This is a genomic window from Acinetobacter sp. 1124_18A (assembly GCF_052824995.1).
This window is the reverse complement of record NZ_VTDF01000014.1, coordinates 1-48,740: the sequence shown is the minus strand read 5'-3', so window position 1 is coordinate 48,740 and position 48,740 is coordinate 1. Positions and strand designations below refer to the sequence as shown.

The 48,740-nt window shown below is 38.4% G+C and carries 43 protein-coding genes and 2 pseudogenes; 19 read left to right on the top strand and 26 right to left on the bottom strand.

Translation table 11 applies throughout. The features are described from left to right. Positions 1-229 precede the first annotated feature (229 nt). Complete coding sequence (tyrS, locus tag FY048_RS18330) at positions 230-1,462, bottom strand: tyrosine--tRNA ligase (RefSeq protein WP_080645633.1); 1,233 nt, start codon at positions 1,460-1,462, stop codon at positions 230-232. A gap of 61 nt (positions 1,463-1,523) precedes the next feature. On the opposite strand from tyrS, the gene FY048_RS18325 reads away from it, so the two are divergent. Both FY048_RS18325 and FY048_RS18320 read left to right on the top strand, forming a co-directional pair. Next, complete coding sequence (locus tag FY048_RS18325; protein ID WP_446092078.1) at positions 1,524-2,651, top strand: anhydro-N-acetylmuramic acid kinase; 1,128 nt, start codon at positions 1,524-1,526, stop codon at positions 2,649-2,651. A gap of 127 nt (positions 2,652-2,778) precedes the next feature. Continuing rightward, positions 2,779-3,621 carry an alpha/beta fold hydrolase gene (locus FY048_RS18320; RefSeq protein ID WP_446092077.1) on the top strand — a complete coding sequence of 281 codons (843 nt, stop codon included), beginning with the start codon at positions 2,779-2,781 and terminating at the stop codon, positions 3,619-3,621. Between the two features lie 60 nt (positions 3,622-3,681). On the opposite strand, the gene erpA is transcribed toward FY048_RS18320, so the two are convergent. The 4 genes from erpA to FY048_RS18300 form a co-directional block, all read right to left on the bottom strand. Next, positions 3,682-4,017: an iron-sulfur cluster insertion protein ErpA gene (erpA, locus tag FY048_RS18315; protein WP_003656048.1), complete on the bottom strand. Its 336-nt coding sequence runs from the start codon at positions 4,015-4,017 to the stop codon at positions 3,682-3,684. Positions 4,018-4,141: 124 nt separating this feature from the next. Then, positions 4,142-5,146 carry a putative solute-binding protein gene (locus FY048_RS18310; protein WP_151964678.1) on the bottom strand — a complete coding sequence of 335 codons (1,005 nt, stop codon included), beginning with the start codon at positions 5,144-5,146 and terminating at the stop codon, positions 4,142-4,144. Positions 5,147-5,500: 354 nt separating this feature from the next. Beyond that, a complete protein-coding gene (locus tag FY048_RS18305) occupies positions 5,501-6,508 on the bottom strand; it encodes a putative solute-binding protein (RefSeq protein ID WP_446092076.1) in 1,008 nt (335 codons plus the stop codon). Between the two features lie 254 nt (positions 6,509-6,762). Continuing rightward, positions 6,763-7,767 carry a putative solute-binding protein gene (locus FY048_RS18300; RefSeq protein WP_446092075.1) on the bottom strand — a complete coding sequence of 335 codons (1,005 nt, stop codon included), beginning with the start codon at positions 7,765-7,767 and terminating at the stop codon, positions 6,763-6,765. Positions 7,768-8,020: 253 nt separating this feature from the next. On the opposite strand from FY048_RS18300, the gene FY048_RS18295 reads away from it, so the two are divergent. Beyond that, on the top strand, positions 8,021-9,949 hold the full coding sequence (locus tag FY048_RS18295) for an ATP-binding cassette domain-containing protein (protein ID WP_446092074.1): 1,929 nt from the start codon (positions 8,021-8,023) through the stop codon (positions 9,947-9,949). A 50-nt stretch (positions 9,950-9,999) separates the two neighbouring features. Here FY048_RS18295 and FY048_RS18290 read toward each other — a convergent pair whose 3' ends face one another. The 6 genes from FY048_RS18290 to dnaA all read right to left on the bottom strand — a co-directional run bounded on the left by FY048_RS18290 (position 10,000) and on the right by dnaA (position 17,753). After that, on the bottom strand, positions 10,000-10,926 hold the full coding sequence (locus FY048_RS18290) for a hypothetical protein (RefSeq protein WP_446092073.1): 927 nt from the start codon (positions 10,924-10,926) through the stop codon (positions 10,000-10,002). Between the two features lie 126 nt (positions 10,927-11,052). Further along, entirely contained in the window at positions 11,053-11,445 is a 393-nt protein-coding gene (cybC, locus tag FY048_RS18285; RefSeq protein ID WP_446092072.1) for a cytochrome b562, read from the bottom strand. Between the two features lie 37 nt (positions 11,446-11,482). Beyond that, complete coding sequence (gene gyrB, locus FY048_RS18280; protein WP_017391214.1) at positions 11,483-13,951, bottom strand: DNA topoisomerase (ATP-hydrolyzing) subunit B; 2,469 nt, start codon at positions 13,949-13,951, stop codon at positions 11,483-11,485. Between the two features lie 52 nt (positions 13,952-14,003). Next, entirely contained in the window at positions 14,004-15,086 is a 1,083-nt protein-coding gene (recF, locus tag FY048_RS18275) for a DNA replication/repair protein RecF (protein WP_446092071.1), read from the bottom strand. Between the two features lie 14 nt (positions 15,087-15,100). After that, on the bottom strand, positions 15,101-16,249 hold the full coding sequence (gene dnaN / locus FY048_RS18270; RefSeq protein WP_016139735.1) for a DNA polymerase III subunit beta: 1,149 nt from the start codon (positions 16,247-16,249) through the stop codon (positions 15,101-15,103). A gap of 97 nt (positions 16,250-16,346) precedes the next feature. After that, positions 16,347-17,753, bottom strand: a complete 1,407-nt coding sequence (gene dnaA, locus FY048_RS18265; RefSeq protein WP_446092070.1) for a chromosomal replication initiator protein DnaA — start codon at positions 17,751-17,753, stop codon at positions 16,347-16,349. A gap of 672 nt (positions 17,754-18,425) precedes the next feature. Between dnaA and rpmH the strand changes: the two genes are divergently transcribed. The 5 genes from rpmH (at position 18,426) to mnmE (ending at position 22,525) form a co-directional block, all read left to right on the top strand. After that, positions 18,426-18,560, top strand: a complete 135-nt coding sequence (rpmH, locus tag FY048_RS18260; protein WP_000831329.1) for a 50S ribosomal protein L34 — start codon at positions 18,426-18,428, stop codon at positions 18,558-18,560. Positions 18,561-18,589: 29 nt separating this feature from the next. Next, the gene (gene rnpA / locus FY048_RS18255; protein ID WP_016139733.1) at positions 18,590-18,982 is read left to right on the top strand and encodes a ribonuclease P protein component; all 393 of its coding nucleotides are present in this window, start codon (positions 18,590-18,592) and stop codon (positions 18,980-18,982) included. Between the two features lie 10 nt (positions 18,983-18,992). After that, a complete protein-coding gene (gene yidD / locus FY048_RS18250) occupies positions 18,993-19,313 on the top strand; it encodes a membrane protein insertion efficiency factor YidD (protein ID WP_016139732.1) in 321 nt (106 codons plus the stop codon). Positions 19,314-19,318: 5 nt separating this feature from the next. After that, positions 19,319-21,079 (top strand): membrane protein insertase YidC, encoded by a 1,761-nt coding sequence (yidC, locus tag FY048_RS18245; protein ID WP_446092069.1) that lies wholly within the window; start codon positions 19,319-19,321, stop codon positions 21,077-21,079. Between the two features lie 90 nt (positions 21,080-21,169). Continuing rightward, the gene (gene mnmE / locus FY048_RS18240) at positions 21,170-22,525 is read left to right on the top strand and encodes a tRNA uridine-5-carboxymethylaminomethyl(34) synthesis GTPase MnmE (RefSeq protein WP_446092068.1); all 1,356 of its coding nucleotides are present in this window, start codon (positions 21,170-21,172) and stop codon (positions 22,523-22,525) included. 48 nt (positions 22,526-22,573) lie between these two features. Here the strand turns inward: mnmE and FY048_RS18235 are convergent, their stop codons facing one another. After that, positions 22,574-22,837 carry a metal/formaldehyde-sensitive transcriptional repressor gene (locus tag FY048_RS18235; protein WP_004795563.1) on the bottom strand — a complete coding sequence of 88 codons (264 nt, stop codon included), beginning with the start codon at positions 22,835-22,837 and terminating at the stop codon, positions 22,574-22,576. A 57-nt stretch (positions 22,838-22,894) separates the two neighbouring features. Here FY048_RS18235 and dmeF point away from each other — a divergent pair, with 57 nt between their 5' ends. Further along, positions 22,895-23,854, top strand: a complete 960-nt coding sequence (dmeF, locus tag FY048_RS18230; RefSeq protein WP_446092067.1) for a CDF family Co(II)/Ni(II) efflux transporter DmeF — start codon at positions 22,895-22,897, stop codon at positions 23,852-23,854. Positions 23,855-23,949: 95 nt separating this feature from the next. After that, positions 23,950-24,648, top strand: a complete 699-nt coding sequence (locus FY048_RS18225; RefSeq protein ID WP_446092066.1) for a DsbC family protein — start codon at positions 23,950-23,952, stop codon at positions 24,646-24,648. Positions 24,649-24,698: 50 nt separating this feature from the next. Here FY048_RS18225 and FY048_RS18220 read toward each other — a convergent pair whose 3' ends face one another. From FY048_RS18220 to FY048_RS18195, 6 genes are all read right to left on the bottom strand, one after another. After that, entirely contained in the window at positions 24,699-24,950 is a 252-nt protein-coding gene (locus FY048_RS18220) for a GlsB/YeaQ/YmgE family stress response membrane protein (RefSeq protein ID WP_002115476.1), read from the bottom strand. A 172-nt stretch (positions 24,951-25,122) separates the two neighbouring features. After that, the gene (gene hpt / locus FY048_RS18215; RefSeq protein WP_004795560.1) at positions 25,123-25,650 is read right to left on the bottom strand and encodes a hypoxanthine phosphoribosyltransferase; all 528 of its coding nucleotides are present in this window, start codon (positions 25,648-25,650) and stop codon (positions 25,123-25,125) included. A 217-nt stretch (positions 25,651-25,867) separates the two neighbouring features. Continuing rightward, positions 25,868-27,190, bottom strand: coding sequence for a guanine deaminase (gene guaD / locus FY048_RS18210; protein WP_446092065.1), 1,323 nt, complete (start codon positions 27,188-27,190; stop codon positions 25,868-25,870). 56 nt (positions 27,191-27,246) lie between these two features. After that, positions 27,247-28,302 (bottom strand): Rieske 2Fe-2S domain-containing protein, encoded by a 1,056-nt coding sequence (locus FY048_RS18205; RefSeq protein ID WP_446092064.1) that lies wholly within the window; start codon positions 28,300-28,302, stop codon positions 27,247-27,249. 297 nt (positions 28,303-28,599) lie between these two features. Beyond that, positions 28,600-29,556: a TerC family protein gene (locus FY048_RS18200; protein WP_016139721.1), complete on the bottom strand. Its 957-nt coding sequence runs from the start codon at positions 29,554-29,556 to the stop codon at positions 28,600-28,602. Between the two features lie 320 nt (positions 29,557-29,876). Further along, the gene (locus tag FY048_RS18195) at positions 29,877-30,473 is read right to left on the bottom strand and encodes a phosphatase PAP2 family protein (protein ID WP_446092063.1); all 597 of its coding nucleotides are present in this window, start codon (positions 30,471-30,473) and stop codon (positions 29,877-29,879) included. A 136-nt stretch (positions 30,474-30,609) separates the two neighbouring features. Between FY048_RS18195 and FY048_RS18190 the strand changes: the two genes are divergently transcribed. Continuing rightward, positions 30,610-31,860: a low temperature requirement protein A gene (locus FY048_RS18190; RefSeq protein ID WP_446092062.1), complete on the top strand. Its 1,251-nt coding sequence runs from the start codon at positions 30,610-30,612 to the stop codon at positions 31,858-31,860. A gap of 70 nt (positions 31,861-31,930) precedes the next feature. On the opposite strand, the gene mpl is transcribed toward FY048_RS18190, so the two are convergent. Beyond that, a complete protein-coding gene (gene mpl, locus FY048_RS18185) occupies positions 31,931-33,304 on the bottom strand; it encodes a UDP-N-acetylmuramate:L-alanyl-gamma-D-glutamyl-meso-diaminopimelate ligase (RefSeq protein WP_446092061.1) in 1,374 nt (457 codons plus the stop codon). A gap of 240 nt (positions 33,305-33,544) precedes the next feature. Between mpl and FY048_RS18180 the strand changes: the two genes are divergently transcribed. From FY048_RS18180 to FY048_RS18165, 4 genes are all read left to right on the top strand, one after another. Next, positions 33,545-33,907, top strand: a complete 363-nt coding sequence (locus FY048_RS18180; RefSeq protein ID WP_199968772.1) for a DMT family protein — start codon at positions 33,545-33,547, stop codon at positions 33,905-33,907. A gap of 276 nt (positions 33,908-34,183) precedes the next feature. Continuing rightward, entirely contained in the window at positions 34,184-34,699 is a 516-nt protein-coding gene (purE, locus tag FY048_RS18175; RefSeq protein WP_002115451.1) for a 5-(carboxyamino)imidazole ribonucleotide mutase, read from the top strand. 9 nt (positions 34,700-34,708) lie between these two features. Further along, on the top strand, positions 34,709-35,830 hold the full coding sequence (locus tag FY048_RS18170; protein ID WP_199944083.1) for a 5-(carboxyamino)imidazole ribonucleotide synthase: 1,122 nt from the start codon (positions 34,709-34,711) through the stop codon (positions 35,828-35,830). A 701-nt stretch (positions 35,831-36,531) separates the two neighbouring features. Further along, positions 36,532-37,824, top strand: coding sequence for a lytic murein transglycosylase (locus FY048_RS18165; RefSeq protein ID WP_446092060.1), 1,293 nt, complete (start codon positions 36,532-36,534; stop codon positions 37,822-37,824). A 64-nt stretch (positions 37,825-37,888) separates the two neighbouring features. Here the strand turns inward: FY048_RS18165 and FY048_RS18160 are convergent, their stop codons facing one another. The 6 genes and pseudogenes from FY048_RS18160 to FY048_RS18135 all read right to left on the bottom strand — a co-directional run bounded on the left by FY048_RS18160 (position 37,889) and on the right by FY048_RS18135 (position 44,372). Next, positions 37,889-38,263 carry a hypothetical protein gene (locus FY048_RS18160; protein ID WP_080645631.1) on the bottom strand — a complete coding sequence of 125 codons (375 nt, stop codon included), beginning with the start codon at positions 38,261-38,263 and terminating at the stop codon, positions 37,889-37,891. Between the two features lie 101 nt (positions 38,264-38,364). Beyond that, a pseudogene (locus FY048_RS18155) lies at positions 38,365-39,376 on the bottom strand (M57 family metalloprotease). A gap of 78 nt (positions 39,377-39,454) precedes the next feature. Beyond that, positions 39,455-40,372 carry a matrixin family metalloprotease gene (locus FY048_RS18150; protein WP_446092059.1) on the bottom strand — a complete coding sequence of 306 codons (918 nt, stop codon included), beginning with the start codon at positions 40,370-40,372 and terminating at the stop codon, positions 39,455-39,457. A gap of 329 nt (positions 40,373-40,701) precedes the next feature. After that, complete coding sequence (gene dnaK, locus FY048_RS18145; protein ID WP_003656004.1) at positions 40,702-42,642, bottom strand: molecular chaperone DnaK; 1,941 nt, start codon at positions 42,640-42,642, stop codon at positions 40,702-40,704. 118 nt (positions 42,643-42,760) lie between these two features. Then, positions 42,761-43,315, bottom strand: coding sequence for a nucleotide exchange factor GrpE (gene grpE / locus FY048_RS18140; RefSeq protein ID WP_003656003.1), 555 nt, complete (start codon positions 43,313-43,315; stop codon positions 42,761-42,763). Between the two features lie 128 nt (positions 43,316-43,443). Continuing rightward, positions 43,444-44,372: pseudogene (locus FY048_RS18135) on the bottom strand (LysR family transcriptional regulator). Positions 44,373-44,479: 107 nt separating this feature from the next. Between FY048_RS18135 and FY048_RS18130 the strand changes: the two are divergent. Further along, positions 44,480-45,346, top strand: coding sequence for an MBL fold metallo-hydrolase (locus FY048_RS18130; protein ID WP_446092058.1), 867 nt, complete (start codon positions 44,480-44,482; stop codon positions 45,344-45,346). A 392-nt stretch (positions 45,347-45,738) separates the two neighbouring features. Continuing rightward, positions 45,739-45,969: a hypothetical protein gene (locus FY048_RS18125; RefSeq protein WP_000733015.1), complete on the top strand. Its 231-nt coding sequence runs from the start codon at positions 45,739-45,741 to the stop codon at positions 45,967-45,969. Positions 45,970-46,135: 166 nt separating this feature from the next. Here the strand turns inward: FY048_RS18125 and FY048_RS18120 are convergent, their stop codons facing one another. Further along, positions 46,136-46,504: a hypothetical protein gene (locus FY048_RS18120; RefSeq protein WP_446092057.1), complete on the bottom strand. Its 369-nt coding sequence runs from the start codon at positions 46,502-46,504 to the stop codon at positions 46,136-46,138. 211 nt (positions 46,505-46,715) lie between these two features. On the opposite strand from FY048_RS18120, the gene FY048_RS18115 reads away from it, so the two are divergent. Together FY048_RS18115 and FY048_RS18110 are read left to right on the top strand one after the other, a co-directional pair. Next, positions 46,716-47,786: an alpha/beta hydrolase gene (locus tag FY048_RS18115; RefSeq protein ID WP_446092056.1), complete on the top strand. Its 1,071-nt coding sequence runs from the start codon at positions 46,716-46,718 to the stop codon at positions 47,784-47,786. A 158-nt stretch (positions 47,787-47,944) separates the two neighbouring features. Continuing rightward, positions 47,945-48,502, top strand: a complete 558-nt coding sequence (locus FY048_RS18110) for a peptidylprolyl isomerase (protein WP_446092055.1) — start codon at positions 47,945-47,947, stop codon at positions 48,500-48,502. Positions 48,503-48,740 lie beyond the last annotated feature (238 nt).

Here is a 48,740-nt window from a genome sequence, read left to right as displayed (position 1 = left end):
ATTCCAAAGATTCCAAAGATTCCAAAGATTCCAAAGATTCCAAAGATTCCAAAGAAATAATAGAGCAAATACTCTACTCTCAAACTATATTTCTATCTTCTTATTTGCTTTGATTACTTTTCATTATTATTGATCTATAGATTGTTCCACGTGGAACGTTAAATTGCTTTTGTGACCATTAAATAAAAAAAGCAGGATTACTCCTGCTTTTTATCACTACATAACATTCCTAGTCAGTGAACGTTACACGTGCAATTGCTTTTTTACCTGACTGGATAATGAAAGTACCATTTTCTTTTACAGAGAAACCTGCATCGACAGCATTCCAGTCAACTTTTACTGCACCGCGAGCTACTGCATCTTTTGCTGCTGCTGCATTTGGATTTAGACCAGCTACACGTAGAATCGTGGCAATAAAGATTTCTCCGCCAAACTCACCACGTGAAATAGTCACTTCTGGTGTGTCTTCTGGTACTTCACCTTCTGTAATAACGTTACCAGCACTTTTATGGGCATTAGCGGCAGCTTCTGCATCATGGAAACGTTCCACTAGCTCAAGTGCAAGAATACGTTTTACTTCTTGTGGATTACGACCAGCAGCAATTTCATCTAATAAAGTTTTGATCTCATCTAGAGATTTAAAGCTGAGTAAATCGAAATAGCGTTCAATTAAAGAATCAGGCATTGATAAAACTTTTTGGTACATTGCCCCTGGTGTATCAAACACACCAATATAGTTAGCTAAAGATTTAGACATTTTATTTACGCCATCTAAACCTTCTAGAATCGGCACAGTGATACACACTTGTGATTCTTGACCATAACGGCTTTGTAAAGTACGACCCATAAGTAAGTTAAAGGTCTGATCTGTACCGCCTAACTCAACGTCAGCTTCAAGTGCAATAGAGTCATAACCTTGAACTAAAGGATATAAAAACTCATGGATTGCAATTGGCTGATGGTTGCTATAACGCTTTGTAAAGTCATCACGCTCTAACATGCGAGATACAGTTTGTTGGCTTGCTAGCTGAATAAGATCAGCAGCAGACTTTTGATTAAACCATTCTGAGTTGAAACGTACTTTTGTTTTATTCGGGTCTAATATTTTGAAAACTTGTTCTTGATAAGTTTTAGCGTTGGCTTCTACTTGTTCACGTGACAATGGCGGACGAGTTGCGCTTTTACCAGTTGGGTCACCGATCATCGCTGTATAGTCACCAATCAAGAAGGTAACTTCATGGCCCAAATCTTGGAAAGTTTTTAATTTATTAATAAGAACCGTATGTCCTAAATGTAAATCTGGTGCTGTAGGATCGAAACCAGCTTTAATTTTAAGAGGACGATTCTCTTTGAGCTTTTTCAGTAAATCTTCTTCTGAAATAATTTCGTGCGTGCCTCGTTGGATGAGGGCAAGCTGTTCTTCGGCGGGCAAGAAATTTGACATCACAAAACCTAAACACATCAGTTATTCAATTTGTGCGATATACTAACATTTTTTCAGCGTCTTGCAGGGGAAGTTGCATATGAGCGCAATCTATATCGGCGTAATGACTGGCACTAGTATGGATGGTGTAGATATTGTTGCGGCTTCATTTGAGCCACTACAGCTTCATGCCACTCTTACAGTTCCATTTGAACCCGAGTTACGTGATGAGCTTATGTCGTTAACTTTACCTGATGACAATGAAATTGACCGCATGGGTAAAGCTGATGTTGCTCTAGCGAAGATGATTGGTCAGGGCATTAATCATCTAATTGAAAAAAACCAGTTAGATCGTAGTCAAATTAAAGCAATTGGATCACATGGGCAGACTATTCGTCACCGTCCAGAACATGGGTTTACCCTTCAAATTGGCGATCCAAATATCATTACCGAAATCACTCAGATTCCTGTTGTTTCAGATTTCCGTCGTAGAGATATGGCAGCAGGCGGTCAAGGTGCGCCATTGGTTCCGGCTTTCCATCAAGCACTATTTCAACATCCGAGTATTCATCGTGTGATTTTGAATTTGGGTGGTATTGCTAATGTGAGTATGTTGCCTGCCAATAATGCTGATGGCGTCTTTGGTTTTGATACAGGGCCTGCAAATATTTTGATGGATGCTTGGTGCCATCGCCATACAGGCCATCCATATGATGAAAATGGCGATTGGGCTGCCTATGGTCATCCTATTCGCTCTTTACTCGACCGTCTCCATGCGCATGAGTATTTTTCTAAAGAACCACCTAAGAGCACAGGACGTGAAGACTTTAATCTTGACTGGTTAGATGATCAGTTAATCGATTGGCGAAATGATTTAACTTACGATGAGCTAGAAGATACACCTGAAAACATCCAAGCCACCTTATTAAAGCTTACTGTGCGCGCCATTCAAAAAGCGATTTATCGCTCTGAGATGGAAACAGGTGAAGTGTATGTATGTGGTGGTGGTGCTTATAACTCTTATTTATTAGAGCAATTACGCTGGCGTCTTCGTAAGCACAATTGGTCAGTTCAACCTACAGATGTTTTAGGACTCTCCCCTACTTGGGTCGAGGCTACAGCATTTGCATGGTTAGCAATGCGTTTTGTAAATGGTTTAAGTGGTAATTTGCCGGCGGTAACAGGTGCTTCGGATTTTAGAATTCTAGGTACAATCACGGCGGTATAAAACTATTTATTGATTTGATTGGTCAGATTCGACCTCATAGCACATTTACTGACCCGAAATGCTGTTATTTAAATGAGTATAAAAACTCATGATAAATGCCGACAAAAATAATTTAAGGCATGTTTTCATGGATCTGACTAAACGTATTCATCAATACACACGTGGGGCTTGGACATTCGATGTGATTGATTCAGGCCCTATAGATGGTCCATTCGTTGTTTTATTGCATGGTTTTCCAGAAACTGCTCATAGTTGGGAGCAAACCTCAGAGTTATTGCATCAATATCAATTTAGAACGCTTGCGATTCATCAACGTGGTTATAGTTTAAATGCTAGGCCTCAAAGCCGATTTCAATATTCACTAAGTGAACTTGTAGAAGATGTGGCCAGTTTAATTGAGCAACTCGGCCAGCCAGTTTATTTAATTGGGCATGACTGGGGCTCGGCAATCGCTTCAGGCGTTGCGATGAAATATCCACAATATATTCAACATCTCACTTTAGTTTCTGTGCCCCACCAGGCTGCTTTTTTAAAAGCCTGTTTAAGCAGCAGACAACTTTTTAAATCTTATTATTTTGCAATTTTTCAGCTACCGATTCTGCCCGAACTTTTATTTAAAAAGATACCTAAATTAGGCCGTAAGTTTCTTAAGTCATCAGGCATGACCGAAGAGCAAATTGCGATATTCGAGGCTGAATTTATAGAAGAAAATAGATTAACTACGGCGTTGAATTGGTATCGTGGCTTTTTTTGGGACAAGCCTCAAAATCCGTTTAAAGCAATAGATGTTCCTACTCTTTTTATTTGGGGTAAACATGATATTGCCGTTACAGAGAAAAGTGCCAAGCTAAACTCACATTATTTTAAAAATAGTTATGACGCAGTTTTTATGGATGCATCGCATTGGATTCCATATCAGAATGCACCTGAACTGGTGCAATACTTTTTAGAATCTGTCCGTGAAAAATAATGATCTGACCAATAAAAAAACCTCTCCAAATAGAGAGGTTTTTTAAATTTTAAAATTCTTTTAAATCGAGAACGAAGAACCACAACCACATGTTGTTGTCGCATTCGGGTTTTGGATAATAAAACGTGACCCTTCAAGACCTTCTACATAATCAACCACTGAACCAATTAAATATTGATAGCTAAGTGAGTCAACAAGCATTTTTACATCGCCATTTACGAACTCTGCATCATCTTCATTTACGCTTTCAGCAAAATTGAAGCCATACGAAAACCCTGAACACCCGCCTCCTGTTACATACACACGTAACATGAGATCGTCATTCCCTTCACTATCACGGAGTTGGCGTACCTTATTGGCAGCATTATCTGTCAAAACTAGAGCTTGGGCATTCATGATGATTGTTCCTCGGATTTTGCTGTGCCTTTCAAAATAAAAAAGACCCTATATTGAGTATAGCATAATCAATATAGGGTCTGTCTTCGAAGTTTAAAGCCAATCTTGAGTATTTTTATCAAGATTATTTGTAATTCTCATCCTGTAAGCCACATTCAAAGTTTTTAGCATCTTGCTTACAACGGAATTGCCAAAGGAGTTTCATCATACGTTTATCGTATACACCACGCTGTGTAAGGTTAATTCGTGACTCACGCATAAGCTTTTGGTAACCCGGTTTATCTGCTGCTGGAACATCCATCCAGTATTTTTGTGGAATATCAGCTTTCATTTTACCCAAGATGGTAAAGGCACGTGGTAACTGACCCGAAACCCATTCTCTAGATTTCTGACCAAAACCAGCTGGGAATTTGTCTGGACGGATAATAATATTTCCTGTCACCTGTAAAATCGGATAGTTCACGATCGCGCCTTTTGTTCCTAAACCTTTTTGTAGTTCTAAAGGTTTAAATGCGGCAGCTGGTGCACCAATAATATCAACTTGATGGTTATTAAATTTAGCACCGAAATTTGTTATGTCAGCACTAACAGCCTGCGCCCCTACTTGCTGAACCATAATTTTTTGAGCTTCATCGTAGTCAAGAACCGCAATTTTCTTTCCTGCGGCTTTCGCTACTGTATTGATGCTACGATCGTTTACTAAAAGATAAGCATCACCAACTGGAATAACACCTACAACCTCATAGCGACCATTAACCATATATTTACTAAAAGTCGGACTCGCTAAACCTTGCATTATTTTTACAGCAAGCTTGAGGTCAGGAATGGCTCCGATCGCGTCTAATGATCCAGTAAATGAATTAAATTGACGGCCACGCATCCCTGACACACTAATACCATCACATTTGCCTGCTTTAAAATCTTCAGCAATCACGGCTTCATTTTGGTTTACTTTAAGTTCAATATCAGCTCCCCAGTTTTTCGCGGCAAGTTGATAATCCTTCATTAGTGCATACACATCGCCATTCTTACCAACGAAGTCAAAAACACATACTGTTTGTTTAGCCTGAGCTGCAAAAGAAACTGTAGTAAGTCCCATCGCAAGTAATAGCATTTTGGAAAATTGCATATTCTTTTTCCTTTCCTTGTGGAGTTTTTGTTTTTCGATACCAAGAAATTTCACACCGATAAGGTATGAGTGGGATAGGCTTCATATAAAAAATCATGTTGAAGATATTTTTACGAATCCGTTTTGCTTTTATGATTTTATTTCCATGAAAAATAGATAGAGATTCACCTACCTATTAGCAATTATTTTAATCACTCAAGTCCCTGATCCATTTTTATACCTTCATGTTTCCTTATGAAGTTCTTATCTAAATTTAGCTTAACGTCTTTCTAGTTATCCACAATGGCAGAATTGACAGCATATACAAAACAAAAAGCCTAGAACTAAGTCTAGGCTTTTTGAGAGAAATTAGGATTATTCGCCAGCCATTGAACACTCAAAGTTAGCCTTGTCTACAGAACAACGTGCTTTTTTCAATACAGACATCATTCCTGCATCGTAAACACCGCGTTTAGTTAAGTCCATACGGCCATCACGCAACATTTTTTGATACTTAAGTTTGTCTTCTGCACTTAAGTTCATTTTGTATTTGCCAGGAATTTGCGCTTCTAAACGGTTGATCATTGCAAAGTTCTTAGGCAACTGTTTAACGAACCAGTCACGAGATTTTTGACCAAAACCAGCTGGGAATTTATCAGAACGTAATACTAGATCTGCTGTAACGTGTAATACAGGGAAGTTCCACATTACACCGTTTGCACCCAAACCTTTATTTAACTCTAATGGTTTGTAAGCATAGGCAGGCGCACCAACCATATCTACCTGACCATTGTTAAATTTCGCAGCAAAGTTTGAAATATCAGAAAGAACTGCTTGAGCACCTACGCGTTGCACCATAATTTTTTGTGCATCGTCATAACCTAACACAGCGAATTTTTTACCCGCAGCTTTTTCAACAGAGTTGATGTTTTTGTCACGTACGAAAATGAATGCCGAACCTAGCGGAGAAATACCAGCAACTTCGTATTTTTTACCACCCATATTAGTGGTCATTTTTGCTGCATTACGCGCATCTAATACATAGGTAATTGCACGTTGAGCGATTTGGTTGTTTGGAACACCACCAAGTGAGTCGATAGATCCTGCGAATTTGTTATATTGGCGTGCACGCATTGCTGTCATTGCTACAGCATCACATTTGCCTGCTTTAAAATCATTATCAGCAACAGCCTCGTCCTGACGAGGAACTAAGTTAATTTCAGTACCCCAGCCTTTTGCAGCAAGAGCCCATTCTTCCATCATTTTATATGAGTCGCCTGCTTTTCCTAAGAGGTCGAATACACATACGGTACTCGCTGCTTGCGCTGAAGCAGAAAAACCAACAACAGAAGCGGCAGCCATAGCAAGTACGATTTTTTTCATTTTCTTCATCCTTCCACGGAACAGATTTTTTGTTTGAAGTTTCCTTACAAAGACAGATATTAATCATGTTTTTTAGAAAAAAATAGAGCATTTACTCAATTTTTTTATCTAATTGAACCATTGTTTGTTCAATTTAAATTATTTATTAGCGATAAAAATCGCTAAGTTTCCATAAGTTACTTTTTATATTCATAATTTTCATACCCATATTCAGCTTTGAAATATATGTAGCGTTTTTGTGTTTAAAAAATCGACTACTCACCATTAAGCGTACATTCAAAATTTGTCCGTTCCACTGTACAGCGAGCACGTTTAAGCACACTCATCATTGTGGCATCGTATACCCCCTGTTTTGTTAAGCTGAGGCGACCTTCACGTAAAATTTTTTGATATTTAGTTTTATCTTCTGCTGAAAAATTCATTTTAATTTTTGAGGGTACACCCATTTCTAGACGCTTTATCATGGCAAAGTTCTGAGGTATCTGTTGTATAAACCAATCACGTGACTTTATTCCAAAATCGGCCGGGAACTTGTCACTTCGAGTAATTAAATCACCCGTAACGTTTACCACCGGAAAAGTAAACATCGCCCCATTCGTTCCCACACCTTTACCAATCTCTAGTGGTTTATAAGCATAAGCAGGTGCGGCAATTGCATCGACTTGCCCACTATTAAACTTTTTCACAAAATCGGTAATTTCAGAAGGAATGGGTTTTGCCCCAACACTTTCAACCATAATTTTCTGCGCTGCGTCATATTGCAAAATAGCAAATTTAGTCCCACGTACTTTTTCAATTGAGTTGAGGTTTTTATCTCTTACAAATAAGTAAGCCAATCCAATCTGGACAATACCGACGACTTCGTAATTCATTCCATTTTGTGCAGTCACCATACGATGTTTATTGCGCTTATCGAGAACATAACTAATTGCTTTTTGGGCAATTGCATTACTGGTTACCCCACCAATCGCATCGATAGAACCCGCAAATTTATTATAATTTCGTGCTCGCATGGAGGTCATATAAGCGGCATCACATTTGCCTTCACGCAGTTTACGGTCAACCAAAGCTTCATCTTGAAACGGAATTAAAGTGATATCAGCTTGCCAACTTTTAGCTGCAAGTGCCCACTCCTCCATCAATTTATAGGATTCACCCGACTTACCTAATAAATCAAATACACACACATTTTGGCCCGCATGTGCAGTTCCCATAGCACAGCAAAATACTGCACTAACAATCCCCAATCTTTTTTTCATTTGACTTTCCTTAGTCTAGTTTTATTAGTAGCTCATTAATCAACCAAACCTTAAACTGTTTTTATTTTAGTCACATTTTTTTAAATGTGTTCTATCTTGTTCAATATTTTGGAAATTTCGGATGAATAGCGAAATCTAACCTATCTTGATACATACAATTATTGACTGTGACTCACTAAAATCCGGAATGTTTTGTTTTCATCGGCAGTTGTCTTTAAAATACAGCATCCCTAACTCACCTCGATACAATAAGATGATTCAATTTGACCAAGTTTCTTTACGCCGCGGTGGACGTGTTCTATTTCAAAAAGCGTCTATGCAATTACACCCAGGTTGGAAGATTGGTCTAACTGGGGTCAATGGCGCAGGTAAATCGACTTTATTTGCTGCATTGCTTGGAAGTTTGGGTGCCGATGAAGGCTCACTTACTCGTCCTTCAGGCTGGATCGTGGCGCATATGGCGCAAGAAATAAAAGCCTTAGATATGCCTGCAATTGATTTTGTTCTTTCAGGTGATGAAGAATTTTGGGATATTCAAAATAAGCTTGCTCAACCAGATCAACTGAGTGACTTCGAGTTGGCTAAATTGCATGGCCGCTTTGATGAAATTCATGGTTATTCAGCGCCATCTAAAGCGGCTCAGCTCATGGCTGGTCTTGGTTTTCTAGAAAATCAATTACGTTTGAACGTTGAGAGTTTCTCAGGTGGATGGCGTATGCGTTTAAATTTGGCGCGTACCCTAATGAGCCGTTCAGATTTATTATTACTCGATGAACCAACCAACCACTTAGACTTAGATGCAATCTTGTGGTTAGAAGATTGGCTTAAAGCCTATGAAGGTACACTCATTCTAATTTCGCATGACCGCGACTTTTTAGATGCGATTACAGATCATATTCTTCATATTGAAAATCAAGAACTCACGCTTTACACCGGAAATTACTCTACATTTGAAACCACACGTAGTGAACGTCTTGCTCAGCAACAACAAGCTTTTGAGAAACAAGAAGAAACGCGCGCTCACCTACAAAAATTTATTGATCGTTTTAAAGCAAAAGCGACGAAAGCTCGTCAGGCACAAAGTCGTATCAAACAACTTGAGCGTATGCAGCAACTTGCACCCGCTCATGTAGATACGCCGTTTACTTTTAGTTTCCGTGAACCCACCAAAATGAGTTCTCCTTTGCTGACTTTAGACAATGCCAGCATTGGCTATGGCGATAAACAAATTGCCGAAAAAATTAGATTACAAATTACACCAACCTCACGTATTGGTTTACTAGGTATGAACGGCGCGGGTAAATCAACCCTAATTAAAAGCTTAGTAGGTGATTTACCGCTCTTAGCTGGTGAACGCAAGGCGTCAGAGTTACTTAATATTGGTTACTTTGCCCAGCATCAAATGGATGCTTTAGATGGCCATGCTACTCCAATGTTACAAATTGCTCGTTTAGCAGATAAAAAAATTAGTGAAGCGACCCTACGTTCTTTCTTAGGTAGTTTTGGCTTTAGTGGTGAACGCATGGATACGCCATGTGAAACCTTTTCTGGTGGAGAGCGCGCTCGTTTAGCCCTCGCACTCATTGTATGGCAGCGTCCAAATGTTTTAATTCTCGATGAACCGACGAACCATTTAGATCTTGATATGCGTCATGCATTGAGCATGGCATTACAAGACTTTGAAGGTGCTGTCGTATTGGTTTCCCACGAACGTCAACTCATTGCAAGTGTTTGTGACGAGCTTCTTTTGGTACACGGCGGTAAATGTACCGAGTTTGAAGGTGATTTACAGGATTATGCAAAATGGCTACGTGAAGCACGTCAGCAACTCATTAATGCTCAGACTGCTGTAGCACAGAATAATTCTTCCTCTGCCGCTCCGACTCCCACGAAAGTCGATAAAGAAGCACAGCGTAAAGAAGCAGCTCGCCGTCGTGAACAAACCAGACCTATTCGAAAAAATATCGAAAAAATTGAGTCTCAGATTGAGAAACTTCAACCACAACTTGCCAAAATTGAAGAGTCTTTAGCAGATACATCTTTATATGATGCAGCACGTAAGGATGATCTGCTCAAGCTTATGAATGAACAGACTGAGCTGAAAGCTAAACTTGAGCAATATGAAGAACAGCTTTTAGAACTTATGATGGAATTAGAAGAGATGGAAGCCTCGTTTGATTAATCTATTTTTCAAAATAAAAAAGCCGATTTCTTAATCGGCTTTTTTATTAATTAATAAGGGGTATAAAAAGCCCCTAATTCATTTAAATTGGTATTGATTGGCAAAGGCCAAACATTGCTTGATAGGCTGTCTGCAATATATAAATCATAACCGCCACGGCTTCCTGTCTGCCCCGCTAGAGAAACCACCATATACCGCTGATCTAAAGGGGCCGGATCTGATGTATTTACGGCTGTACTATTAAAAGGCAAACGAGTGGTTTGTTTGGTGGTCGTATCATAAACATAGATCTGATCATGAGCATTTGTTGGGCTATACCAACGCACATATAAAAACTGGCTTCCCTTCCACCATACTGGATAATATGAGGCAATATTGGTTAGCTGTGTATCATATGTACCCGACTGATCAATACTAAAAATTCTAGAATTACTACTTGCACCTTTGGCATATAAGATTTGCGTAGTATTGACCATTGGATAAGGCATTGACTCTTCGATATCCCAACCATTTTGAGTGACAGAAGTAATCGTGCGATCAGTCATTTTAACAATTTTTAAATCGCCATTTTGCTTAAAAATAATACGCTGATTATCTATAAATTTAGGATCTTCATCCCGCTTGTTATTCCCTTGGGTTAAATTGATTGGTAATTCCGTGCTCCCAACTCTCCAAGCATAGACATCCCATGCATCTCCATAATGCTGTCCAGAATTAACTCCCATAAAAGTGAGCCATTTTCCATCTGGAGAAAAATGACCATTCATCATGTGGTCAATTTTCCAGTTTGTGCCCAGTAATGTGGTTTGCTGAGTTGTGAAATTATAAAGATAAAGCTTACTGTCCCATGCGTCATAATCACTATAACGATGAAATACTAATTTTCCGTAAAAAGTGGGGGCTGTGGCAGCATGCAGTTGAAATAAGCAATTAAAAAATAAGATTACAATGTATAAAAGTTTTTGTGTGTTTTTCAAAATTATATTCTCTTGTAATAAATGAGTATCCAAGAGAATAGCAGTTTACAAATTTATTTTTCTTATAAAACAAAAGACTTTGTCTAAAATTAAACAAAGCCTTTTATTAACTCATCATAAAAAGAATTATCTGAATTTTTTATGATTTTCATTTCGAATTTTAACTAAATTCATTGCTTCAGTTTTTGCTTGATCTAACTGTCCGTGCTCAACCAATGCATTTACTTTATCAATCTCAGCAACAAGCTGATCTAAACCAGCTTGGTACTCTTTTACCTGCACATTTCCTGAAGGTAAACCTTCGAGTTTATGCGGCAAATATTGCTTAGAAGAAACTGCTGCTTCACGCATTACAACAAGCTGTTGTTTCGCATTAGCAGCATCTTTCGCTTCAGAAAATGCTTTAGTACTCTTAGCTAAAGTTTTCATATTCGTTTCTAAATCAGTCGCCCAAACAGCAGAGCTTCCTAAAAAAACACATGAGATTAACAAGCTAGCTAACAATTTCTGACCCATCATCTTCTCTCCTTAGACTGATTTAGAATCGTGTTATGAATTAAGCATCAATATCAGCATTTAAAGCATTCTCTTCAATGAATGCACGACGTGGTTCCACATCATCACCCATTAAGCAAGAGAACATACGATCTGCTTCAATCGCATCGTCAATGGTTACCTGTAACATATGACGATTCTCTGGGTCCATTGTCGTTTCCCAAAGCTGTTCAGCATTCATTTCACCAAGACCTTTATAGCGTTGGATCATCATACCGCGGCGCGAATCTTGCAAAATATGCTGCCAAACTTGATGGAAGTTAGCCACTTGAATACGGCGATCACCTTTTTGTAAATAAGCACCATCTTCAAGCAAACTGAACCAACTCTTCGAGTTTTTCAGCAAACGAGCATACTCAGCTGAGTTCAATAAACCTGCATCAAGCAAATATGCGTGTGGCAAGTTATGAACATATACCGTAATACGCGGCCAATAATGCGCAGATTTTTCACCCTGAGCATTTTCACGCTCAAATGACTCTAGCGTAATTTCCGGACGTAAACTTGGCTGTAATCTTGTAATGATCTCTTTTACTTGATCAGCCCATTGTTGTACATAAGCTTCATCATGATTTTGATCGCTCTTGAATGCCTCTATTTCAAGTAAAGCATCTAGTAAGCTAGCTGGGTAACGTAACGTTAAGCGCTGTAAGCTCTTTTGCGAAACTTGGTAATCCTGAATGACTTTAGCAAGTGCTTCACCTGTAATTGATGGTGCTTCAGCATTGGTATGCAAAGATAGCTCATCAATCGCATTTGAAATTAAATAATTTTCCAATGCATCATTATCTTTGATGTATTGTTCCTGCTTACCTTTTTTCAATTTGTATAAAGGTGGCTGTGCAATATAGATATACCCACGCTCAACCAATTCTGGCATTTGACGGAAGAAGAACGTTAACAACAAAGTTCGAATATGCGAACCATCAACGTCGGCATCGGTCATGATAATGATTTTATGATAGCGTAGCTTGTCAGGATTATATTCTTCACGACCAATACCACAGCCGAGAGCAGTAATTAAAGTACCCACTTCCTGACTAGAAATCATTTTGTCAAAGCGTGCACGTTCAACGTTCAAGATTTTACCCTTCAACGGCAAAATAGCCTGCATTTTACGGTTACGACCTTGCTTGGCACTACCACCCGCAGAGTCACCCTCGACAAGATATAATTCAGAAAGTGCTGGATCTTTTTCCTGACAATCTGCCAATTTGCCTGGTAAACCAGCAATATCAAGTGCGCTCTTACGACGCGTCATTTCACGCGCTTTACGTGCAGCATCACGCGCACGTGCAGCATCAATAATCTTACCGGCAATTGACTTTGCAGCTTGCGGGTTTTCAAGTAAGTAAGCAGAGAACTCTTTGTTCATTGCTTGCTCAACAGCAGGTTTTACTTCACTCGATACCAGTTTTTCTTTGGTTTGAGATGAGAATTTTGGATCAGGTACTTTTACCGAAATAATAGCAGTTAAACCTTCACGTGCATCGTCGCCCGTTACATTGACTTTTTCTTTCTTGAGAATATTTTCATTTTCAAGATATTGGTTTAAACCACGCGTCAAAGCTGCACGGAAACCAGCTAAATGGCTACCGCCATCTTTTTGAGGAATGTTATTGGTAAAGCAACGGACGTTTTCTTGATAACTTTCATTCCACTGCAAGGCTACTTCTACACCAATACCGTTATCTGTATCCGCAGTAAAATGGAAAATCTCATTTAGATGAGTTTTACCTTCGTTAATGTATTTTACAAACTCAGATAATCCACCTTCGTAGTCATATACATGTTCAAGGTTAATACGTTCATCGCGTAATACAATACGTACGCCCGCGTTTAAGAATGAAAGCTCACGTAAACGGCGTGCTAGAATTTCTACGTTAAAAATGGTTTGGGTAAATGTTAATTCACTTGGCCAAAAACGTACTGTTGTACCACTCTTATCCGTCTCACCAATCACACGTAATGGATATTGCGGATCACCGTGTTGATATTCTTGCTCATGCACTTGACCAGCACGAGAAATCATTAAATGTAATTTACTCGAAAGTGCATTTACTACAGAAACACCTACGCCGTGTAAACCACCTGAAACCTTATAGCTGTTGTCATCAAACTTACCGCCTGCGTGCAGAATAGTAAGAATTACTTCCGCTGCAGAAACACCTTCTTCAGGGTGAATATCGGTTGGAATACCACGACCATTATCAGAAACACTCACCGATTCATCTTCATGAATAGTGACAATAATTTCATCACAATGCCCAGCTAAAGCTTCATCGATTGCGTTATCGACTACCTCGAATACCATATGGTGTAAACCGGTACCGTCGTCTGTATCCCCAATATACATACCCGGACGTTTACGAACTGCATCTAATCCACGTAATACTTTAATACTAGAGGAATCATAAGCCTTTTCATTGGTTTGTTCTGTTTGAGAGGCTGATTGAGACTCTGAACTCATGGTTTCTCCCTAGCAAATATAGGTTTATTCAAAGATGGGTAACATCAAAAAATTATGGTGAAGCAAGACTAACTTGACCGAATTCAACATTGAATAATTGATATGAAATAGACAAATCATGTAAATGTTTTTTTACCGATGCATGATCTAAAGTTGTCATAAAAACCTGGCTACCAAGTTGGCTTAATCGTTCAATTAAACGTTGTTGTGCGGTTAAGTCTAATTCTGCTGTCAGATCATCTAATAATACCACAGTTTCCTTATTACTCGCATGCAACATTGCAATTTGTGACAGTTTTAAGGCAATAATCAGCAGTTTTTTCTGACCTCTTGATAAAACCACATCAGCATGTCCATAAGGGGTTTTTAAGCGCAAATCGGCTCGATGTGGACCATATTCGGTATAACGTCGTTCGATGTCTTTTTGGTGTTGATTAAGCAGGTCTTGCATGAGTCCCTGCTCTGTATGAAAACCAGGACTGTATTCCAGTTCTATTTCAAGATCAGGGAGTAATTGCCTCAAATCATTTTGAAAAAAGACATTCCATTGTTCCACAATACCCAAGCGCTGAGAGTGCAAAATTTCGCCATAATCACTCAGCATTTTGTTCCAAGGCTCTAAATCAGCCAAAGACAAATTTCTTCGGGTTTTAAGTAAAGTATTACGTTGTTTTAATGCACGCGAATAGTATTGCCACGCAAAATAAAACTCAGGTTCCACGTGGAACATCAGCCAATCTAAAAGTTGGCGTCGTGGTTTTGCCCCGTGGTCAATAATGTCTGTACTTTGTGGATCAAGATGCTGCAAAGGAAGTAATTTAGCAAGTTGGCCTTGGGTAGCCACGGTATCGCCATTGACCTTCATCAACTGCTCACCAGATGCTAACTTTTGCATGCCAATTTTCTCAGTACTAGACTGTGCAAAGACAATCGCGTCTTCGGCAGCATACTGAATATAATTTTTAGGAATATGAGTGCGGAACGATCGCCCTGTTGCAAGCAAATGAATTGCTTCCAGAATTGAGGTTTTTCCTGAACCATTAGCGCCATAAAATATATTAAACGGTTGCAACCCTTGGAGTGCAACCGTTTTTAAATTACGCACGCGTTCAATGTTTAAGCGCGTAAGATGCATATTCGATAGCCAGACTATACACGCATCGGCATAACTACATAAGTTTGATCAGTATGTGCTGGGTCTTGAACCAAAACAGACTGATTCGCCTCACTCATGCTCATATTTACGTCATCACCATCAAGCACACCCAATACTTCAAGTAAATATTGCGCATTAAATGACATTTCGAGCGGTACATTTTGATATTGAATAGCTAAATCTTCAATAGCCTCATCTTGCTCAGGGTTATTCGCACGAAGCTGTAAAGAATCCTGATTAAAATTCAAGAAAACGCCACGTAATTTTTCATTACTCAAAATTGCGACACGTTGTAATGATTGTTTAAATACATCATGGCTAATTAATACATGTTTATCACCACCACGTGGAATTACACGACGATAATCAGGGAATTTTCCATCAATCAATTTTGTAGTAAAACGAACAGTAATATCTCCCTGTTCCTTGTCACGACTTGGCGTATTGATGGTTACATTTAACAACTCACGACCAATCAACAATGTTAATTGTTCATCTTCAATACTCAGCAAACGCTGTAATTCACCCACAGCTTTACGAGGTACAATGGCCTGAACCAATTGAGATGACGAAGAAGAAGCCGTAATTTCACAAAGTGCTAAACGGTGACCATCTGTTGTTACTGCACGTAATTGATTTTCATCAATTTCCAATAAAGTACCCGTTAAATAGAAACGTACATCTTGTACAGCCATCGCAAAAGCAGTTTTTTCAAATAAACGCTTTAATTCACGTTGGGTAACTTGTACTTGTGTACCTTGACTATTTTCAGTCGTCAATAATGGATAATCTTCTGCTGGCAAAGTCCCTAATACGAAACGGCTATTACCAGACTTTAAGATACATCTTTGATCTTCAGTAATTTGTAAATCAATTAATGCAGCTGTAGGCAATGATTTACAAATTTCCATTAATTTACGGGCAGGGACTGTGGTTTCCCCTGCTTCAAGGCATGCCCCTTCTGTTAAAACAGTGCTCGCAACTAGTTCGACTTCTAGATCGGAACCAGTAATGGTGAGCGCCTGAGCATTAGTCTGAATTTTGACGTTTGAAAGAATATTCAATGTATGACGACGTTCTACCGCACCGACAACATGCGATAAAACATTGAGTAAACTTTCTTTAGCGATTTTCAAACGCACGATTCATTCCTCTAGCAACTTGGAGCAAATATTTCATTTTTTAGCTGTGTACTATGCTGCACTTACGTAGACTTTGCAACAAGGTCTTATTATTTCATTAACTCTGAAGTAGACGCAGTAGATTTTTATAATCTTCGTCAAAAATTGGATCTTCTCCGCGCAGACTGGTTACTTTTTCACAAGCATGCATCACAGTACTGTGGTCACGTCCACCAAACGCCATTCCAATTTCTGGAAAACTATCACCAGTCAACTCACGAGCAAGTCCCATTGCTAACTGACGTGGTCGAGCATAAATTCGCGTACGTTTGGGCCCTACTAATTCTTTTAACGGAATACGGAAATATTCACTCACCACGCGCTGGATATTTTCTACACTAATTGTTCGTGCACGGATCGCCAATACATCTTTTAAAGACTCACGAACGACATCAAGATCGATTGGCGCGCCTTTAAAACGGGAAATTGCAACGACTTTATTAAGCGCACCTTCAAGTTCACGCACGTTAGCAACAACTTGTTGTGCAATAAATAATGCACAATTTCGAGGTAAATCAACGCCGCTATTTTCCGCTTTCTTTAATAAAATTTCGATACGAGTTTCAATATCTGGTGGTTCAACACCTACTGAAAGTCCCCAAGAAAAACGGGAAACTAAACGTGGATCTAACTCTGTTAATTCTTTTGGATAACGGTCTGAAGTTAAAATAATTTGTTTAGATTCATCAAGTAAGGCATTAAATGTATAGAAGAACTCAACTAGACTTGCTTCTTTACCTGCTAAGAGATGAATATCATCGACCAACAATAAATCTAAAGAACGACAGTTTTTCTTAAACTCTTCTACTTTGCCTTTTTGTAAAGAACTCACAAAATCCTGAACAAAACTCTCAGAAGTCATATACATCACGCGGGCATTGGGTTTAGCTTGTAATAAAGCATTACCAACTGCCTGCATTAAATGTGTCTTACCAAGCCCTGTAGGTCCATATAAAAACAAAGGGTTATGCTGTGAAGCACCTAATTGAGTTAATACTTTTCTACATGTTTCAGCAGCCATTTGGTTGGAACGGCCTTCAACAAATAAAGAAAAAGTAAACTGAGGATTAAGCAGCTTCTTTTTGGATGTTTTCGGATTGACCACACTATTCGTATGAGGACTAGAAACAGACTCTGGTTCTTTTTTTACTTTAATACTTTGTGGTGGTGCAGTTTGCAAAGCAGCCGTAGTGGTCGCCGGTTGTTCACTCGACGACAAAATACTCCCAGGACGAGAATCAACTAAAATCTCAACCTGACGGACACGCCCTTCTGATAACTGCTCAGCCAATATAGAAATTAATTCTAAATGATTCTCTTGAATGTAACGCGTCCAATAAGGGTTAGGAGCATAGAGTCGTAGTATTCCTTCTACTTCTTCAGCAACTAATGGGCGAATCCACATCGCAAAGACGTTATCAGAGAGCTCTTGTCGCAAGCGAGTTAAGCAGTCTGTCCAAAGCATGTGTATCCCCTATTTCTGCGTTTTTAAATTCAAATAATCCAAAGATCAACCCTTCCTGATGAGAAGGGGTCGCCATTCTAACCAAGTTATCCACATCTGTCATGACGAATTCGAGTAATTTTGCCTAAAAAGAAATCTCTTGTGAATAAATTTAAATTCAAAACCACTTGTGTATAACTTTTTGCACAACCTGTGGATAAATTACCACATAAACTTATCCACAATCCATAAATATAATAGAAACAGAGTTATCAACAACCCAAACATATGTTTTTTAAATTTAAAAGTGCGAAATCCACAGAAAAAAGAGCTCCTAATAAGAATAAATATAAATTTTAAAATTTGAATTTATTTAATAGGGAGGTGATCTTTTGTGGATAACTACAAAATATGAATTTAAATTCAAATACAGCAAATCAAAGCCAAGATGATATCTTGTTTTGTTGATAAGTGTGTATATAAGGTGTGTATATAATAAAAGTTCTAATTAAAATAGACAATTAGTTTGTGTATAACTTTAAAAACTATATATTGCACTGAATTATGACAATCATAAAAAAAGAGATTAAAATTTGGGTTAAATACAAAACTTTCTTGGTTTTTCATTGACAGCGTAAACATTGCACAATAAAATCGCGGACCTTATAAAAGATCATTTTTGGGAGTTTCGATATGAAACGTACTTTCCAGCCATCTGAATTAAAGCGTAAACGCGTTCATGGTTTCCGTGCTCGTATGGCAACTAAAGCTGGTCGTCAAGTATTAGCTCGTCGCCGTGCAAAAGGTCGTCATAGCTTAACTGTTTAATACTGTTACGCTGACCAGACTTGGGTGTGATGACACTTTACAATTTTAGCACAGATGTGCGAATACGCTGTGCTGCAGATTATAAAAGTGTATTCGATGGTGCGCTTTTTAAAGTGCATCAACCCCATTTTTTATTTCTTGCAAAATTAACCGAACAGCCTAATAGCCGTTTGGGTATTGTCGTTGCTAAGAAAAAAGTGCGCCGTGCGCATGAAAGAAATCGAATAAAACGTCTTGCTCGTGAGAGCTTTCGTCTACACCAACCGAATTTTGGATCAGACATAGATATTGTGGTAATGCCGAAAGTCGGTATAGAAGCGATTACGAATGCTGAGCTATATCAACAATTAGATTTTGCTTGGCAAAAATTACAGCGCTTAGCAAAAAAACATTCTAAAGTTGGCACAAACTCGCAGAATTAAGAGATAGCCAATGGTTCGTTATCTACGTTGGTTGATTCGACTGTATCAAATTGCGATTAGTCCGCTTCTTGGACCCCGTTGTCGTTATATTCCGACCTGTTCCCAATATGCGATAGAAGCATTGCAAACTCATGGTGCGATAAAAGGCGTTTGGTTATCTTCTAAACGGATTTGTCGTTGTCATCCGTGGGGAGGATCTGGATATGATCCAGTACCGCCAAAAGCAATTCGTTTTATTTCGTTTCATCAAATAGATTCTCAAACGCATCATGTTGCTGTACCCTTTCGTGATCGTTTACTGAAGCAAAATCTCTCTAACCATTTGGGGTAATAGATATGCAACAATGGGCCAGGTTTGCAATTCTCGGGGCCATGTTTGTCACCGCATATTTGCTCATTTTGGCTTGGCAAAAAGATTATGGAAATGCTGCAACTGCACCGCAAAAACAAGCGGCGGCTGTCAGTTCACATGAAGTATCTGCTGATTTGCCAAATGCTAAAAATGCAACAGTGGCTTCCGATGTGCCACAAGCAAATATTGCGCAGTCACAAACCACAGATGCAACTGCACCTGTGAATCAACAGCTTATTTCAGTACAAACTGACCTTTACCATATTTGGATCAATCCAAAAGGTGGTGATATTGTTCGTATTGAATTACTCTCACACGACAGAAGCAAAGACAGCGATCAGCCTTTTGTTATGCTTGAAAATGATGCCAAGCGTACATATGTTGCTCAATCTGGCTTAATTGGTTTGAATGGACCAGATAGCAGTCGTGGTGGTCGTCCATTATATGCTGTTGAAAAAACATCATATACTTTGGCTGATGCTAAGGGTGTGCAGGATCAAAAGGGTCAATCTGAAAAAGTTTTAAACGTTCCGATGGTATTTAAAACACCTGAAGGCGTTGAAATTATTAAAACTTTTACCTTTACCCAAGGGCAATATCCAATTGTTGTTAGACATCAAGTTATTAACCGTAGCCAACAAAGCTGGCAAGGTCAGATGTTTGGACAATTAAAGCGTGATAACTCTGAAGATCCTGGTAAATCTTCTCAAGGTATTTTCACTCTAGGAACTTTCTTAGGTGGAGCTTGGGGGACACCTGATTCACACTACAACAAGCTTAAGTTTGCTAATTTCTCAGAAGAAAAAGTAAGCACTGAAGCGAAAGGTGGATGGGTTGCGATTGTTCAGCATTATTTTGTAAGTGCTTGGATTCCTGGGAATCTTAAACTGACTCAAGCAAATGGTCAGCCTTATGTAGCTAAACTTGAATCTCGTCAATCTGCTGATCATATGAATATCATTGGTTTTACCTCACCAGTGATTAATGTTCCAGCAGGCACTTCAATGGAAGTGGATGCAAAACTTTATTCAGGTCCGAAAGTACAATCTGAATTAAAAGATTTAGCAGTTGGTTTGAATCAGACTGTTGATTATGGTTGGTTATGGCCGATTGCGAAGTTACTGTTCTTAGGTCTTCAATTCTTCCATAGCATTGTGGGCAACTGGGGATGGTCAATCATCTTACTTACCGTTATGGTGAAGATGATTTTGTGGCCTTTATCTTCAAAAAGTTATCGTTCTATGGCGAAAATGCGTGTGATTGCACCAGAAATGCAACGCATGAAAGAAGAGTTCGGTGAAGACCGTATGCGCTTCTCGCAAGAAATGATGGCTTTATACAAACGTGAACAAGTGAATCCTCTTTCAGGTTGTTTACCGTTGTTGCTACAAATGCCAATTTTCCTTGCCTTGTACTGGGTACTCATGGAAAGTGTGGAATTACGTCACGCACCATGGTTAGGCTGGATTCAAGATTTGTCAGCAATGGATCCTTGGTTCATCTTGCCGTTGATCATGGGTGCTACCATGTTTGCACAGCAAATGTTGAACCCACAACCAGCTGACCCGATGCAGGCAAAAGTGTTCCGCATTATGCCGATTATGTTCACGGTATTTATGTTGTTCTTCCCTGCAGGTCTCGTGCTTTACTGGATTGTGAACAACAGTATTACAATTTTACAGCAATCGTTTATTAACAAGAGTGTTGCGAAAAGTCGTATAAATAAGACTGAATCAGCATCTTAATCGTTTAACTTTTGCTGAATAAATCCGCTTAAGATGGTAATCTTAGGCGGATTTTTCTTTGGCTGGATTTTAGGTTTTTAGGTGAATAATATGCAAAGTCAAACCACGATTGCCGCAATTGCAACGCCGCCAGGGCGTGGTGGTGTGGGCGTGATTCGCCTATCGGGGCCTAAGGCTTATGAAATTGCTCAAAACCTGACACAGAAAAACTTGCCTGAAGCACGTATGGCTGGGTTCCGTAAGTTTTATGATGCTGATGGAAGCATTATGGATGAAGGGATTGTTCTATGCTTTCCCAATCCTCACTCGTTTACAGGTGAAGATGTTGTAGAGCTACAAGGTCACGGCGGTCCAGTCATTCAAAATGCATTGCTTGGTCGTCTATTTGAGCTTGGTGCAATTGCCGCAAAAGCGGGTGAGTTTTCCATGCGCGCTTTTGAAAATGGCAAGATGGATTTGGTGCAAGCTGAAGCGATTGCCGATTTGATTGATGCGACATCGCAAGCTGCTGCACGTTCTGCTGTTCGCTCTTTACAAGGCGCTTTTTCAACAAAAATTAATACCGTTTTAGAAAAACTGATCCATTTACGTTTGCATGTTGAAGCTGCAATTGATTTTCCTGAAGAAGAAATCGATTTCTTGGCAGATGGCAAAATTTTAGCTTTACTCGAAGATGTTCAGCAGTCTGTACATGCCGTTCAAACATCTGCGCGACAGGGCCAATTACTACGTGAAGGTTTACAAGTTGTTATTGCAGGTAAACCAAATGCGGGTAAGTCGAGCTTGTTAAATGCGCTAGCTGGCGTTGAACGCGCAATTGTGACCGATATTGCCGGTACAACTCGCGATGTTTTACATGAAAAAATTAGCTTAAATGGTCTGCCAATTACCTTAACAGACACCGCAGGTCTTCGTGAAACAGGTGATATTGTTGAAAAAGAAGGGATTCGTAGAGCAATCAAAGAAATTGAACAAGCTGATTTGTTATTGCTGGTTTATGATTTAAATCAAGGCAATGACCCGTTAAAACTCGCTCAAGAATATTTTGCTGAACACATTGAACCGCGCCGTTTAATGTTAATTGGTAATAAATGCGATTTAACTGGTCAATTAGCTGAAATAAACGATTTTCAAGGGTTCCGTCACATTACCGTTTCTGCAAAACAAGAGATGGGCGTACAAGGCCTCGTAGAGGCGATTACAGCCCATGCAGGCTTTCATCCTGAGGAAGATACATTTATTGCGAGAACTCGTCATTTAGACGCAATGAAGCGCACACAGCTCTATCTTTCAGAAGCACATGAGCAACTTGTTGTATTTAATGCGGGTGAACTAGTCGCTGAATCACTGCGTCTTGCTCAAAATGCTTTAGGTGAAATTACCGGTGACTTTAGTGCTGATGACCTATTAGGAAAAATCTTTGGTTCGTTTTGTATTGGAAAATAACTACAGAATTCTGAATGATGCACATTAGTGCGTCATTCAGTCACCTCATTAGCCGTATCTTTTTAGAACCTTTAAAAACTCATCTAACTCATTTTGATCAACTTGTGCTTCTTTGAGCACATGGTGATGTAAGTGTTGTTCCATCAATTCACTCATCAAACCGTTTATCGCACCTTTAATGGCAGCAACTTGTTGCAGTATTTCTATGCATGAAATATCAGGCTGTTCAACGGCATGCTCAATACTATTAATTTGCCCTTTTAGTCGTTTTACACGATTAACTATTTTTTTATCCTGACCAATGTGACTCATCTGTGTTCTCTTGTATAATTCAATATACTGGTAGGGAGTATATTGGGTTTAAATTTTATGCAAGATCATAGTGTATCACGTCATCATCAACATCAGTTTGATGAAGGAAATCCACTTGCACAAAAACGTATTTTGGTTGCAACGATTTTAACGGCATCTATGATGGTGTTAGAAATATTCGGTGGATGGTTTTTCAATTCAATGGCACTTCTGGCTGATGGTTGGCATATGAGTTCACATATGTTGGCACTCGGTTTAGCCTATTTTGCCTATCGTGCAGCTCGTCATTATTCAAAAGATCGTCGGTTTAGTTTTGGAACTTGGAAAATCGAGATTTTAGCGGGTTATAGCAGTGCAATTTTGCTGATGGTTGTTGCCATTTTTATGGCATTTCAGTCGATACAGCGCTTATTTAATCCAGTCGAGATTTTTTATAATGAAGCGATTCCTATTGCAATTTTAGGTTTGGTCATTAACTTGATTTGCGCCTGGTTACTTCACGATGATGGACACCATCACCATCACCATCACCATCACCATCACGAACATGGGCATCATCATGATTTAAACCAAAAAGCTGCTTTTTTACATGTGGTTGCAGATGCTGTGACCTCTGTTTTTGCAATTATTGCGCTTTGTGCTGGCAAATATTTTGGATGGGATTTTTTAGATGCACTTTTAGGGATTTTAGGCGCTATTTTGGTTGCAAAATGGTCTCTTGGATTAATGAAAGAGACAGGGAAAACCCTTTTAGATGCTGAAATGGATCATCCTGTGGTTGAAGAAATTCGTGAAGTGATTGCTGAATTTCCTAAACACATTGAAATTACTGATATTCATGTCTGGAAAGTCGCAAAAGGCAAATTTTCTTGTATTTTGGCGCTCGAAACCGATGATATTTCTTTAACCGCAGACCAGATTCGTCATGCTTTATCCATTCATGATGAAATTGTGCATATATCGGTAGAAATTAATACTCTAAAACCTACTCATGTTCCACGTGAAACATTGGCATAAATGAGTGGCATTTTGGTTATAACTCGGTAATCAGTTCTGTTTTCAAAAGCTGAACTGATTAAAATGATCTCCTCTCCTACCTATGAGTCGGTTTTATGCTTAAAAAATTAGGAATATTGGCGTTATTTAGCCTAACTACAAGTATGAGTTTCGCCAATGTGGATTCTGTTAGGGAAAATATTAAAAAACAATATCCTAATTTGAAAATTAGCAATATTCAGAAAACCGAAATGTCTGGGCTATATAGCGCTAATCTCGATCAACAAATCATCTATGTTGGTGAAGATGGGCAACATATGTTTGTAGGCTCTATGATTCGTTTAAAAGACCAGAAAAACTTAACTAAAGATTTGGTATTAGGACAGAATTCAATTGATTGGAAACAATTGCCTTTAAAAGATGCGATTAAAACAGTCAAAGGTAATGGACAGCATGTTTTAGCCGTATTTTCTGATCCAAACTGTCCTTATTGTAAGCAGCTCGAGCCTGAACTCGATAAGCTGAAAGATGTGACCATTTACACGTTCATTTATCCTCTAAAGCCTCAGTCTATTGTTGTTTCTAGACAGGTTTGGTGTGCGCCAAATCAATCCTATTCATGGAAAAAACTGATTCAACAAGGTGTTAAACCAACAGTTGCAAGCTGTGCTAATCCAATTGATCGTAATTTAGAACTTGGAAAGAAATTAGGTTTTAATGGTACCCCTACCCTGATTTTTGCAAATGGATTTAAACTGGTAGGCGCTCGATCTGCCGAAGAAATTCAGGCAGTGTGGACAGAATTAGGTCTATAAAATGAATTAAAAAAAGCACCATCAGGTGCTTTTTTATTGCCTAAAAGGCATTAACTTTTTCGTGCAATCAAGTTGTAGATAAAAAGAATAACGATAGCGCCAATTACAGATGCGATAAAGCCCGCAGCTGAATTTTCTCCATAAAGGCCAAGTAACCGACCACCATAAGTGGCTAGAAGTGAACCTGCAATACCAATTAGAGTGGTTACGATAAAACCTGCTTTATCATCTCCAGGATGTAAGGCACGAGCGATTAAGCCAGCAAAGAAACCAACTACAATAGCGACAATGAGTGACCACATATTTGTTCTCCAGTTGTTTTTTTGATGAAGTTAATGATTTTGCTTCATATTCTATCGTGCGGCAGAGTCATCTATTTTGTCTGTAGCAGATTGCGACTTTTTGTGTCTTTTTTGTTCGAAGCTAAAGTTTTATATAAAAAAATAGCACCTCTCGGTGCTATTTTTTTGAAATTTATAAACCAATTTCGCCAATAAATGGTAAGTGGCGATATTTTTGGTCGTAGTCTAATCCATAACCCACAATAAACTTGTCTTCAACTTCAAAACCTAAAAATTTCACTTCGAGATCAATTTCACGGCGAGATGGTTTACTCACTAACGTACACAATTGAATCGAATTTGGTTCACGAGTTTGCAGCATTTCCATAACTTTGCTTAAGGTATTACCTGAGTCGATAATATCTTCAACGACCAGTACATCTTTACCGCGAATTTCACCATCAAGATCTTTTAAGATTTTAACATCTCGACTTGAAGTCGTACCGCCGCCGTAGCTAGACACTGTCATAAAGTCGAGTTCATGCGGTTTGGTAATCGTTCGGCACAAGTCTGCCATGAAAATAACAGAACCACGCAGTAGCCCAATCAGGACTAACTCTTTGTCACTATTTGCATAGTGAGCGTTAATTTGCTCGCCGAGCTCTTTGACTTTTGCTTGAATTTCTTCGGTTGAAATCATGATGCTCATTGCAACAGTCATGTCAGATTCCTACAAGATATAAAAGAAAAAATAAAAAAGGTGTTGACCTGCAACACCTCTAAAATCTGAGTTAATGGTAAAATTTTAAAGCAAAATGATGTTTCATGCACCCTTTGATGACTCTGAAGTTTTATCATTTTGAGCAATATGTCGATCCCGCTTTAATACAAGAGCACATATTCCAAATAATAACAAAAACTTAACAGCCCGATTTTTATTAGACTGTTTCTTTTTGATAAGCACGTTTTCCATAAATATAAGTCGCCTCAATATTACGGTCATCACCTAAAGTGAATAATGCAAACAATGAATCTTCAACAGACTTTGATTTCGACTGACGAAGTTGCTGTAATGCTGTTGGCTTAAGGTTGAGTACCACAAAGTCTGCTTCTTTACCGATGTTGAAATTGCCTAACTGGTCGTGCAGGTCAAGCGCTTTTGCTCCGCCTAGCGTCGCGTGATAGAGCGCTTCATAAGCTGAAAGTTTATCACCTTGTAATTGCTGGACCTTATAAGCCTCATTAACTGTTTGAAGCAAACTAAATGATGTACCTGCACCGATATCTGTACCCAAACCTACTTTCACTTGTTTTTCCCATGTCTTTTTCAATGGGAATAAACCACTGCCTAAGAATAGGTTTGAAGTTGGGCAAAATGCGATAGCCGATTGCGTATCATGCATACATTGCCATTCTTTATCTTCTAAGTGAACACAATGAGCAAACACGGAACGTTTACCAGTCAAACCATAATGTTGATAAACGTCTAAGTAACCTGTTTGCTCAGGAAATAAAGATTTCACCCATGCAATTTCGTCTTTGTTTTCGCTTAAATGGGTATGTACATAAACATCAGGAAACTCTTGTTTTAACTGCCCTGCTCTTTCTAACTGTTCAGGTGTAGATGTCGGCGCAAAACGTGGCGTAATTGCATACAGAGCACGGCCTTTACCATGCCATTTTTCAATCAATGCTTTTGTGTCGCTATAAGCCGTTTCTGGTGTATCACACAGCGCTTCAGGTGCATTACGGTCCATAAGTACCTTACCAGCAATTAAACGCATCTGAACACGCTCTGCGGCTTCAAATAAGGCATCAACAGACTCGGGATGAACTGTACAGAAAACAAGGGCTGTGGTTGTACCGTGTTTTAAAAGCTCCTGAACAAAGAACTGCGCAATTTCACTTGCATATGCTTTGTCCTGAAACTGGATTTCTGTTGGAAATGTATAGGTATTGAGCCAGCTTAAAAGTTGTTCGCCATATGCCCCAACCATTTCAGTTTGTGGGAAGTGAATATGAGTATCAATAAAGCCGGGTACAATCAATTGTTCTGGGTAATGTTGAACCTCAACCCCAGCAGGAAGATGCGCTTGAGCTTCTTCCCATGCGCCAAACCATTTGATTTTTCCATGTTCACTAATCAAAACACCATCTTCCAAATAACGCACTTGATTTGGAATATCAGTCGGCTCTGAGACGGTTTGTTGGATATCTAAAAAACGACCACGCACAACGGTGGTATTTGCGATCAATGACATGGAAAGCCTTTATATTTTCACTTTTTTCGGTTGATTGTACCCCACTTAAACAAGATTTAAACGGTATAACGTTTACTTAGTCCCCATTCCGCCAAAATTCGTCGATAAGTCGTTGATGAACGGTCAGCTTCAAAATGTGCTTCCATCATTAAATCAAGCGGTAGGTCTTCTGGCTTTTGTGATTCGACCATATCTTGGTCTTCAGCAAAAATTTGGGCATTAAATGCGTATACTTTTTCTAAATCACCTGTTTGGTCAAAGTTACGGGTGAGTGGAACAAATAAACGGGTTTGATTACTTGAAACAGGACAACAGGCATTTAAGATTTTTAAGACACCCCCTTCTGGGAAATCTACAGTAAGTACTGCGGAAAAAGGAGGATAGACATCAAAGGTACGCTTCCATAAAAAGCCTTCTGGTTCGAGATGTTTTAATTCATGTGGATAGTTGCTGACATTACTGATATAGACCGTTTTTAAGCCGTAGCTGGTACGTTCAGTGTGATATTTGGGTACGACTGGGTTCTCTCGATTCGCAAATGCATTGTGATGTACCCATGCAAAATGAGCGACATCGATAAAACCTTCAAGTTGACGTCCGCTCGACCCGCCAATATCAACAAAAGGCGGCAAAATTGATTGATGCTCTGTATGCTCCCAAGTATCCATTACAGGAATATTAGCTTGAGTAACATCACGACTGTGAATACTGGTCCAAATCAGGCCATATCGTTCAACAACTGGAAATTTGGTCAGAGAAAAACGATCAGAAATTTTGGTTAACTCTGGTTGAGCTGGTATTTGGGTACACTTCCCTTCGGTGTTATAGCGCAGACCGTGATAGGGACATACAATTTCTTCACCATCGACCCATCCTTTGGTTAACGGCACACCACGATGTGGACAAATGTCTCGAACCAGATGAATTTCACCACTTTCTGTCTTATACAGTGCCATATTCACGTCTAATAGTGTCACTCGTTGCGGTGCAGTAGAGACGTCTTGAATACGGGCAACTGGATACCAGTGACTAGATAAAATTTCCCAATCTTTTGCATCAAAACTGCTGTTACACGGCATAGCAAGCGGCGTTAACGTTGGAATAGCATTCATAGCATCGCTCCTTAAAAAAATTAGGGCTCTCACGAGCCCTTAAAATCTAGGCTTTTTTCTTTTTAGGAGATGCAAAGAGCTTGCCAATATAGATTTTTAATAAAGGAAAAGAGCGTAAAGTTTTTAAAATACAAAAGATTGAAGGATTCTATTTTTGAATTTTTGTTCTAATTTAGCTTTAAAAATGAAAGTTCATTATGCGTTATATACTTAAAATGCACTGATTAATTGCGAATTAAGCACAATAAAAAAGCACTTTTAAAGTGCTTTTTTATTTAGATGCCTTGATAGGATGAATTAAGACTGCAACTGCTTTTTGTTGTGTCGTAAAGAGAGGTAAGCAGTAATTGCCAACACTATTACGATAAAGCTTAACGAGATCCAGATTGGCATGTGGAATACATCAAGCAACAACATTTTTGCACCAATGAACAATAAGATGATGCCTAAACCGTATGGCAAGTAATGCAGTTTAGATGCAGCGCCAGCAAGCAAGAAGAACATTGCACGTAAACCTAAAATAGCCATTAAGTTCGCAGTTAAAACAATAAATGGATCGCTGGTTACCGCGAAAATAGCAGGAATTGAGTCTACTGCGAAAATCACATCTGAAGCTTCAACCAAAATCAACACTAAAAATAACGGCGTTGCCCACAATAAACCGTTTTGACGTACAAAGAATTTGTCACCTTCAAGTTGTGGTGTAATACGCATGTGCTTACGTAACCATTTTAAAGCTTTGATGTCTTCAATATTGGTTTCTTCTTCTTGGCCCTTTAAGAATTTGAAGCCTGTATATACCAAGAACGCACCAAAGATATAAAGCACCCAAGAAAACTCTTGAACAAACCATGCACCAATAAAGATAAAAAGAGTACGCAGTACAATCGCGCCTAATACGCCGTAGAGTAAGATTTTACGTTGGAGCGCAGCCGGAATAGCAAACGCTGCGAAAATCATTAACCAGACGAAAACGTTGTCAATCGCAAGTGACTTTTCGAGTAAGTAACCTGCAAAATATTCCATGGTTTTTTGATTTGCTAAGGTCACACCAGCAGTTTGCTGTAGATACAACCATAAACCACCACCAAATAACATTGCCACGCTTACCCAAGCCACACTCCAGTAAGCAGCTTGCTTGATAGAAACGTCTTGGCCTTGCTTTTGTTTAAAGCCTAAGAAGTCCACTAAAAGCATGACAATGACAATGCCAAAGAATGCTATATACAGCCATAGATTGCCGATCGATTCCATAAATCCTCCTCACATCCGGCAATTGGGCATAAAAAAACCTTGACCAGTCGCCAGATGAATTAAACATCTGTATCAACATGATCAAGGTCTTGCCTACATCATGAATTTCATGATGCTCAGATACCGACTTTTTAATAAAAGTGTATTGACGATATCTGACACATAACATTGCTGTTATGTTTGGAGGAGGCTACTCCCCTTGTCAAACTAAATTCTGTATTGGATAAAACATATCCAATTTCACATAGAATGGCAGATTTTTTTATATTAAGCAACTGAACTTAATTTCGTGGTTTTTTAACCTAAAAAGGGATTTAGGGCTATTTAATCAAACCTCGATCTAAAAGCGGTTTGCATATGATTTGGTAAAGATGAATAAAGAATGCGGTCAAACTTGTACCGTAAGCATTCCAGAAGTAATAACCTGCCGTATTGACCAGTAGCGCGACAATAAAAGCACCCAACATGTCTAAAGGGAAATGCACACCTAAATAAATACGTGACCACGCCACCACAAATGATAAAGATAGAAGAATGATCCCAATCATTTTGCGCTGTGCAAATAAATAAGACAGAGCAATGGTGCTGAAAATCAGCATATGATTACTTGGAAAAGATGCTGTTGGCGCATGTTCAATAAACGTGGTGCCAACACCCATCACAAACGGTCTTGCGTGATGATAAAACAGAGAAATAACGTAACCTACTAAAAGTGATATGCAGGTTAAAAAGACAGATTTAATCACCCTGTTTTTTAAATCTTGATCGCCATAGAACCATAAAAAGGTAAGGATGAATAAAAGGATATACAGGAGATCATTAGCAAAAAAGACAGCAAGACGAATGATAAATTGACTCGCATCCTGAGCACCATTAATGACATGGAATAAGCTAAGGTTGAGTGTTTCTAAAGACATTCATATTCCAAACAAGAACAAAAAACGTGGGCTATGATAAAGAATTAAGTCTAATGTCTTGATAAAGAATTGTCACAAAAATGAAATATAGTTTGTTTGTGAGTAAAGATTAAACAGCAGGCCTAGATAATTTTTAATGCGGGATCTGGACGTTAATATTAAAGTGTTAGCGTGTTGGCACTTTATTCGAGAACGTTATTTTATGACTACTCAAGAAAAACAGAAAAAATTAAGTTTGAGACCTTTATCTCCAAGAGATCCAAAACAGCCGCATAGAGCAGCAACTCCCCTCGAATTATTGTTCGATTTAATTTTTGTGGTCGCGATTGCAACAGCGGGTCAGCAGTTACATCACGCCATTATTGAAAATCACCTATGGCATGCGTTACCAAACTACCTGATGGTATTTTTTGCACTGTGGTGGGCATGGATGAATTTTTCGTGGTTTGCTTCAGCTTACGATAACGACGATGCGTTGTATCGATGCCTTACCTTTGTACAGATTGTGGGGTCATTGGTGATGGCGGCAGGTATTCCTGATGTATTTCGTAGTCAGGATTTTGACATCATTATTGTGGGTTATGTGATCATGCGTATGGCACTGGTTACCCAGTGGTTGCGTGCAGCAAAACATGATCCGGCACGGCGAATTACGGCTTACCGCTATGCAATCGGTATTGTATTGGTTCAGGTGGGTTGGCTCATTGCCAATTTCACACATGTACTCTCAGTCCCTTTATTTTTATTTGTGGCTGCGATGGAGCTATTTGTTCCCTACTATGCAGAAAAATATTCACCAACGCCATGGCATCCTCATCATATTGTAGAACGTTATGCCTTACTCACGATTATTGTTCTGGGTGAATCAATCGTCGGTAGTTTTAATGCAATACGTGATGCTTTAGCCGCCCAGTCAATGAATGTTCCTGCCGTTTTCTTAATGATCGGTGGATTGGTGCTGATGTTTGCAATGTGGTGGGCTTATTTTGATCGTAGTGAACAACACCATCACGTTAAAGGGGTGCGTCCCTTTGTTTGGGGATACGGCCATTATTTTGTTTTTGTCAGTATTGCTGCGGTGGGTGCTGCGCTTGCCGCTGCCGTGGATGTCACAACCCATCATGCGCATATTTCCGATTTATATATGGGAGTCGTCGTTGCGGTGAGTGTGGTGCTCTATACCACCTGTATTTGGGTACTATACGAAGTTGAATGTTTAACGGGAATCAGCAAATGGTTTTATCCTATTACAGCACTCATTATTTTATGTATTCCGTTTATTTGTAATAACGTGGGATATAGCGTTTTTGCGATGGGTATTTTCTATAGTTTACGTTTAATGGTTTCTAATAAATTTATGGCCAATATAGAGCCAGAAAAAGTTTAAAAATAATTGATATAAAAAAACGGGTTTCAATTTGAAACCCGTTTTTTTATTGAATCATCTAAAGCGGAAGTTAAGCAGCTTTCGCTTTTAATGCGCTCATGAGTTTTTGATGTAAGCCACCAAAGCCACCGTTAGACATAATCACAACGGCATCGCCCTCACCTGCTTCATTGACAATACGCTCAATAATTTCGTCAAGTGAACGGCTTACTTGGGCGCGGTTAGAGGAAGCTTCAATTACGGGTTGTAAATCCCAATCTAGACCTTCTGGCTGATACCAGATGACATCGTCTGCTAAGCGTGCTGAATGTGCCAAGCCATCTTTATGACTGCCCATACGCATTGTGTTTGAACGCGGCTCAATAATGGCCCATAAACGGCGTTTACCTAAGCGTTTACGTGCACCATCTAAAGTCGTGTCAATTGCAGTTGGATGGTGAGCGAAGTCATCATAAACCTCAATGCCATTGACTGTGCCGAGTAACTCCATACGACGTTTCACGCCGCCAAAGTTAGATAAAGCTTCACAAGCTTGTTCAAGTGCCACACCCACATGCTGAGCGGCTGCAATCGTTGCCAAAGCATTCGCTACGCTATGTTGCCCTGTCATGCTCCATTTAACTTCACCAACGACATTGCCATTTTCGAGTACTTTAAAATGGCTGCCATCAATTGAAATGAGTTCAGCAGATAAAGCAGCTTTTTCATTCGTTTCTAAACTTGTGCGAATTACGGGTGTCCAGCAACCCATTTCAAGCACTTCATCAATATGAGTTTCAGTAATTGGCGCAATAATACGACCTTCACTTGGAATAGTACGAACAAGATGATGGAATTGTTTTTGAATCGCTGCTAGGTCATCAAAAATATCGGCATGGTCAAATTCAAGGTTATTTAAAATCGCCGTTTTTGGGTGATAATGAACAAATTTAGAGCGCTTATCAAAGAAAGCTGAGTCATATTCATCTGCCTCAACGCAGAAGTATTTGCCACCGCCTAAGCGAGCGCTTTCACTAAAACCAAGTGGAACACCACCAATTAAAAAGCCTGGATTTAAACCAGCCTGATCAAGTACCCAAGCGAGCATGGTCGTTGTGGTCGTTTTACCATGAGTCCCTGCTACACCAAGTACATGTTTACCTTGTAGAACATGATCGGCAAGGAACTGAGGACCAGAAATATATGGCAAACCTTCGTTAAGCATATATTCCACGGCATCAATACCACGTTTCATGGCATTTCCGACAATCACTAAATCAGGATGAGGCTGCAAATGACTACGGTCATAGCCTTGCATGAGGGTAATACCTGCGTTCTCTAACTGGGTAGACATCGGTGGGTAAACGTTTGAATCGGAACCTGTTACCTGATGTCCTAAATCACGAGCTAAAAGTGCCAAAGAGCCCATAAAAGTGCCACAAATACCCAAGATATGCAGATGCATTGCTCGCCTTCTCCACTGCTTTTGTACACAATATTCGTATGAATGACTGTGTGTTCATTATTGATAAATTTGCCAGCAACGATAGCAAGGCTAAACTCGAAAAGATAGTCAAAAATCGTTGTTGTTCTATGTGTTTGAGGCTCTGACAAAAGCACATCTTTATTTTTTCGATTTAAGCTGAATTACAGTTTTATCTTTTATAATGTTTTGATCCATATTAATACTTAAATCATCGTGATGATGAAGGATGTGCCTTTGAATCCAACGGTTTTAGCTTTTGCTTTCTTAATTATTTCTAACTGCTTTATGACACTTGCATGGTATGGGCATCTTAAGTTTTTACACCATGCTCCACTTTGGCAAGCGATTTTATTCGGTTGGATTATTGCGCTGCTTGAATATAGTTTTATGATTCCGGCAACTCGTATGCTGAGTGCACAAGGCTGGCTACTCGGCGAAATGAAAATTACACAGGAAGTGGTCACACTGATTGTGTTTGTACCGTTTATGCTTTTCTTGTTTAAACAACCATTTAAACTAGATTATTTATGGGCGATGGTATGTTTGTTTGGCTGTGTCTACTTCGTATTTAGAAGCCAGTAAGCTGCATTGGATGATTTATTCTACTTTGCAATAAGCCATTGCTCTTCCAAATGCCTGATTATCTTGCAGGATGTTTAAATAATATTAATAAAATTTGAGAATGTGTCATTGTTAAACCATGACATTTTTTGATGAGATTAAAAATATTCGCAGAGCTGGTCAGTTAAATTTTCGTGAGATGAAAAATCAGTCTATAATAATGGGCTTCCGAACCATTTAAAACTTGGCTCTCGTCGAGATTTATCTTCTTTTACTTTTGTCTCTGGAACATTAGCAATGAATGCGGCCGCAGCACAAGACGCTCAACCTCTCGTTGGAATTATTATGGGTTCTCAATCTGATTGGGCAACTCTCGAAAACACAGCCAATATGCTTAAACAGCTTGGTGTCCCATTTGAAGCGGAAGTGGTATCTGCTCATCGTACTCCAGATCGTTTATTTGAATATGCAGAAACTGCGCGTGATCGCGGTATTCAAGTGATTATTGCTGGTGCCGGTGGTGCAGCGCATTTACCTGGAATGTGTGCCGCAAAAACTGATTTACCAGTTTTAGGTGTGCCAGTTAAATCATCAATTTTAAATGGCGTAGATTCTTTGCTTTCAATTGTACAAATGCCAGCAGGTATTGCAGTTGGCACTTTAGCGATTGGTCCAGCCGGTGCGACGAATGCTGCAATTATGGCGGCACAAATCTTAGGTTTAACTCGTCCTGAAATCGCAAAAAATGTTGCTGATTTCCGTGCTGCGCAAACTGATAAAGTTGCAAGCAAAAATATTCCGGGTCAGGTGTAAGAGGCTGAGATGGATAAAACTATCGGTATTTTTGGTGGTGGGCAATTGGGTCGAATGATGGCTCAAGCGGCGTTACCATTAAATATTCAATGTACTTTTTTTGAAGCAAATACAGATTGTCCAGCAGGTGTTTTAGGCCAAGTCTTTTCTAGTCAAGATGAGCAAGGCTTAAAGCAGTTTATTGAAAGTGCTGATGTTTTCAGTCTTGAGTTTGAAAATACGCCAGTTGAAGATGTGGATGTTTTAACACAAACTAAAGCATTGCACCCTCCCCGTGTTGCTTTAGCAACTGCGCAAAATCGTTTGTCAGAAAAAGCTTTATTTGATGAGCTTACTATTCCTGTTGCGCCGTATCGTGCTGTAGATAGTCTAGAAAGCTTGAAAAAGGCTGTTGCTGAGCTTGGTTTGCCGATTGTGCTTAAGACTGCAACTGGTGGATATGACGGTAAAGGTCAGTTTGTACTTCGTTCAGAAGACCAGATTGATACTGCTTGGGCTGAACTTGGTCCTGCAAAGAGTCTAGTTGCCGAAAGCTTTGTTAAATTCTCTCGTGAAGTTTCAATTATTGCGGTGCGCGGTCAAAATGGTGAAGTAAAAACTTGGCCATTGGCTGAAAATCACCACCATAATGGCATTTTATCGCATTCAATTGTTCCTGCACCGAATAGTGAAGCTTTGCAACCTGTGGCTCAAGACTACATTACTCGTTTGTTGAATCATCTCAACTATGTTGGCGTGCTTACTCTAGAGCTGTTTGTAACAGAACAAGGTTTATGTGCAAATGAGATGGCACCACGTGTGCATAACTCAGGTCACTGGTCAATTGAAGGTGCTGTTTGTTCTCAGTTTGAAAACCATATTCGAGCTGTTGCAGGTCTACCATTGGGTTCAACAGATGTTGTTCGCCCAACGGTGATGATCAATATTATTGGTCAGCATCCTAAAACTGAAGATGTACTTGCCTTAAATGGTGCTCATCTACATCTTTATAACAAGTCAGAACGTGCTGGCCGTAAGTTAGGCCATATCACTTTAATGCCTGTGGATAGTAATGAATTGACGACATTATGCCGTCAATTGGCAGAAATTTTGCCTGAACCGCTCGCTTTAACAGCAGATATGACCCTCTAAAGCATTTCTAATTCTAAAAAAAGCGATCTTCGGATCGCTTTTTTTATCTTTTAAATTTAAAAAAATAATAAATCATGAGTAATTTTTGTTTGTGGATAACTTTTCACAGGAATTTTTGAATTTAAATATTGGTGGTATTTTTAAGTTTAAAAAGTGAACCGGGTTGTTTTGAATTTAAAGTTAGTTATCCACAATGGAGTTTAATTTGTAGCTGATGATAGAGCTCATGGTTTTTGAATTCAAAACTAATGGCGTTTGTTGAAGTGTTTTAAATTTAAAAATAACGCGGAAAGTTTGAATTTAAATTATGGCGTGATTTTTGAATTTAAAAATATGGGTTATTCGATTGATTGGACTTCGTGTGTCATAAAGACTGATGAAATATAGTATTAAATTAATAGGTATGGCTGTTTTTGCTCGATTGTGGATAAGTTTATCCACAGAAACGCCTGCGTTATAGTTTAAATTTAAAGTAGGACTTTTGAATTTAAACTATGCACTATTATTTTGAATTCAAAACTGGTGATGCGCATGGGGGAAGTTTTAAATTCAAAATAAAGTGAGAAATTTGAATTTAAAATACTGGAAATGAATTTAAAGTAGAGATTATGAATTCAAATTTACTTTTTCTCTCTGAAATTTTAGACTCATAATGGTATGGTACTTAAAAATTTAAATTCAAAAATTGAAACTGGGATAATATGCGACGTTTTTCTTGTATTGTTGGCTCTGTATTTTTAGCAATGACTCAGGCTCAAGCAGAGCTCGTAATTAATGGTTCTACAATATCTAGCAATGCTACTGTTCCAGTAGTAACTAGCGAAGATTATACGCCTAATAATAATTTCCAAAGTTGTTTGGCAAATTTACGTTCTCAAGCAATTGCTGCGGGAGTCTCGGGAACAACTTATGACCGTTATACTCAAAACTTAACTCCAGATTATTCAGTGATTGATAAATTAAATTATCAACCAGAATTTTCGACACCAATTTGGGATTATCTTTCTGGCTTAGTCGATGAAGAGCGTGTTGAGCTTGGAAAACAAAAACTGGCGCAATATCGCGATGTTTTAAATCGTGCTTCTCAAACCTACGGCGTGCCACCTGAAACAATTGTGGCAGTGTGGGGTGTAGAAAGTAATTTTGGTGATATTTCTGGAAAATATCCTTTATTACAAGCACTCGGAACTTTAAGTTGTGAAGGTCGCCGACAAAGTTATTTCCGTACTGAATTTTTTGCCACCATGCGTATTTTACAGCGCGGTGACTTAACCGAAGATCAATTGAAAGGTTCTTGGGCTGGGGCATTTGGACATACGCAATTTATGCCATCGACCTATGAACGTTTAGCTGTTGATTTTGATGGAGATGGTCGTCGTGATTTAGTGTCGAGTACTGCAGATGCATTGGCATCAACGGCTAATTTCTTAAATAAAGCTGGTTGGCAAACAGGAGTGCCATGGGGTTTTGAAGTAAAAGTTCCTCAAGGTATGTCAATTGATGGAGAAGGGCGACGCTCAAAGAAAGCATTAAGTAGCTGGAGTGCGCGAGGAGTAACTCGAATTGACGGCTCTCCACTTGTTCAAGGGGCTTTATCTGGCAGTACTTCGGCAGGTTTAATGGCACCGGCAGGTGTAAATGGTCCAGTATTTTTAGTATTTAAGAATTTTGATGCTATTTATAGTTATAACGCAGCGGAAAGTTATGGTCTTGCAATTGCCCATTTATCTGATCGTTTAAAAGGCGCTCGTCCTTTTGCAACCCCTTGGCCAACTGATGATCAGGGAACTTCACGCGCGGAACGTCGTGAAATCCAACAGTTTTTGATTAATCGGGGCTACGATATTGGTGCGGTTGATGGTCTTATTGGGGATAAAACCCGTGTTGCTATTCGTCAGGAGCAAACTCGTTTAGGTTTAAATCCAACAGGACGAGCAGGGCAACAAATCTTACGCGCATTCCGTCAAGAACAAGCCCAAAAAATGATGCAATAAACTGGAAATAATAAAAAAGGTCTGCACATGCAGACCTTTTTTATTAAATGCTTATATAAGATTGCTAATCTAATTTAACCGCTTCTAAAATATCAAAAATAACTGAAGTGACATCTTGGCTTAAATCTCGATCATTAAAGATTTCATACGCAGTGATCGTAACATCTGTATCACTTGGTAACTGCTTTTGTTCTTCTTCAATTAAATGTTCAATTGGTAGCAGAGTCTGTTTCACTTCAAGATGTAGAATATCTTTATATTCAATATTTTCATCTTCAAGCTCAATTTCATGCTCATTGAAAAAGGGGATTAGAATAGAATGAAGATACGGTTTGATTTCAATAATATCAAACAGTTCAATATCACGCGTTTGTTCAATTGTGCTGATATGATCATTTACTTCAATCAGGATATGATAGTAACTCATCTTCATCTCCATTCTATTTTCGTTAGCTCTTATGACCACAATAACATGACTTTGATATGAAATTCGATGTATCTAATTAGAAATAGATACATCATTTTATATCAAGTTCTTAATTATTGAGGTAAAGCACTTAATAGATCACGATCAGCATCTGTAAGACCAGTGACTTTTCTGTCACCATCTTTACATACTGAGTACATCAATGCATTTGGTTGATCGCTGTGTTTTAAACCAAGGGCATGTCCTAGCTCATGAGCAATTGTTAAACGTAAATCATCAATAGATTTAAACTCATAAATCACAATCTGTTTGCCGTTATAGATACCTTTTTTAAAGACATCAGCTTGGGCATTTTGCTTAAATTGGCTCAATGAATTGTTGAACTCATTGTTAATTTGATTAAAGTGAGTAACTTTGACATTTAAATCTTTAGCTTGCTCATTATAAGCAGCAATTTCTTTCTTTAAGGCAACAGTTTGTTTTTGCAAATCTTTCTGAGTTTTAGCCAAAGATTTAGCGCTGTATTCAGGTGCTAATTTGCCTTGGTTAAGCTGCATCATTTGCTCGTCAAGATTTTTCAATTTGCCATTCAAAATCTGCTTTTTATTTTCAAGGTCAGATTGAGTTTGACCAAGTGTTTGCTTCAATTGTTTAATTTGTTGCTGTTCATCAATTACACGTTGCTGTTCTTGCTGAAACTGAGCTGCAATTTTTTGACGCTGTTCAGAACGACTTTGACCATTATCGTAAACTAGACGAATTTCTAACTTTGCATTTGGATCATAAGTAAAATAATCCTGACCAGTGCCTTGTTTCCAAATATCAGCAGCTTGTTGGCTAATTTGAATCAATTGATCTTGGCTTAAACCAAAACGTGGATCAATTTCAGCAATTTTATAAGTCAGATGCTGACCTGCATTTTGCTGAATTTGAGTGTGAGCTGGAGTAGCAAGATTAGCATTAGCCTGAAAATTAGAAAAAGCAAAGGCAACGCCTAGTAACAAAGATGTTAAACGCATAATTGACGGGAGAGATTTAAAAAAAACGTATTATAAGAATATAAGATGAAAAATCAATCAAAAAATGTACAATTTGGATAAATAAATGAGACTTTAGTCTCGTTATTTTTTACCAAGTGCCAAATTATTTTTTAGAAAAAATTTAATATCCTTCGTTTAGTGTAGTTTTTTTAATCATTTAGCTTTAATGATTTTCCTTAATTGAACTATAAATTGAGCCTAATAACTCTAAATCTGAATCTGTTAATTTGAAATTATGGATATCTTGCTCTTTCAACCGGGGATACATTAAAGATTTAGGATCAGTGGTATGTTTTAGTCCTAATGCATGGCCAAACTCATGAGCAAGGGTTAAACGTAAATCATTTAAAGAAGCGTAACCGTAAATTTGAATTTGGTTTTGGCTGAATAAGCCTTTATGGAAGGGTTGAATACTGGCTTTTTGCTCTAGTGTGAATTGTGTCATTAAAGTTGTTAAATCACTTTGCTCTTGATTTAGTTTCTTAATTTTTGTATTAAGTATTTGAATTTTAAAATTTAAACTATTTGATTCGTTTTGCAGATTTTCAGACTTTTGCTGCAGTTGATTTTGCTGCTCTTTTAGCTCATCGGTACCATAGCATCGATGTTCTCCTTGGTTAAAGCGTATTACGTCTCGTTGATATTGCTCAAACTCAGCTTTTAGGCTGACCTTTTTCTTATTCAAATCTGATGATAGCTGATCAATTTCTCGTTTGTTTAAAATAATCTCTTCATTTTTAATGCGCCATTGTTCCTGCTTTTGCAAAAGTACATTTAAATTTTCCTGTTGCTCACTTTTCAGCAGTTGATGATCATCATAAATTAAGTTAATTGCCAGCTCTGCTTCAGAATCATAAATAAAATAGGTTTTTCCAGTCTCTTTGTGCCAGATTTCAGCAGCTTGTTGGCTAACTTCAATAATTTTTTCTTGAGTTAATTGAAATCGTGGATCAATAAAGGCAATTCGATACTTTAAAGGTTGATTAGATAAACCCATTGGTAGATTACTTTGAGCAAATATCGTCGTTTGAAAGCCTATGTATAAACACAAGCTCAACCCCCACCATAGAATTTTTTTCATGGCAAAATAAAAAATATAAATAAATCTTATTGTTAGCTACTTAATCAATTCCGTCAAAATGATAAAAAGTACAGGAGAGTAGGCGAGCTTTGTGATCTTGGTATAAAAATTTAAAAAGATGTTTTTAGACTTGGCAATAATGGAATAATTAATGTAATAAGTAACAGTGTATTTTAGTTTATAAAATCTTTTTTATAATGAATAGATTAGTTTTTATAATTGACCTTTTTGACATTAAATTTTTTTTAAATATGCTGAAAAATACATTGTTATTTTTTGTAAACAATAAAAAACCGCGCCTAAGCGCGGTTTTTTATTAAAGAAACAAATTATTTTTTGTCATCTTTAACTTCAGTAAACTCTGCATCTACAACGCCATCATCAGCTTTTTGTTGACCTGCATCACCACCTTGGAATGCATTTGGATCAAAGCCTTCTGCACCACCAGCTTGCTGTGCTTGTTCATAAGCACGTTGAGTGATAGGCATTAAGATGTTTTGTAAAGCTTCAGTTTTAGCTTTGATATCTTCAACATCATTTTCTTTGGTTGCTAACTCAAGTTCAGAAACCGCAGTACTTACAGCTGTTTTTTCATCTTCAGTAACTTTATCACCAAGATCTTTAACTGCTTTGTTCGAGCTTGAAATCAATGCATCGGCTTCGTTACGAGCTTTTGCAAGTTCTTCAAACTTACGATCTTCTTCAGCATTCGCTTCAGCATCTTTAATCATTGCTTCGATTTCAGCATCAGACAAACCTGAGTTTGCTTTAATCTGGATAGATTGCTCTTTACCAGTGCTCTTATCTTTAGCAGATACTTTCAAGATACCATCAGCATTGATGTCGAAAGATACTTCAATTTGTGGCACACCGCGTGGAGCAGGTGGGATGTCGCCTAATTGGAAGTTACCCAACAATTTGTTTTGTTGAGCCATCTTACGTTCACCTTGGTAAACAGAAATGTCTACAGCAGGCTGGTTGTCAGCAGCAGTAGAGAACACTTGTGATTTCTTCGCAGGAATCGTCGTGTTTTTCTCAATGATTGGCGTTAATACACCACCCATTGTTTCAATACCTAAAGTTAATGGTGTTACGTCTAATAAAAGAACGTCAGTTTTGTCACCAGACAATACTGCACCTTGAATTGCAGCACCGATTGCAACTGCTTCGTCAGGGTTCACGTCTTTACGTGGCTCTTTACCAAAGAATTCTTGTACTTTTTGTTGTACAAGTGGCATACGAGACTGACCACCAACCAAGATTACGTCAGAGATGTCAGAAGTCGAAAGACCAGCATCTTTAAGCGCGATACGGCAAGGCTCAATTGTACGAGCAACTAAATCAGCAACCAAACCTTCAAGTTTTGCACGTGTTACATTGATCACTAAGTGTTTAGGACCAGTCGCATCAGCAGTGATATATGGAAGGTTGATTTCAGTTGCATTCGATGAAGAAAGCTCGATTTTTGCTTTTTCAGCAGCTTCTTTCAAACGTTGTAACGCAAGTGGATCATTTTTCAAGTTCACACTTTGTTCTTTCTTAAATTCTTCAACCAAGAATTCAATTAACGCGTTATCAAAGTCTTCACCACCAAGGAAAGTATCACCATTTGTTGATAACACTTCGATTTGTTGGTCGCCATCAAGGTCTGCGATTTCAATGATTGATACGTCAAAAGTACCACCACCTAAGTCGTAAACAGCAATTTTACGATCGCCTTCTTTTTTGTCCATACCGAACGCAAGTGCAGCAGCAGTTGGTTCGTTAATGATACGTTTAACGTCTAAACCAGCGATTTTACCCGCATCTTTAGTTGCTTGACGTTGAGCATCGTTAAAGTAAGCAGGAACAGTAATAACTGCTTCTGTAACTGTTTCACCTAAATAGTCTTCCGCAGTTTTCTTCATCTTTTTCAAGATTTCAGCAGAGATCTGTTGAGGCGCTAATTTTTTATCGTTTACTTCTACCCAAGCATCACCATTGTCAGCTTTGATGATTTTATAAGGTACAAGGCCGATGTCTTTTTGTACCGCTTGATCTTCATAACGACGACCAATTAAACGCTTAATAGCGAATAATGTATTTTTCGGGTTAGTTACTGCCTGACGCTTAGCACTTTGACCCACTAAGATCTCGCCATCTTTATAAGCAATGATCGATGGAGTTGTACGTGTGCCTTCAGCGTTTTCGATTACTTTTACTTTATCGCCTTCAAGTACAGCAACGCATGAGTTGGTAGTACCTAAGTCAATACCAATAATTTTTGCCATGTGACGTTTTCCTCAAAAATTCTTTTGCAATGTTTTTGCTTGTTATCCGATATGAGAGTGAATCTATTTTTTTCAAGCGTTTTAGCGAAAAAAAATCTAAAAACTCTCAATTTTTTATTTATTGACCAACCATAACCATAGCAGGGCGCAATAAGCGACCATTTAAGGTATAGCCTTTTTGTAAAACGGTACCGATTTCATTCGCTTTAGCGTCTGGGGCAATGCCCACTGCTTGATGTAAATCTGCGTTGAAACCATTTTGAGTGTCAGCTTCTACAACACCAAATTTTTCCAGTGTAGTTAATAGTGACTTCAAGGTTAACTTAATACCCTCAAGTACAGGAGTTTCTTCATCACCCGCTGCTTGAATTGCACGCTCTAGATTGTCTACAGAATCCAGCAATTCTTTTGCAAATTTTTCAAGCACAGTTTCCTTATGCTTCTCAGACTCACGTTGAATACGCTCTACACTTTTTTGTGCTTCGTAAACAGCATTCGCTGTACGTGCTTTTTCAAGTTTAAGGCTTTCTTCTAATTTAGTGATTTGCGCTTGTAAAGATTCAACGGTAACGTCGTTTGCTTGCTCTCCACCTTCAGCCTGAGTTTGCTCATTAGATTGCTCTGCTTGCTCGTGTTGAATGTCTTGAGCTTGCTCATTTTGCTCATTAGCCATTGATGATCTCCGTTTAAATGGGTTTTTAAACATGTACAGTCCTTTTTGGCATCAGTATTTACTGTGTAAAATCTGAACTGCCATGCATATGCTGTAATTCATTAATAGGTATGAAGTATGGGCACTGCCTAAAAATTCAAGCGTACACGACAATTTAAAGCTTTTAATTTTGCGGTTTTAAGTAAAAATCTAAATTTTCGATCATAAAAGCAATAAATTCCTGCGTTATTTTGGGTAAATGCTGCCTAGATGCATATACCACTGACAGACTTAGCTCTGGCGCTGAAAAGTTTTTAAATAAAGGAACTAGTCGTTTTTCTTTTAAATCTTTTTTAACTAATAGTGAAGGCAACATAGCTACACCTTGGGCATGTAGACACATATCATAAACAGCATTTACATCATTACTTTTAAAGGTAACGTTTAAAGGATAATTCTGTGGTTGTTGCTCTTCATCAAAAAGAGTCCAGTATTGATGCTGGCTATGGTGAGCTAAACATTCATATTGAATAAGTTGTCTTGGGTGAGAGAGGGGACTATGCTCTTTTAAATAGTCTGGATGGGCACAAAATACCGATTCAATCTGACAGACTGGTCTCGCAATTAATCCATCTGCAACTTTTTGCGTTATACGCAAGGCTAAATCGACCTGCGCATCAATCAAGTCAATTGTGTTTTCAGTAAGATATACGTCAAATTGAATGTGTGGATGCTGCTTTTTAAATTGACGAATACATTCCCCAACCCCTAATTGAAATAAAAATAAACCACAGGTAAAGCGAATCGTACCGTTATGTTGTTCGGGTGCTGCCAGCTCTTGTAGAAGTTGTTGTTGCTGTAAAATATTTTCGCAGTAGAGTAGGGCTTTTTCACCGGCTGGAGTGAGAGATATTTTTCGTGTATTTCTTTGAAATAGTCGAGTTGAGAATGTGTGCTCTAGGTGCTCAAGATAGCGAGAAACCATGGCGCGGGAATAGTTAAGATGTTCAGCGGCTTTGGTTAAATTGCCATGTTGAGCAATAGAAACAAAGACGTGTATGGCTTTTAATGTATCCATATGCTTTATCATTATTACAATATATGCAACAGTTTATCTTAATTTAGTGCATTTATCTTACAGAAATTGCAATTTAAAGTATTCCTTATGAAATTGGAGAATACATAATGAAATTTTTTAAATTAACTGCTTCAGCCTTAGCAACTGCCACCGCTTTGACGATGGCTTCCTCAGCTTTTGCGCAAGATCTAAAAATCCAAAGTTTTCTGGCTAAACCCGAACATTTTGGAGTGACTTCTACTTTAATTGAAGGTGATAAAGAAGTTCTATTGGTCAATGCGCAATTCTCAAAATCTGAAGCATTACGTATCGCTGCCGACATTATCGATAGCGGTAAAACGCTAAAGACAATTTTCGTAAGCTATGGTGATCCCGACTATTACTTTGGCTTAGATGTATTTAAACAATACTTCCCAAATGTACAAATCATCGCAACGCCAGAAACTGTTAAACATATTCAAGATACTCAAGCGCTCAAAGTGAAGTATTGGGGGCCACAAATGGGTGCAAATGCACCTAGCCAAATTATTGTGCCACAAGCTTACACTGCTAAAACTTTAAAGCTTGAAAATGAGTCAATCGAGATTAAAGGTAAGAAAGAACTTACTTATTTATGGATTCCTTCTTCAAAAGCAGTAGTTGGCGGTATTCCTGTATCTTCTGGCATTCATTTATGGATGGCAGATACACCAAAAGTTAAAGACCGCAATGAAGTAATTCAAACTCTAGAAAGCATTAAAGCACTTCAACCTCAAACGGTTGTTCCTGCTCATATGGTTGAGGGAGCTCCACAAGGTTTAGATGCGGTTAACTTTTCGATCGACTATCTCAAGAGCTATGAGAAAGCCGTTAAAGTAAGTAAAAATGCGGGTGAACTGAGTCAGCTTATGCAGAAACAATATCCAACATTAAAGAGTGTGGATAGCCTAGAGCTAGGTGCAAAAGTTGTAAAAGGCGAGATGCAGTGGCCGTAATTTAAATCGAAATAGAATAAGTTTTTATAGAAGCCGTGGTGTATACCCGGCTTTTTTAATGGAAAAACTGAATTTTTAAGCAAAAAGCCTCTGTAACATTCTACATACCTTATATAGCGTTTCTATAAAGAGAATTTTTTTGAGTAGAGCAAAAGACTAAGATAAAAATTAAAAATTGATAAAATTAAACAAAAGCTTAAGTTGCTCGGCTTGTATAAAAGATTGAGACCGAGGTGGGGAAGCGAATTTAATAAAAAATTGCACAACTTGTACTTCTATTACTACAAAAGACAACCAATGATACGCACGCCAGAAAAAAAAATTGTGAATTATAGGCAGCGCGAAGATGATCTTTGCATTTAAGTGTTTGTCGTAATGAAAGGAAAGCGATTATGAAAAAATTAGGTCTTATCTCTGTAGTACTTGCTGGTGTTGCTTTTACAGCTGTTGGTTGTGCATCTGAAGCTGGTTTAAACGCATCAGGTTCTGCTCAAACAAGTGCTAGCCCATCTGGCGTACAAGCTGGTGTAGGTGTTGATGCGGGCGTTTCTGGCCAAGCACAACCAGGTCAAGTTGATGCTGGTGCTTCTGGTTCTGTTTCAGGTTCTGCAACAGCTCAGTAATTCTTAGTAATAAGAATAGTTAAAAGATTATAGAGTCGTATATTTAAGATGCCGATTTATATATGAAATGAGCTGCTACTCATTACTCTATAATTAAGAGAGTTTAGAATTCTCAAAAAAGCCCCAAAAGACGTAGCTTATTGGGGCTTTTTATATCGTAATGAATTTAGTCATCATGACGAGAATCTCGATGATTATGATCCCGATCTTCTAGTCGTTTTTTATCCCATTCGTGGCGTCTTTTATCGTCATCACGGTGTTTCTTATCTTCGTCATGGCGTCTTTTATCCCATTCATGACGATTTCGATCCTGTTCGCGAGCAACTCTTCGTTGTTGTTCATATATTCTTTGACGTTCTTCCCAACGTTTCCGTTCCCAATCGTTATATCGACGTCCATCATTGCGATCATAGCGATTACTATCATGATCATGGTAACCATAACCACCACGATAAGAAGGGTCATCCGTATAAGCTACACAGCCTACAGTTAAAAGACTGGTTGCTAATAAAGTAACAACTAGTTTTGTTGACATAATCGTACCTCTTTTTGTCTGTTAACAATAATTGGCAAAAAAGTCCTGTTTTAAGTGACAGATTTGTTAATGACATTTGCTTTAAATCAGATTAGCGTAATTTGGGTTTTACCTTTGTATCTTGATTACGTGAGTTGTATGCGAATATAGTCAAACAACAACAGAATTCTGTAGAAAATATGAAGGATAAGAGGAATTCATGGAGATAGGCATGACAGCATTCAATCAAAAAATTCAAACATTGCTAGAAAAGGGCCAAGGGCCCGCTGCTCGAGCTCTTGATAAGTTACCTCGATTAGCTCAAGAATCACTTGCCAAAATTCTTGGATATTCTTACCAATATCCAGATCTCGACTCATTTACTAAATGTATGATGGCTGTACAAATTAAACAGGGTCGTATCGGTTTTATTGGTTCAGATCCAATTGAGTCTAGAAGACTGTTCGATACCCAAATGCTGGCTATACGCCAGAAATCAACCGAGATTGATTCAGTAGAAGATATTCGGTTACCTCTCCAAAGTGGAACCATTTTTGCGAGACACTATCATCCAGCGCCTAATAAAAAATTACCTCTTCTTGTTTTCTATCATGGAGGAGGGTTTGTTGTTGGCGGTTTAGATACTCATGATGAGGTTTGTCGTATATTGGCAAAATATGCAAAAGTACAAGTACTCAGTATCGATTATCCTCTTGCGCCTGAAGTTTCTCCTCAACATTTAATCCAATCCTGTGAAGATGCTTTGGCTTGGGTATATCAAAATCGTAGACAATTAAAAATATTAAAAGGTCGAATTGCTGTAGCGGGTGATAGTGCAGGGGGAAACATTAGTACGGTCGTGGCTCAAAGATCAGTAAATAAACCTTATGCTCCACAGGCCCAACTTCTCATTTATCCTGCGGTTGATTTTAAAAGCCGACATCCTTCCTTCTATGCTTATAACGAAGGATTGGTTTTGACAGATAACGATATCAATAATGTCACTCAATATTATGCAACTCAGCATAACGTAGAATTAGACGATCCTATTATTTCTCCAACCTATGGAAACCTGAAAAAGAATCCACCGGCTTTTGTGATTACTGCTGGGCATGACGTATTACATGATGAAGGGAAAATCTATAGCTATAAGCTACGCCAAAATGGCGTCAAAATGCATTATGAAGAATACTCAGATCAAACCCATGGGTTTATAAATTTGACACCTATTTCTAAAAAGGCCAAACGGTACACCATTGAGTTCAGTAAAAACTTTAGAAAATTCTGGGATAAAAATAGCTAAATAAAAGTATGAGTTCATGTTTCACGTGGAACGTGGACTCATACTCAAATCTAAAATATCAGGCTTTAAATAAAAGATAATAAATACTCACTAGAATTCTTTTATATAGATGATTAAATTTAACCTTGATTAAGTTTTGCATTTTATTGTAGGAAGATATGAAAAAATTATTAATGCTATGTTGCTTAGGTTTAAGCAGTCATTCAGTCTGGGCTGACACTTTAGTTGAAATGCAAACGAATTTAGGCAACATTGAAATACAGCTTTATGATGAGAAAGCTCCAATCAGTGTGAAGAATTTTAAAAGCTATATAAAGTCGAACTTTTATAAAGATACGATCTTCCACCGCGTAATTCCGGGATTCATGGTACAGGGTGGTGGACTTACTGCAAATATGCAGGAAAAGACTACTCGAGCACCAATCAAAAATGAAGCTGGAAATGGGATTGCTAACACACGCGGAACCTTAGCGATGGCTCGTACCGCAAATCCTGACTCTGCTACTAGCCAGTTCTTTATTAATGTCGCAGATAATAGTTTTCTAAATCGCTCTGCTGGTAATGCTGGTTATGCCGTTTTCGGAAAAGTGATTAAAGGAATGGATGTGGTTGACCGTATTGTAAAAGTACCGACAATCACTGATGGAATGCATCAGAACGTTCCTAAACAACCTATTAAGATAATAGAAGTGAAAATCAAAAAAGAATTAAAATAAAAGATTTTAATATTTATTGTTTATTATCAATGGTTTGATGTGATTTTCTTTCTTTTTTTGATTTTGGTTGGGTGAAAAAGAATCGATCAAACACATATATTTAGAAAAGTGCTTGCGTACCAATTTTTTTCCCCTATAATGCACTCATCCCGACGCGATACATGAGAATATCTTAGCTTACAGGGTTAAGATGAAAAGCTTAGTATTGCGTTGAATTCTGTCTCTGACGAAGAGCAGA

Coding starts and splice junctions, on each gene's coding strand:
- FY048_RS18125 (WP_000733015.1), top strand. CDS start 45,739: ATGAAAAAATTAGGTCTTATCTCTGTAGTACTTGCTGGTGTTGCTTTT.
- FY048_RS18195 (WP_446092063.1), bottom strand. CDS start 30,473: ATGTCTTTAGAAACACTCAACCTTAGCTTATTCCATGTCATTAATGGT.
- FY048_RS18235 (WP_004795563.1), bottom strand. CDS start 22,837: ATGAGTCACATTGGTCAGGATAAAAAAATAGTTAATCGTGTAAAACGA.
- FY048_RS18225 (WP_446092066.1), top strand. CDS start 23,950: ATGCTTAAAAAATTAGGAATATTGGCGTTATTTAGCCTAACTACAAGT.
- FY048_RS18205 (WP_446092064.1), bottom strand. CDS start 28,302: ATGAATGCTATTCCAACGTTAACGCCGCTTGCTATGCCGTGTAACAGC.
- FY048_RS18190 (WP_446092062.1), top strand. CDS start 30,610: ATGCGGGATCTGGACGTTAATATTAAAGTGTTAGCGTGTTGGCACTTT.
- FY048_RS18115 (WP_446092056.1), top strand. CDS start 46,716: ATGACAGCATTCAATCAAAAAATTCAAACATTGCTAGAAAAGGGCCAA.
- dnaK (WP_003656004.1), bottom strand. CDS start 42,642: ATGGCAAAAATTATTGGTATTGACTTAGGTACTACCAACTCATGCGTT.
- FY048_RS18320 (WP_446092077.1), top strand. CDS start 2,779: ATGGATCTGACTAAACGTATTCATCAATACACACGTGGGGCTTGGACA.
- FY048_RS18305 (WP_446092076.1), bottom strand. CDS start 6,508: ATGAAAAAAATCGTACTTGCTATGGCTGCCGCTTCTGTTGTTGGTTTT.
- dnaA (WP_446092070.1), bottom strand. CDS start 17,753: ATGCTTTGGACAGACTGCTTAACTCGCTTGCGACAAGAGCTCTCTGAT.
- rpmH (WP_000831329.1), top strand. CDS start 18,426: ATGAAACGTACTTTCCAGCCATCTGAATTAAAGCGTAAACGCGTTCAT.
- dmeF (WP_446092067.1), top strand. CDS start 22,895: ATGCAAGATCATAGTGTATCACGTCATCATCAACATCAGTTTGATGAA.
- FY048_RS18220 (WP_002115476.1), bottom strand. CDS start 24,950: ATGTGGTCACTCATTGTCGCTATTGTAGTTGGTTTCTTTGCTGGCTTA.
- recF (WP_446092071.1), bottom strand. CDS start 15,086: ATGCATCTTACGCGCTTAAACATTGAACGCGTGCGTAATTTAAAAACG.
- tyrS (WP_080645633.1), bottom strand. CDS start 1,462: ATGTGTTTAGGTTTTGTGATGTCAAATTTCTTGCCCGCCGAAGAACAG.
- yidD (WP_016139732.1), top strand. CDS start 18,993: ATGGTTCGTTATCTACGTTGGTTGATTCGACTGTATCAAATTGCGATT.
- FY048_RS18200 (WP_016139721.1), bottom strand. CDS start 29,556: ATGGAATCGATCGGCAATCTATGGCTGTATATAGCATTCTTTGGCATT.
- FY048_RS18120 (WP_446092057.1), bottom strand. CDS start 46,504: ATGTCAACAAAACTAGTTGTTACTTTATTAGCAACCAGTCTTTTAACT.
- gyrB (WP_017391214.1), bottom strand. CDS start 13,951: ATGAGTTCAGAGTCTCAATCAGCCTCTCAAACAGAACAAACCAATGAA.
- FY048_RS18130 (WP_446092058.1), top strand. CDS start 44,480: ATGAAATTTTTTAAATTAACTGCTTCAGCCTTAGCAACTGCCACCGCT.
- erpA (WP_003656048.1), bottom strand. CDS start 4,017: ATGAATGCCCAAGCTCTAGTTTTGACAGATAATGCTGCCAATAAGGTA.
- grpE (WP_003656003.1), bottom strand. CDS start 43,315: ATGGCTAATGAGCAAAATGAGCAAGCTCAAGACATTCAACACGAGCAA.
- purE (WP_002115451.1), top strand. CDS start 34,184: ATGAATGCGGCCGCAGCACAAGACGCTCAACCTCTCGTTGGAATTATT.
- FY048_RS18300 (WP_446092075.1), bottom strand. CDS start 7,767: ATGAAAAAAAGATTGGGGATTGTTAGTGCAGTATTTTGCTGTGCTATG.
- FY048_RS18110 (WP_446092055.1), top strand. CDS start 47,945: ATGAAAAAATTATTAATGCTATGTTGCTTAGGTTTAAGCAGTCATTCA.
- FY048_RS18295 (WP_446092074.1), top strand. CDS start 8,021: ATGATTCAATTTGACCAAGTTTCTTTACGCCGCGGTGGACGTGTTCTA.
- cybC (WP_446092072.1), bottom strand. CDS start 11,445: ATGATGGGTCAGAAATTGTTAGCTAGCTTGTTAATCTCATGTGTTTTT.
- FY048_RS18170 (WP_199944083.1), top strand. CDS start 34,709: ATGGATAAAACTATCGGTATTTTTGGTGGTGGGCAATTGGGTCGAATG.
- rnpA (WP_016139733.1), top strand. CDS start 18,590: ATGACACTTTACAATTTTAGCACAGATGTGCGAATACGCTGTGCTGCA.
- FY048_RS18310 (WP_151964678.1), bottom strand. CDS start 5,146: ATGCAATTTTCCAAAATGCTATTACTTGCGATGGGACTTACTACAGTT.
- FY048_RS18150 (WP_446092059.1), bottom strand. CDS start 40,372: ATGAAAAAAATTCTATGGTGGGGGTTGAGCTTGTGTTTATACATAGGC.
- FY048_RS18165 (WP_446092060.1), top strand. CDS start 36,532: ATGCGACGTTTTTCTTGTATTGTTGGCTCTGTATTTTTAGCAATGACT.
- hpt (WP_004795560.1), bottom strand. CDS start 25,650: ATGACTGTTGCAATGAGCATCATGATTTCAACCGAAGAAATTCAAGCA.
- FY048_RS18160 (WP_080645631.1), bottom strand. CDS start 38,263: ATGGAGATGAAGATGAGTTACTATCATATCCTGATTGAAGTAAATGAT.
- guaD (WP_446092065.1), bottom strand. CDS start 27,190: ATGTCATTGATCGCAAATACCACCGTTGTGCGTGGTCGTTTTTTAGAT.
- mpl (WP_446092061.1), bottom strand. CDS start 33,304: ATGCATCTGCATATCTTGGGTATTTGTGGCACTTTTATGGGCTCTTTG.
- yidC (WP_446092069.1), top strand. CDS start 19,319: ATGCAACAATGGGCCAGGTTTGCAATTCTCGGGGCCATGTTTGTCACC.
- mnmE (WP_446092068.1), top strand. CDS start 21,170: ATGCAAAGTCAAACCACGATTGCCGCAATTGCAACGCCGCCAGGGCGT.
- FY048_RS18180 (WP_199968772.1), top strand. CDS start 33,545: ATGAAGGATGTGCCTTTGAATCCAACGGTTTTAGCTTTTGCTTTCTTA.
- FY048_RS18325 (WP_446092078.1), top strand. CDS start 1,524: ATGAGCGCAATCTATATCGGCGTAATGACTGGCACTAGTATGGATGGT.